Annotated in this window: 62 protein-coding genes (2 of these 62 only partly in view); 22 read left to right on the top strand and 40 right to left on the bottom strand. The window is 63.0% G+C overall.

Annotated elements, in window-relative coordinates; genetic code table 11:
- Positions 1-524: the 5' portion of an AraC family transcriptional regulator gene (locus tag KPL81_RS05915; protein WP_219791056.1), read on the bottom strand. 505 nt of this gene lie to the left of the window's left edge; the window shows 524 of its 1,029 coding nt (coding positions 1-524); the start codon lies at positions 522-524; its stop codon lies off the left edge, out of view.
- 147 nt (positions 525-671) lie between these two features.
- Between KPL81_RS05915 and KPL81_RS05920 the strand changes: the two genes are divergently transcribed.
- Positions 672-1,853 carry an MFS transporter gene (locus KPL81_RS05920; protein WP_219791057.1) on the top strand — a complete coding sequence of 394 codons (1,182 nt, stop codon included), beginning with the start codon at positions 672-674 and terminating at the stop codon, positions 1,851-1,853.
- A gap of 98 nt (positions 1,854-1,951) precedes the next feature.
- A complete protein-coding gene (locus tag KPL81_RS05925) occupies positions 1,952-2,155 on the top strand; it encodes a putative motility protein (protein ID WP_219791058.1) in 204 nt (67 codons plus the stop codon).
- Positions 2,156-2,212: 57 nt separating this feature from the next.
- On the opposite strand, the gene KPL81_RS05930 is transcribed toward KPL81_RS05925, so the two are convergent.
- From KPL81_RS05930 to KPL81_RS05950, 5 genes are read right to left on the bottom strand one after another with little or no spacing between them, the layout of a single operon-like run.
- A complete protein-coding gene (locus KPL81_RS05930; RefSeq protein WP_219791371.1) occupies positions 2,213-2,908 on the bottom strand; it encodes an aspartate/glutamate racemase family protein in 696 nt (231 codons plus the stop codon).
- Between the two features lie 53 nt (positions 2,909-2,961).
- Positions 2,962-3,669, bottom strand: coding sequence for a DUF899 domain-containing protein (locus KPL81_RS05935; RefSeq protein ID WP_219791059.1), 708 nt, complete (start codon positions 3,667-3,669; stop codon positions 2,962-2,964).
- Positions 3,666-4,094 (bottom strand): VOC family protein, encoded by a 429-nt coding sequence (locus KPL81_RS05940; RefSeq protein WP_219791060.1) that lies wholly within the window; start codon positions 4,092-4,094, stop codon positions 3,666-3,668. Before KPL81_RS05940 ends, KPL81_RS05935 begins: the two co-directional genes overlap by 4 nt.
- Entirely contained in the window at positions 4,067-4,618 is a 552-nt protein-coding gene (locus KPL81_RS05945; RefSeq protein ID WP_219791061.1) for an SRPBCC family protein, read from the bottom strand. Before KPL81_RS05945 ends, KPL81_RS05940 begins: the two co-directional genes overlap by 28 nt.
- Positions 4,611-4,949, bottom strand: a complete 339-nt coding sequence (locus tag KPL81_RS05950; protein ID WP_240549076.1) for an ArsR/SmtB family transcription factor — start codon at positions 4,947-4,949, stop codon at positions 4,611-4,613. Before KPL81_RS05950 ends, KPL81_RS05945 begins: the two co-directional genes overlap by 8 nt.
- A 198-nt stretch (positions 4,950-5,147) precedes the next feature.
- Between KPL81_RS05950 and KPL81_RS05955 the strand changes: the two genes are divergently transcribed.
- Positions 5,148-6,047, top strand: coding sequence for an arylamine N-acetyltransferase family protein (locus KPL81_RS05955; protein WP_219791063.1), 900 nt, complete (start codon positions 5,148-5,150; stop codon positions 6,045-6,047).
- Between the two features lie 4 nt (positions 6,048-6,051).
- On the opposite strand, the gene KPL81_RS05960 is transcribed toward KPL81_RS05955, so the two are convergent.
- Positions 6,052-6,375 (bottom strand): hypothetical protein, encoded by a 324-nt coding sequence (locus KPL81_RS05960; RefSeq protein ID WP_219791064.1) that lies wholly within the window; start codon positions 6,373-6,375, stop codon positions 6,052-6,054.
- 158 nt (positions 6,376-6,533) lie between these two features.
- On the opposite strand from KPL81_RS05960, the gene KPL81_RS05965 reads away from it, so the two are divergent.
- Entirely contained in the window at positions 6,534-7,418 is an 885-nt protein-coding gene (locus tag KPL81_RS05965; RefSeq protein ID WP_219791065.1) for a LysR substrate-binding domain-containing protein, read from the top strand.
- 48 nt (positions 7,419-7,466) lie between these two features.
- Here the strand turns inward: KPL81_RS05965 and KPL81_RS05970 are convergent, their stop codons facing one another.
- From KPL81_RS05970 to KPL81_RS05990, 5 genes are all read right to left on the bottom strand, one after another.
- A complete protein-coding gene (locus KPL81_RS05970; protein WP_219791066.1) occupies positions 7,467-7,664 on the bottom strand; it encodes a hypothetical protein in 198 nt (65 codons plus the stop codon).
- Positions 7,665-7,829: 165 nt separating this feature from the next.
- Positions 7,830-8,318 carry a cell wall hydrolase gene (locus KPL81_RS05975; RefSeq protein WP_338035591.1) on the bottom strand — a complete coding sequence of 163 codons (489 nt, stop codon included), beginning with the start codon at positions 8,316-8,318 and terminating at the stop codon, positions 7,830-7,832.
- Complete coding sequence (locus KPL81_RS05980) at positions 8,272-9,525, bottom strand: arsenic resistance protein (protein ID WP_338035592.1); 1,254 nt, start codon at positions 9,523-9,525, stop codon at positions 8,272-8,274. Before KPL81_RS05980 ends, KPL81_RS05975 begins: the two co-directional genes overlap by 47 nt.
- A gap of 14 nt (positions 9,526-9,539) precedes the next feature.
- The gene (locus KPL81_RS05985; protein ID WP_219791068.1) at positions 9,540-10,604 is read right to left on the bottom strand and encodes a calcium/sodium antiporter; all 1,065 of its coding nucleotides are present in this window, start codon (positions 10,602-10,604) and stop codon (positions 9,540-9,542) included.
- Positions 10,605-10,674: 70 nt separating this feature from the next.
- A complete protein-coding gene (locus tag KPL81_RS05990; RefSeq protein ID WP_219791069.1) occupies positions 10,675-11,418 on the bottom strand; it encodes a carbon-nitrogen hydrolase family protein in 744 nt (247 codons plus the stop codon).
- Positions 11,419-11,609: 191 nt separating this feature from the next.
- Between KPL81_RS05990 and KPL81_RS05995 the strand changes: the two genes are divergently transcribed.
- A complete protein-coding gene (locus KPL81_RS05995; RefSeq protein WP_219791070.1) occupies positions 11,610-11,996 on the top strand; it encodes a gamma-glutamylcyclotransferase family protein in 387 nt (128 codons plus the stop codon).
- A gap of 12 nt (positions 11,997-12,008) precedes the next feature.
- Here the strand turns inward: KPL81_RS05995 and KPL81_RS06000 are convergent, their stop codons facing one another.
- Positions 12,009-12,677 carry a dihydrofolate reductase family protein gene (locus KPL81_RS06000; protein WP_219791071.1) on the bottom strand — a complete coding sequence of 223 codons (669 nt, stop codon included), beginning with the start codon at positions 12,675-12,677 and terminating at the stop codon, positions 12,009-12,011.
- Between the two features lie 235 nt (positions 12,678-12,912).
- Between KPL81_RS06000 and KPL81_RS06005 the strand changes: the two genes are divergently transcribed.
- Positions 12,913-13,653, top strand: coding sequence for a dienelactone hydrolase family protein (locus KPL81_RS06005; protein WP_219791072.1), 741 nt, complete (start codon positions 12,913-12,915; stop codon positions 13,651-13,653).
- Positions 13,654-13,883: 230 nt separating this feature from the next.
- Here KPL81_RS06005 and KPL81_RS06010 read toward each other — a convergent pair whose 3' ends face one another.
- The 4 genes from KPL81_RS06010 to KPL81_RS06025 form a co-directional block, all read right to left on the bottom strand.
- On the bottom strand, positions 13,884-14,900 hold the full coding sequence (locus tag KPL81_RS06010; protein ID WP_219791073.1) for a DUF2235 domain-containing protein: 1,017 nt from the start codon (positions 14,898-14,900) through the stop codon (positions 13,884-13,886).
- A 261-nt stretch (positions 14,901-15,161) separates the two neighbouring features.
- A complete protein-coding gene (locus KPL81_RS06015) occupies positions 15,162-16,025 on the bottom strand; it encodes an NmrA family NAD(P)-binding protein (protein ID WP_219791074.1) in 864 nt (287 codons plus the stop codon).
- 76 nt (positions 16,026-16,101) lie between these two features.
- Entirely contained in the window at positions 16,102-16,371 is a 270-nt protein-coding gene (locus tag KPL81_RS06020; protein ID WP_219791075.1) for a hypothetical protein, read from the bottom strand.
- 177 nt (positions 16,372-16,548) lie between these two features.
- Positions 16,549-16,950, bottom strand: a complete 402-nt coding sequence (locus KPL81_RS06025; RefSeq protein WP_209476360.1) for a RidA family protein — start codon at positions 16,948-16,950, stop codon at positions 16,549-16,551.
- Between the two features lie 256 nt (positions 16,951-17,206).
- Between KPL81_RS06025 and KPL81_RS06030 the strand changes: the two genes are divergently transcribed.
- Positions 17,207-17,779, top strand: coding sequence for a TetR/AcrR family transcriptional regulator (locus KPL81_RS06030; protein ID WP_240549077.1), 573 nt, complete (start codon positions 17,207-17,209; stop codon positions 17,777-17,779).
- A gap of 48 nt (positions 17,780-17,827) precedes the next feature.
- On the opposite strand, the gene KPL81_RS06035 is transcribed toward KPL81_RS06030, so the two are convergent.
- Entirely contained in the window at positions 17,828-18,775 is a 948-nt protein-coding gene (locus tag KPL81_RS06035) for a LysR family transcriptional regulator (protein WP_219791076.1), read from the bottom strand.
- Positions 18,776-18,929: 154 nt separating this feature from the next.
- Here KPL81_RS06035 and KPL81_RS06040 point away from each other — a divergent pair, with 154 nt between their 5' ends.
- Positions 18,930-19,199, top strand: coding sequence for an EF-hand domain-containing protein (locus KPL81_RS06040; protein ID WP_219791077.1), 270 nt, complete (start codon positions 18,930-18,932; stop codon positions 19,197-19,199).
- Positions 19,200-19,329: 130 nt separating this feature from the next.
- On the opposite strand, the gene KPL81_RS06045 is transcribed toward KPL81_RS06040, so the two are convergent.
- Together KPL81_RS06045 and KPL81_RS06050 are read right to left on the bottom strand one after the other, a co-directional pair.
- Positions 19,330-20,217: a carbon-nitrogen hydrolase family protein gene (locus KPL81_RS06045; RefSeq protein ID WP_219791078.1), complete on the bottom strand. Its 888-nt coding sequence runs from the start codon at positions 20,215-20,217 to the stop codon at positions 19,330-19,332.
- Positions 20,218-20,227: 10 nt separating this feature from the next.
- Positions 20,228-21,604 (bottom strand): APC family permease, encoded by a 1,377-nt coding sequence (locus KPL81_RS06050; RefSeq protein ID WP_219791079.1) that lies wholly within the window; start codon positions 21,602-21,604, stop codon positions 20,228-20,230.
- Positions 21,605-21,835: 231 nt separating this feature from the next.
- Between KPL81_RS06050 and KPL81_RS06055 the strand changes: the two genes are divergently transcribed.
- Positions 21,836-22,642, top strand: a complete 807-nt coding sequence (locus tag KPL81_RS06055; protein ID WP_338035593.1) for a helix-turn-helix transcriptional regulator — start codon at positions 21,836-21,838, stop codon at positions 22,640-22,642.
- 101 nt (positions 22,643-22,743) lie between these two features.
- Here the strand turns inward: KPL81_RS06055 and KPL81_RS06060 are convergent, their stop codons facing one another.
- Positions 22,744-23,091 carry a VOC family protein gene (locus tag KPL81_RS06060; protein WP_219791080.1) on the bottom strand — a complete coding sequence of 116 codons (348 nt, stop codon included), beginning with the start codon at positions 23,089-23,091 and terminating at the stop codon, positions 22,744-22,746.
- Between the two features lie 221 nt (positions 23,092-23,312).
- Between KPL81_RS06060 and KPL81_RS06065 the strand changes: the two genes are divergently transcribed.
- Positions 23,313-24,044, top strand: a complete 732-nt coding sequence (locus KPL81_RS06065; protein WP_219791081.1) for a carbonic anhydrase — start codon at positions 23,313-23,315, stop codon at positions 24,042-24,044.
- An 86-nt stretch (positions 24,045-24,130) separates the two neighbouring features.
- Here KPL81_RS06065 and KPL81_RS06070 read toward each other — a convergent pair whose 3' ends face one another.
- On the bottom strand, positions 24,131-25,729 hold the full coding sequence (locus tag KPL81_RS06070; RefSeq protein ID WP_219791082.1) for an SLC13 family permease: 1,599 nt from the start codon (positions 25,727-25,729) through the stop codon (positions 24,131-24,133).
- Positions 25,730-25,880: 151 nt separating this feature from the next.
- On the opposite strand from KPL81_RS06070, the gene KPL81_RS06075 reads away from it, so the two are divergent.
- Positions 25,881-26,720 carry a PhzF family phenazine biosynthesis protein gene (locus KPL81_RS06075; RefSeq protein WP_219791083.1) on the top strand — a complete coding sequence of 280 codons (840 nt, stop codon included), beginning with the start codon at positions 25,881-25,883 and terminating at the stop codon, positions 26,718-26,720.
- Positions 26,721-26,727: 7 nt separating this feature from the next.
- On the opposite strand, the gene KPL81_RS06080 is transcribed toward KPL81_RS06075, so the two are convergent.
- Positions 26,728-27,189: a carboxymuconolactone decarboxylase family protein gene (locus KPL81_RS06080; RefSeq protein WP_209476372.1), complete on the bottom strand. Its 462-nt coding sequence runs from the start codon at positions 27,187-27,189 to the stop codon at positions 26,728-26,730.
- A gap of 80 nt (positions 27,190-27,269) precedes the next feature.
- Positions 27,270-28,568 carry an NAD(P)/FAD-dependent oxidoreductase gene (locus KPL81_RS06085; protein WP_219791084.1) on the bottom strand — a complete coding sequence of 433 codons (1,299 nt, stop codon included), beginning with the start codon at positions 28,566-28,568 and terminating at the stop codon, positions 27,270-27,272.
- A 252-nt stretch (positions 28,569-28,820) separates the two neighbouring features.
- Between KPL81_RS06085 and KPL81_RS06090 the strand changes: the two genes are divergently transcribed.
- Both KPL81_RS06090 and KPL81_RS06095 read left to right on the top strand, forming a co-directional pair.
- On the top strand, positions 28,821-29,645 hold the full coding sequence (locus KPL81_RS06090) for a helix-turn-helix transcriptional regulator (RefSeq protein ID WP_219791085.1): 825 nt from the start codon (positions 28,821-28,823) through the stop codon (positions 29,643-29,645).
- A 104-nt stretch (positions 29,646-29,749) separates the two neighbouring features.
- Positions 29,750-30,724: an SDR family oxidoreductase gene (locus tag KPL81_RS06095; RefSeq protein WP_219791086.1), complete on the top strand. Its 975-nt coding sequence runs from the start codon at positions 29,750-29,752 to the stop codon at positions 30,722-30,724.
- A 119-nt stretch (positions 30,725-30,843) separates the two neighbouring features.
- On the opposite strand, the gene KPL81_RS06100 is transcribed toward KPL81_RS06095, so the two are convergent.
- Together KPL81_RS06100 and KPL81_RS06105 are read right to left on the bottom strand one after the other, a co-directional pair.
- On the bottom strand, positions 30,844-31,290 hold the full coding sequence (locus KPL81_RS06100) for a GNAT family N-acetyltransferase (protein WP_219791087.1): 447 nt from the start codon (positions 31,288-31,290) through the stop codon (positions 30,844-30,846).
- Between the two features lie 124 nt (positions 31,291-31,414).
- Complete coding sequence (locus KPL81_RS06105) at positions 31,415-32,134, bottom strand: FMN-dependent NADH-azoreductase (RefSeq protein WP_219791088.1); 720 nt, start codon at positions 32,132-32,134, stop codon at positions 31,415-31,417.
- A gap of 130 nt (positions 32,135-32,264) precedes the next feature.
- On the opposite strand from KPL81_RS06105, the gene KPL81_RS06110 reads away from it, so the two are divergent.
- On the top strand, positions 32,265-33,194 hold the full coding sequence (locus tag KPL81_RS06110; RefSeq protein ID WP_219791089.1) for a LysR substrate-binding domain-containing protein: 930 nt from the start codon (positions 32,265-32,267) through the stop codon (positions 33,192-33,194).
- Here KPL81_RS06110 and sigJ read toward each other — a convergent pair.
- From sigJ to KPL81_RS06140, 6 genes are all read right to left on the bottom strand, one after another.
- Positions 33,189-34,061, bottom strand: a complete 873-nt coding sequence (sigJ, locus tag KPL81_RS06115) for an RNA polymerase sigma factor SigJ (RefSeq protein WP_219791090.1) — start codon at positions 34,059-34,061, stop codon at positions 33,189-33,191. The two genes, KPL81_RS06110 and sigJ, sit on opposite strands and share 6 nt — an antisense overlap.
- Entirely contained in the window at positions 34,061-34,393 is a 333-nt protein-coding gene (locus KPL81_RS06120; RefSeq protein ID WP_219791091.1) for a putative quinol monooxygenase, read from the bottom strand. Before KPL81_RS06120 ends, sigJ begins: the two co-directional genes overlap by 1 nt.
- Before the next feature lie 222 nt (positions 34,394-34,615).
- Entirely contained in the window at positions 34,616-35,053 is a 438-nt protein-coding gene (locus KPL81_RS06125) for a VOC family protein (protein ID WP_219791092.1), read from the bottom strand.
- Positions 35,054-35,248: 195 nt separating this feature from the next.
- Positions 35,249-35,599, bottom strand: a complete 351-nt coding sequence (locus tag KPL81_RS06130) for an antibiotic biosynthesis monooxygenase family protein (RefSeq protein ID WP_219791093.1) — start codon at positions 35,597-35,599, stop codon at positions 35,249-35,251.
- Positions 35,600-35,651: 52 nt separating this feature from the next.
- Positions 35,652-36,068, bottom strand: coding sequence for a VOC family protein (locus KPL81_RS06135; protein WP_219791094.1), 417 nt, complete (start codon positions 36,066-36,068; stop codon positions 35,652-35,654).
- Between the two features lie 167 nt (positions 36,069-36,235).
- The gene (locus KPL81_RS06140; protein ID WP_219791095.1) at positions 36,236-37,006 is read right to left on the bottom strand and encodes an SDR family oxidoreductase; all 771 of its coding nucleotides are present in this window, start codon (positions 37,004-37,006) and stop codon (positions 36,236-36,238) included.
- Positions 37,007-37,282: 276 nt separating this feature from the next.
- Between KPL81_RS06140 and ada the strand changes: the two genes are divergently transcribed.
- Positions 37,283-38,380 carry a bifunctional DNA-binding transcriptional regulator/O6-methylguanine-DNA methyltransferase Ada gene (gene ada / locus KPL81_RS06145; RefSeq protein ID WP_219791096.1) on the top strand — a complete coding sequence of 366 codons (1,098 nt, stop codon included), beginning with the start codon at positions 37,283-37,285 and terminating at the stop codon, positions 38,378-38,380.
- A gap of 100 nt (positions 38,381-38,480) precedes the next feature.
- On the opposite strand, the gene KPL81_RS06150 is transcribed toward ada, so the two are convergent.
- Positions 38,481-39,119, bottom strand: a complete 639-nt coding sequence (locus tag KPL81_RS06150) for an NAD(P)-dependent oxidoreductase (protein ID WP_219791097.1) — start codon at positions 39,117-39,119, stop codon at positions 38,481-38,483.
- 114 nt (positions 39,120-39,233) lie between these two features.
- On the opposite strand from KPL81_RS06150, the gene KPL81_RS06155 reads away from it, so the two are divergent.
- Both KPL81_RS06155 and KPL81_RS20570 read left to right on the top strand, forming a co-directional pair.
- Positions 39,234-40,130 (top strand): LysR family transcriptional regulator, encoded by an 897-nt coding sequence (locus tag KPL81_RS06155; protein WP_219791098.1) that lies wholly within the window; start codon positions 39,234-39,236, stop codon positions 40,128-40,130.
- A gap of 96 nt (positions 40,131-40,226) precedes the next feature.
- Complete coding sequence (locus KPL81_RS20570; RefSeq protein ID WP_338035594.1) at positions 40,227-40,502, top strand: YrhK family protein; 276 nt, start codon at positions 40,227-40,229, stop codon at positions 40,500-40,502.
- A 125-nt stretch (positions 40,503-40,627) separates the two neighbouring features.
- On the opposite strand, the gene KPL81_RS06165 is transcribed toward KPL81_RS20570, so the two are convergent.
- Complete coding sequence (locus KPL81_RS06165) at positions 40,628-41,158, bottom strand: Lrp/AsnC family transcriptional regulator (RefSeq protein ID WP_240549079.1); 531 nt, start codon at positions 41,156-41,158, stop codon at positions 40,628-40,630.
- 92 nt (positions 41,159-41,250) lie between these two features.
- Between KPL81_RS06165 and KPL81_RS06170 the strand changes: the two genes are divergently transcribed.
- Positions 41,251-42,405: an MFS transporter gene (locus tag KPL81_RS06170; protein ID WP_338035595.1), complete on the top strand. Its 1,155-nt coding sequence runs from the start codon at positions 41,251-41,253 to the stop codon at positions 42,403-42,405.
- Positions 42,406-42,467: 62 nt separating this feature from the next.
- On the opposite strand, the gene KPL81_RS06175 is transcribed toward KPL81_RS06170, so the two are convergent.
- The 3 genes from KPL81_RS06175 to KPL81_RS06185 form a co-directional block, all read right to left on the bottom strand.
- On the bottom strand, positions 42,468-44,438 hold the full coding sequence (locus KPL81_RS06175; protein ID WP_219791101.1) for a tripartite tricarboxylate transporter permease: 1,971 nt from the start codon (positions 44,436-44,438) through the stop codon (positions 42,468-42,470).
- A gap of 87 nt (positions 44,439-44,525) precedes the next feature.
- Positions 44,526-45,650, bottom strand: a complete 1,125-nt coding sequence (locus KPL81_RS06180) for a type 2 periplasmic-binding domain-containing protein (protein WP_219791102.1) — start codon at positions 45,648-45,650, stop codon at positions 44,526-44,528.
- Between the two features lie 56 nt (positions 45,651-45,706).
- Entirely contained in the window at positions 45,707-46,840 is a 1,134-nt protein-coding gene (locus KPL81_RS06185; protein WP_219791103.1) for a 4-oxalomesaconate tautomerase, read from the bottom strand.
- A gap of 143 nt (positions 46,841-46,983) precedes the next feature.
- Here KPL81_RS06185 and KPL81_RS06190 point away from each other — a divergent pair, with 143 nt between their 5' ends.
- The gene (locus KPL81_RS06190; protein ID WP_219791104.1) at positions 46,984-47,892 is read left to right on the top strand and encodes a LysR family transcriptional regulator; all 909 of its coding nucleotides are present in this window, start codon (positions 46,984-46,986) and stop codon (positions 47,890-47,892) included.
- A 117-nt stretch (positions 47,893-48,009) separates the two neighbouring features.
- Here the strand turns inward: KPL81_RS06190 and KPL81_RS06195 are convergent, their stop codons facing one another.
- Positions 48,010-49,041 (bottom strand): aldo/keto reductase, encoded by a 1,032-nt coding sequence (locus KPL81_RS06195; protein WP_209476419.1) that lies wholly within the window; start codon positions 49,039-49,041, stop codon positions 48,010-48,012.
- A 100-nt stretch (positions 49,042-49,141) separates the two neighbouring features.
- On the opposite strand from KPL81_RS06195, the gene KPL81_RS06200 reads away from it, so the two are divergent.
- Positions 49,142-50,077, top strand: coding sequence for a LysR family transcriptional regulator (locus KPL81_RS06200; protein ID WP_209476421.1), 936 nt, complete (start codon positions 49,142-49,144; stop codon positions 50,075-50,077).
- Between the two features lie 69 nt (positions 50,078-50,146).
- On the opposite strand, the gene KPL81_RS06205 is transcribed toward KPL81_RS06200, so the two are convergent.
- Positions 50,147-50,854 carry an FMN-dependent NADH-azoreductase gene (locus KPL81_RS06205; protein ID WP_219791105.1) on the bottom strand — a complete coding sequence of 236 codons (708 nt, stop codon included), beginning with the start codon at positions 50,852-50,854 and terminating at the stop codon, positions 50,147-50,149.
- A 123-nt stretch (positions 50,855-50,977) separates the two neighbouring features.
- Here KPL81_RS06205 and KPL81_RS06210 point away from each other — a divergent pair, with 123 nt between their 5' ends.
- Together KPL81_RS06210 and KPL81_RS06215 are read left to right on the top strand one after the other, a co-directional pair.
- Positions 50,978-51,892, top strand: a complete 915-nt coding sequence (locus KPL81_RS06210) for a LysR substrate-binding domain-containing protein (protein WP_219791106.1) — start codon at positions 50,978-50,980, stop codon at positions 51,890-51,892.
- Between the two features lie 92 nt (positions 51,893-51,984).
- On the top strand, positions 51,985-52,623 hold the full coding sequence (locus tag KPL81_RS06215) for a LysE family translocator (protein ID WP_219791107.1): 639 nt from the start codon (positions 51,985-51,987) through the stop codon (positions 52,621-52,623).
- A gap of 14 nt (positions 52,624-52,637) precedes the next feature.
- Here the strand turns inward: KPL81_RS06215 and trpA are convergent, their stop codons facing one another.
- Positions 52,638-53,078 carry the 3' portion of a tryptophan synthase subunit alpha gene (trpA, locus tag KPL81_RS06220; RefSeq protein ID WP_219791108.1) on the bottom strand. The gene runs 405 nt beyond the window's last position, so only the last 441 of its 846 coding nucleotides appear in the window; its start codon lies beyond the right edge, outside the window; the stop codon is at positions 52,638-52,640.

The raw sequence follows: 53,078 nt of genomic DNA on the forward strand, positions 1-53,078 counted from the left end.
CCGGCGCGTTCACTTCTCGCCTCGCGCTCCATGGCCTCGAGCATGGGCAATATCTCGGGCTGGCGCTCGAGCAAGGTGCCGACGTACATCACCTCGGGCATCAGCGAGACCAGTGCATGCATGCTGCCCAGGTCGAACTCCATGCAGCCGCTGAAGGTCAGGGCGCCGTCGAGGGTGCAGCCCTTCGGGCAGGCTCGGATCGAGCTGACTGCCTCGCACAGCGTGGCACTTTCGAAGGCGGCGATGTCCTGGGCCGGCTGATCGGGTGTGGAAAGCAGGGCATGCAAACCACCCCTTGGCAGCAGCAGGGCATCGCCGGTCGATAGGGTATGCACGCTGCCGCTCGGGCTGCGCAGGTAGACAGGGCCGCGCGCCACGAAGTGGAACTGCGCCCACCCCTCCACTTGGCCGAACTCCACCCCTAGAGGCGGCGAAAGCTGGATACGGCGATAGGCGATGCCGCGCAGGCGCATGCCGAGCAGCAGCTCACTGACCAGATCGCTGGGCAATTCCGGCTTAGGCATCTCGCGTTCCTCGCTGTCTTCATACGCTTTTTATCCGAATCGGACGAATGATCAAGCATTCAAGAGCTTTTAATATAGAACGTCCGAAGTGCTCGCTCTAGTCTTCTCGTTCCTGACGAACGCTTCTCTAGGAAAGGAGAACGAACGATGAACGAGTTGGCACAGCGGGCCAGGCCCGCTTGGGGGGCAGTCGTTTCAATGGCCCTCGGCGTATTCGGGCTGGTCACGGCGGAATTCCTGCCCGCCAGTCTGCTGACGCCCATGGCGGCAGACCTGGGTATTACCGAAGGCATGGCGGGCCAGGCGGTTACGGCCACCGCCGCGGTGGCGCTGTTGACCAGCCTGCTGATCTCGACCGCCACCCGCCGCATCGACCGGCGACATGTGCTGCTGGGCTTTTCTGCACTGCTGGTGGCCTCGAACCTGATGGTAGCCTTTGCCCCCAATCTCACGGTGCTGCTGCTTGGTCGCGTGCTGCTGGGCATGGCGCTGGGCGGGTTCTGGACCATGTCGATCGCCACCATGATGCGCCTGGTCCCCGAGGATCTGGTGCCGCGGGGGCTGTCGATCATGTTCAGCGGGGTTTCCGCGGCGACCATTGCCGCGGCGCCGCTGGGCAGCTACTTCGGTGACCTGCTCGGCTGGCGTGACGTGTTCCGCATGGCGGCGCTGCTCGGCGTGCTGGCGCTGGTGGTGCAGTTCTTCACCCTGCCGCGCATGGCGCCGAGTGGTCAGACTCGCCTGCGCACCCTGTTCGACGTGCTGATGCGGCCACGGGTGGGCCTGGGCATGCTGGCCGCGGCCCTGGTCTTCACCGGCCACTTTGCCTTCTTCACCTATATTCGGCCGTTTCTCGAGACCGTGACCGGCGTTGGCGTGAGCGGTGTGGCCACCATTCTGCTGGGCTTCGGCGTAGCCAATTTCGCGGGTAATTACCTGGGCGGCTGGATGGTCGAGCGCAGCCTGCGCCTGACCATGATCTCGATGCCGCTGCTGATGGGCATGCTCGGGGTGGCACTGGTGGTGCTGGAAAGCACGCCAGCCACCGATGCCGCGCTGGTGGCCGTGTGGGGCCTGGCCTTCGGTGCCATACCCGTGGCGTGGTCGACCTGGCTCACCCGTACGGTGCCCGACGAGGCCGAAAGTGCCAGCGGCCTGTTGGTGGCCGCCATCAACCTGGCGATCGCCACCGGTGCCGCCGTAGGTGGGCTCATCTTCGACCTGGGCGGTGCACTCAATGTCTTCGCCGCCAGCGGTGCGGTGCTGCTGCTGGCCGCGCTGATGATCCTGGCTGGCGTGAGAACGCAGCCGCAGGCGACTGCTGCGTGAAGCAAGCAGCCCGGCTTTGGCGGGCTGCGCTTTTTGCCATTGGCTCCGTTCGCTGTTAGCTTGGGCTAATAGAAGAACCAAGAACAGGAGAGTCGGACATGGATTCAGCCGTCAATGCGATCGTGGGTCAGTCGCTGGTCATGCAGCAGGCCCAGGCCGCGCAGCAGGTGCAGCTGGAGGTCTACAAGGAAGCCCTGGACATGCAGAAGGACCAGGTCGCCGCCTTGATGTCTTCGGCTTCGGTAGCGCCGCAGCTGGCCAATGAGGGGATGGTGGGCACCCATATCAATACCTACGCCTAAATACCCACTCCTAAATACCTGCGCCCAGGCTTCGCTCGAAGACCTTTCAGACGAAGCCTATTTCTCCAGCGCCCACTTGATCGCCTCTTCGGCGTGGATGGCCGTGGTGTCGTAGAGCGGCACCGCGGTATGGCTCTGCTGCACCAGCAGGGCGATTTCGGTGCAGCCGAGGATCACCGCTTCGGCGCCCCGTTCGCGTAGCGACGCAATAATCTCCAGATAGCGCAGCCGCGACTCTTCCTGCACCTGCCCCAGGCACAGTTCGGTGTAGATCACCTCGTGCACCAAGTCCCGCTGAGCCTCATCGGGTACCAGCACCTCGATGCCGAAGCCTTCGGCGATACGCCCCTTGTAGAAGTCCTGCTCCATTGTGAAGCGGGTGCCGAGCAGGCCGACGCGGCGGATGCCATCATCGGCCAGACGCTGCGCCGTGGCGTCGGCGATGTGCAGCAGCGGAATCGAGATCGCCTCGGCCACCTGCGGGGCGACCTTGTGCATGGTGTTGGTGCCGATCAGCAGGAAATCCGCACCGCCGGCCTCCACGCTGCGAGCGGCGCGGCACAGGATCTCGGCGGTGGCGTCCCAGTCGCCGGCGTGCTGCAGCCGCTCGATCTCGGCGAAGTCGACGCTGTAGAGGCACAGCTTGGCCGAGTGCAGCCCGCCCAGGGCGGCCTTTACCCCTTCGTTGAGCGCACGGTAGTAGCTGACGGTGGATTCCCAGCTCATGCCGCCGAGCAGGCCGATGGTCTTCATGGTCATGCGTTCCCTCTTGTTGTCGTCCGTTTCGGAATTGTCGTGCCACACCGCTATGCTTCGTACTCGTCGTGACGGCGGTTCCATACGTAAGGCGGCGTCTGTGGCCAACCGGGGGGTGAGTCCTCCCAGCTCTCCTGGCGACCGTAGGGCGTCAGGTCCAGGTAAGTCCACAGGCTACCCAGATATTCCACGCCGCGCTTGCCGCTGAAATAGGTGCGAAATACCCGTTCACCGTCACGCAGAAAGACGCTGATGCCGTGGCGTTCACCACGGTCGGTGTCGGGAGCATGGCAGCTGCAGCTCGTCACGCCCATGTCCCGATTGAAGTCGCTACCGAGCGATGAGTACCACGTCGGGTATTGCCACTCCATGCGCGCCTGGTAGCGTACCAGCTTCTCCCGCGGTGCCCGCGAGACCAGCACCAGCGTGGTGTCGCGGGCGTGCAGGTGGGCGGGGTGGGTCATGGCGTCCACCACCCAGGAGCAGCCGTCGCAGCCGGCCTCCCAGTCGGGCCCGAACATGAAATGATAGACGATAAGCTGGCGGCGTCCCTCGAACAGGTCGAGCAGGCTGGCTGCACCCTGTGGCCCATCGAAGAGGTAATCGGCACGCACCTCGACCATTGGCAGGCGCCGCCGTGCGGCATTGAGCATGTCGCGCTCACGCGTATGGGCCTTTTCACGAGCGATCTGTTCATCCAGAGCGCTGCGCCACGCCTCTTCGGAGACGATGGGGGGCAGGGCAAAAGACTGGGTCATGGCGCTTCTCCGCTCAGGCCAGGTCGTGTTGTTCCCAGATTTAGCTGCCAAGAGACGCCGAAGCGGTCGTTGAGCCAGGCGAAGCGCGTGCTGAAACCGTAGTCGTCTGGCGGCATCAGCATTTCACCCTGTTCCGACAGTTGCTCAAGCAGGCGCTCGAACTCTTCGCGGTTTTCGCATTCAATGAACAGCGAGATAGAGGGCGTAAAGCTGAAGGGATGCTGGATGTGGCTGTCGATACAGGTGTAGCGCCGGCCCGCCAGGGTGAATTCGGCCTGCACGACACTGCCTTCCTTGCCCGGTCCTTCGGGACCGTAGCGCTCGAGCCGGACGATCTCGGAGTCGTCGAACAGCGAGACATAGAAACGCATGGCCTGCTCGGCATTGCCTTCGAACATCAGCTGCGGGGCGATGTGATGCGGCATCGGTACTCCTCCTCCAGGTTTTCGAACGTGGGCCAGAAGGGGACGGGACGCTCGCCCTGCAGCACGTTCTCGAGAATGGAGAGGTGGGTATGCCAGCCGCTGGCCACGGTAACCCGGGTGTCGTCATCGGCGAGACGACGGTGCGTCACGACCAGGCGCACCTGGTCGCCGGCCTCGCTGAGCTCGAAGGTGACTTGCGAAGGGGCTTCGTTGCCGCCGCCCCAGGTCCAGACAAGCAAGTGTGGCGGTTCGCAGCGCAGCACCTGGTGCTGCGTGGTGAAGTTGCGGTCATACTGGCGAAAGCGTTCGGAGGGTGGCGTTCTGTCGGGTGTCAGCTCGCTATTGTGGAAATGCAGGGAGAAGGAGGCACCCCGTCGCAGCTCCATGGTGCCGGGAGCGAGCCATAGGCCACGCTTGTCGGATTCGGTAAAGTAGGCCCAGACCCGCTCGATCGGCCCTGGTAGCAGGCGCTCGAAGCGGATGCTCTCTTCGGCAATCTTCTCGCCGTAGTCGCTGTCATCCATCTTGCCCCTCCTTTGTCAGTTCGCTTCCTGGGTCGGCCTTCAGCGCCGCTTCCAGTGCGTTAAGTCGCGCGTCCCAGAAGCCTTCGTAGAAGTTCAGCCACTGTTCCGCTTCGGCCAGTGGCTCAGGCCGTAGCCGACAGTAGTGGGTCCGTCCTTCGATGCGTCGTTCCAGCAGCCCCGCTTGCTCCAGCACGCGCACGTGTTTGGAAACGGCGGCCAGCGACATGGCGAACGGCGCGGCCAGCTCGCCGACCTTGCGCTCACCGGCCGCCAGCCGTTCGAGCAGGGCGCGTCGGGTCGGATCGGCCAGAGCGTGGAAAACCCGGTCCAAGTGTGCTTCGTCATGTTCAACCATAGGGTGTAAATAGTTGGGGCTCAGTCAATTGTCAACCAGTAGGTTGAATAATGGGCCAGGGGCTGGCATCGCAAAGGCTATAAGGCCGATAGAAATTCGTTCTCTTTACCTGAAGTCAACTTGAGGTATTAGCCTGCGCTTAACGATTGCCCTTGAGCGAAAAAGGAGAGCGTCATGCAGGCTGCCACGACCGAACATCCCCTTCATGAATCGACCCGGTGGGAGACCCCGGCGCTTGATCTCGAGGCCTACCTGACCCGCATCGATTATCGGGGACCGCTGTCCCCTGATCTGGAAACCTTGAGGGGGCTCAAGCAGGCGCATCTCGCTGCGGTGCCTTTCGAGAACCTTGATGTCGTCACCGGCGGCGAGATCCGCATCGACCTGGGGAGCCTGCAGGAGAAGCTGGTCCGGCGTCGGCGCGGTGGTTACTGCCATGAGCACAACACGCTGTTTGCCACGGTACTGGATCGGCTCGGTTTCGAGGTCACGGGGCGCAACGCGAGAATGCTGATGGGCGAGGATGCGAACGTCGTCACCCCGCTCGGTCATACGATGCTGGTGGTAAAAGCGGAAGGCCGCGACTGGATGGTCGATGTCGGCGTCGGCAACGTCGGCCCGCGTGAGCCGATCCGGCTCGAAGCCGGCAACGAGGTGAGTCACGGCCCCTGGGAGTATCGCATGGAGCGCTCGCCGCTGGGATACTGGCTGCTGCGTCATAAGCGCCTCGGTGAGTGGTTCAACATCTACCAGTTCAGTGATGAACTCACCTATCGCGCCGACTCCGCCGAATACAACTATCTGGCATCTCATCATCCCGCATCGCCCTTCGTGCGGCGAATCGTGGCTCAGCACAACGGCGCGGAGGTACGGTTTGCGCTGACCGACCTTGAGCTGAAGACCTTCCGCCCGGGCGAGCCACCGGAGCTTCGGCGGATCGCTGCCGGCGAGCTGCCCGGTGTGCTGAGTGAGCGCTTCGGCCTGGCATTGGCGCCGCAGCAGGAGCGCCTCCTGCTGCGGCGCGCCGAGGCCCTCATCGAAGCGTCCTCAGAAGGCGAGCAGCTTGGCACCTGAGCGATCAGCTCCGTTGTTGTACCTTGCGCATCGCCCGACGGCACATCAGCGCTTCTGTCGCGTCGTCCTTCAGCGGCAGGCGCAAGGCCCACAGGATGTCCTCACGGCAATGCCCCATGTCCTCGAGCATGTGGTCGTCGTAGGCCAGCAGATGCAGGAAGCGCTGGCGAAATTGCTGCCGACGACGGTACTCCCACCACTTGGTCTCGAGTGCATGAATCAGCCCCAGCGGGGGCATGGCCGGCATGTAGAAGTCGGGCCGTGGTGGTGGGGCAGGACGCTTGCTGGCGGTTGGCTGGGGCTGGCGCAGCGGTTCGTACTGACTCATGTCGCACCTCCTGGCGGGCATCCGCCGGAGCGGCTGCCGTCATTTTTTCGGGTGAAGGGAGGGTCGCGACCTCTTGAAAGAGAGCTTGGCTCGGCTTGATGGATCAATCCAGCGAAAAGGTCTACATTGTCTTTTAAGAAAAATTGAAGGATAGGCCAATGACTCAAGCCGCGCTTTCCAATGCCGCCACGCCGCTGCTCGATACCGATGTGTTGCGTACCTTCGTCGCCATCGCCGAATGCGGCAGCTTCACCCGGGCCGCACGCCAGGTGTTTCGCACACCCTCGGCGCTGAGCATGCAGATCAAGCGACTGGAGGAGACGCTTGGGCAGGCGCTGTTCGTGCGTGAAGCCCGTCAGGTGCGGCTGACGCCGGAAGGAGAAGTGCTGCTCGGCTATGGCCGACGCCTGCTTTCGCTCAACGAGGAGGCGGTAACGCAGTTTCTGGCGCCCAAGGTGGCGGGTCGGCTGGGTTTCGGTACCACCGACGATGTGGGTTCACGCATCCTGCCCGGGGTATTGGCGCAGTTCGCACGCTCGCACCCGGCGGTGCAGGTCGATGTGGTGGTCGGTAGCAGCCGGGAGATGCTCGCCCGGCTGGATGCTGGCGAGCTCGATCTGGTGCTGGTCACCGCTGGCAATCCCGGGCAGGAGGCGCGCGGTGAGATCGTCCACAGCGAGCCGCTGGTATGGGTGGGACGGGAAGGGGGCGTGGCCGCCCAGCGCTCGCCGCTACCGGTGGCCCTGGCGCACCAGGGCTGTGCCTGGCGAGGCATGGCGCTGGAAGCGCTGAATCGGGCCGGAATCAGCTTTCGCATCGCCTACACCTGCGAACACTGCGCCGGCCAGGAGGCGGCCATGCTTGCCGACCTGGCGGTTTCCCCCTTCCCGCAGAGCCTGGTGCGCCCACCGCTGCGGCGCATCGATCCCGACCAGTTGCCCGCGCTGGGTGAGTACCAGCTGACGCTGGTCAAGCGGACCGGCCTCAACCAGGCCGGCGAGACCTTGGTGGGGCATGTGATGGCCGCCTTTCGCCACTACTGAGCGCTAGGGCCTGACGCCGTGGCTCGGGAGCGCGAGGCCGCTGGGCAATCAGGCCTGCTCGGTGCGCAGCCGGTTGAGCTGACGCTTGATCTCAGCCCGCTCCAGAATCAGCAGGTCGAGTAGTTCGTCGCGCTCTTGCCGGTTCAGGCCTTTGTCGCTCATCAAACCATCGAGCAACGCTTCGATATCCGCTTCATGCAGATTATCGGAAACGGCGGCGGTGCGGGGTATGAGTGAGACAAACATGCGTGCGTACCTCCTAATCTTACCGCCCCTGCGGGGCTGTCTTGTTGTCGTTATCCGACTGCCTTTTTCGTTCTTGTAACACTAGGGTGGTTGCTTACGTCGCGCTGCGTCAAACGGCATCCGGCCCGGAACCGTATCACTTTGCACCGATAGGTAAAGGCACCGTCAATTTGCGGTGTCGTTGGGCCGATAGAAGATAAAGGCTTCGGTCTCGGAGGTCAGCAGGAATTCATTCGCCCAAGGCGGATGTACGGTTCGGTCGTGGAAGTAGAGGGCCCCGTCGGTATGGTCGGGCAGCTGCTGGTTGAGGGCTTGGCGCGCGACCTCCTTGGCAATTTCGTAGGCGTCGTCTTCCACCACGTCGTCGGGGCGGCCGTCGCACCACCAGGAGAACTGGCAGGGGCTCTGCTCGGAGCCCTGCTTCACCACTTCGCAGACGGTATTGGGAAACTCCTCGCTGGCCAGGCGGTTAATCACCACGTTGGCCACCGATTCCATGTCGAGGCCCGGCACGCCCTTCGCTTCCCAGTAAATGGTGCGCGCCAGACAGGTGACCGGCTCTTCCAATGGGTCGCTGCCCTCCGGGTCGATCACTTCCACCTCCTGCTCACTGAGCGGTTCCACCGGCTGGGTGACCTCTACATCGGGCGCCACCACTTGCTCCAGCACCTCGGCCTTCGCCTCGACCTCCTGCGGTTGGGGGTCGACTGTCCCTAGCGCGGACAGGGGCAGAGCGAGAAGGAGCCAGCCGAGATTTCGGTAAACAGGCATGGGCAAAACCCTTGAGGATCGCATGGTTCGGTACCATGGCGTAACGAGGCAGTATGTAACGTAACGAGTATAGCTGCCTGTCGATACCCGTGCGCGAAGCCAGGGCGGCATCGCGGGAGCGCGCCTGCATCAAGGCGCCGTGGGAAAGAGCCGCCGCGGTACCCACCACAGGAAGAGCGCCATGCCGATGAGTTCGACCAGCGACTGGAACACGACGGCAACCACCGCCAGCTCGTGGGAAGCGGGGAGAGAGTGCCAGGGGCAGCACGACGAAGGAGTTGCGCGTGCCCAGGCTGAAGGCCAGCACGCGCCCTTGGGTATTGGGCAGCTCGAACACTTGGGCCAGCAGGCGAGCCAGCAGCGCCGCGAGGATCAGGAAAGAGACGAAGGCCAGCAGCAGCCCACCGAGTTCGGTCAACGAATCGGCGACGACACCGACTTGCGTGGCGGCGATGGAAAACACCACCAGCGCCAGCAATGGTACCGGCAGCCACCCCAGCCGCTCGACACCCGCTTCGCGTTGGCGCTGCCCCCGGGCCCAGATCTCGGTCACGAAGGCCAGCAGCAACGGCAGCAGGATCAGCCCGGCAAAAGCTTGCAGCATCTCGCGCTGTACCATGGCGAGGTGCAGGCTTTCATCCAGGAACAGCCAGAGATAGACGGGCAGCAGCGCGATTTGCAACAGCAGGCTGAGCGGCGCGAAGGCGATCGCATGACGTACATCGCCGCCTCCCAGGTGGGAGAAGGTGATGAACCAGTCGGTGCAGGGTACCAGCAGCACCAGCAGCACACCCAGCCGGATGGCCGGCGCATAGGCGAACAGGCTCGACAAGCCCCACGCAACGAGGGGCAGCAGGACGAAGTTGCCCACCACGGCCGCAGCGAGAAAGCGCGGATCACGCCATGCGACGCGCAGTTGCGTCAGCGGCACCTGGGTGAAGGTGACATAGAGCAACGCCCCCATCAGCGGCCAAAGCAGTGCTTCCAGCGTGCCGGTTCGGTTCGGCAGCACGATGCCCATCATCAGGCCCAGGGCGATGGACGCCAGATAGACCAAGACTTGATACTTCTCGAGCGTCTGGCGAGTCAAAGCCGGCGGCCCTCTTATGCCCTTTTCGCTGTACGCCGCAGCTCCGGTAGCGCCAGCACGGTGAGTGTCAGGGCGGTAATCGGCAGCACGAAATAGAGCATCAGCGTACTGAAGCCGGCCAGGGCATCGTGATGGGTGGCGGCCAGGATCAGGTAAGTGGTGTAGGCCACGTAGTAGCCCAGCAGCACGGCGCCCTCCCAACGGTTGATGGCGCTGGCGGTGAAACAGATCGGCAGGCAGGCAACAGCCACGGCAAGCATCACCGGGATGTCGAGGCTGAGCATGGCATCGGTCACGGCAATGCCGGTTGGAGCGATCAGGCCGGCCAGGCCGAGCACGCCGAGCAGGTTGAAGATGTTGCTGCCGACCACGTTGCCCACGGCGATGTCGCGCTGGCCACGTAGGGCTGCGACGATCGAGGTGACGACTTCGGGCAGCGAAGTGCCGGCCGCGACCACGGTCAGGCCGATCACCTGTTCGCTGACGCCGAGCCAGGTGGCCATTGTGACCGCCGCATCGACGAACAGGCGCGAGCCGGCCACCAACATGGCGAGCCCGCCAGCGACGAATAGTAAGTCTCGCCCCCAATGATGGCTTTTCTCCTCGCTGGTCTCCGGCTCGTCGGGCGCTGACTGGCGCCGCCCCTGCCAAAGCAGGAAGCCGGTATAGGTGACCAGCCCCAGGAACAACAGCCCGCCGTCCACCCGGCCGATGCTGCCATCCAGCGCCAGCAGCAGCATGAGCAGCGAGATACCGATCATCAGCGGGATATCCAGGCGGATCAGTTGCTGGGCGACCGCGAGTGGCACGATCAGCGCCGAAATGCCCAGGATGAACAGCACGTTGAAGATGTTGCTGCCCACCACGTTGCCGATGGCGATTCCCGCCTGGTCATCGAGGGAAGCCTTGATACTGACGACGAGCTCCGGGGCGCTGGTGCCGAAGGCCACTACGGTAAGCCCGATGATCAATGGTGAGATTCCCACCTGCGCAGCCAGGCGCGACGCGCCCCGAACGAGGCCCTCCGCGCCGACGATCAAGAGCGCAAGACCGACCAACAGCAGCAGCATTGTCAGCATTCGATCAATTCCATTTACTTGGGGGAGGGGACGTTTCCAAACGGGCCGGTTACGGCCTTGAAGAGAAGCGCTATGCCGCCGGTGAAGCGGGAGCCAGCACTTGGGTGCGCAGAGTCGCAGTGTCGAGCATGAGGATCGCTTCTTGCAAGCCGTCGAGCGCGGCGACGTAACTACCGCGATCGTTCCATGCTGCCGAGCGGCCGCCGCCGGTGTCGCCGTCGCAAGGCCCCACGCAGTTGGCCAAGAGAATCGTCATGGCGTGTTCGCGGGCGAAAGTGGCGTAGTAGGCGTATGCCTCATCCATTCCCTGCGGCTGCTTGGCCACGCTGGCGAGATACACATCCGCGCCAAGGCTCGCCGCCGTGGCGGCATGGTCGGGCTGCAGCGACTCATAGCAGATCGCCAGCGCCAGGCGGTGCTCGCGGGTTTCGATGAGCATTGGCCGTTCGCCAGGGGAGAAGTAGGGCAGCTCGTCCTCATGCAGCCGCTGCTTGGCATAGGCGTGGCGCCCCGTTTGGGGCTGGAAAACCACCATGCCGATACGCGGCTTGCGTGAGGTGACCAGCGCCAGGCCGGCACCGATCACGATGCCATGGGTATCGCTCAGGCGCTGGAAAACGTCCAGCCGCGGGTCCTCCTCGTGGGTGGCCAGGCCCTTGGCCAGCGTCGGCTCGTAGCCGGTCAGCGAAAGTTCGGGAAAGAAGATCAGCTCGGCGCCATGCGACGCTGCCAGTTCGACGAACTCGACATGGCGCGCCACGTTGCTTTCGACATCGCCCGTAACCGAGGCGTATTGCACGGCACATAGCTTCATCGGTTCGCTCCCTCTCGCTGATCCTTCGGGTAAGCGTACGACATTTTTCCGTGGCCAATGTGGCCGTTTCCCTTTCGATGCGGGGGCAGGTGGTCAGCCGCCCTTTGTCATCGAAAGGGCCTCCTTCGTCATCGAAATGACGCTGGGTTAGACTTCATCCAGGCACCGAACCATCAGGGAGTCAGCCTGCGATGTTCGCCCCTGCGCTATCCATTTCCCGCACTCCGCTGGTAGCCGTCTATGGCACTCTGAAGCGTGGGTTGCGTAACCATCACTGGCTGGAAGGGGCCGACTTCCTGGGCAGCGACCGACTGACCAGCGCCACCCTCTACGATCTCGGCCCCTTCCCCGGGGCCAAGCCCGAACCCTCACGCGGGGTCGAGGTGGAGGTGTTCCGAGTCGATGCGAGGCTGCTCACCTCGCTGGACAGGCTCGAGGACTTTCGCCCGCGCCAGCCGCACGCCGGGCTCTACCACCGCGCCATTCATGCCACCACCTTCGGCCCCGCCTGGCTCTACCTCTACAACCAAGAGGTTACCGGCTGTAGGGCGATCCGGCAGGGCGGGTGGCGGCCCTGACTTGACCTGACCTCAGCCTTCGCGCTGCAACTTCTCGCGGCGTGCCACTTCCGCTGCAGTCGGCTGCTCCATGGCGAAGTCTCCGGTTTTCACCGCTCCGTCGCGTTCATACTTCGCAATCACCAAGCCGTTGGGTGACACACGATGGGAGATGAGTTTGAAAGCCCCCGGCGCTGCACCATCGCCGAACAGCTTCTTGCCTTTCCCCAGCACCACGGGGCAGATGAACAGGTTGATCTCATCGATGAGGTCGCTTGCAAGTAGCGTCTGGATCAGCTCGGTGCTGCCCTGCGTAACCAGAGCCGGCCCCTCTTCCTGCTTCAGTCTGGCGACATCGTCCGCCGCATCGCGCAGCGCCACCGAACCCTTCCAGGTCAGCTCCAGCCCCTTTCGGGTTGCCACATATTTCTTGACCGCATTGAAGGCCTTGGCGATGGAATCGTCCGGCCCTTCCTCGGCATAGGGCCAGTGCGCGGCGAAAATTTCGTAGGTCTTGCGCCCGAGCAACAGGTCGAATGGCTGGCTGAACAGCTTGTCGATCTCCTCCCCGAACACCTCGTCCACCAACGGCGCGACCCAACCGCCATAGTGGAAACCGCCTGTCGGGTCTTCCTGTGGCCCGCCGGGCGCCTGCATGACCCCGTCCAGTGACACCATCGCGCCAACGATCACTTCGCGCATCTGCTCATCCTCGTGGTTTGCAAGTTCAGCCAGTATTCGAGCGAGCTGCGACGTAATCGACAACGCACTGACACATGCTTCTCCGCGCTCATGGTCGGGCGAGCTTCAGCGCAGCAGTAGGTTCGCGGCGGAGAGCCACGCCCTCGCCAGTCGGGCTTGTCTATGGTTAGAGTCGTATGCAAAGGCTTTCGTCCCTGACAAGAGCCACTTGCCATCGACAATCCCGGAGCCCGCCATGTCTCGCGCTATCGAAATCCCTGCCGCCGACGGCACCATCGACGCCCATATCTTCACGCCCGGGAGTGCCGACCGTCCTCTTTCGGCCGTGGTGCTGTTCACCGATATCGGCGGCCTGCGCCTTTGCTATCACGAGAAAGCCCAGCAGCTCGCGGACAACGGCTATGCCGTGTTGATGCCCAACATCTACTACCGCGATGCGCGCGGTCCCGTCGTGCCGGAGGGCAAGTCCTTCCGCGCCCCCGACGTGCGTCCGACGCTGTTCGGGTACGCCGGCCGTCTGACGCCCGAGGCACTATCCCGCGACTTCGCTGCCCTGCTGAGTTGCATCGATAACGAGAGGGAATTCGCGGAGGGAAAGATAGGTGTGGTGGGCTACTGCATGACCGGCGCCTTCGCGCTGCGCATGGCGGCCGAACACCCCGAGCGCGTCGCCGCTGCGGCCGGCTTTCACTCGGCCAACTTGGCCAAGGCCGACGACCCGAACTCCCTCGTGCACGTGGTCGAGGCCATCGAGGGGCGCGTCTATCTCGGCCACGCCGACAAGGACGAGCTGCTGCCACCCGAGCAGATCGCCCGCATGGACGGGGCGCTGGCCAAGGCCGGCGTGCACTTCACCACCGAACTCTACAAGGGCGCCGCCCACGGCTTCACCGCCAAGGACGCCCCCTCATACGATGCGACTGCCGATGCCCTGCATCACAGGCGGCTTGCCATGCTCCTGGAAGAGGCGCTATAGCTTTCCTTTATTTTCGCGTTTTGTTTGTTTTCCGCGGCTCCGGTAAGTAGGGCCGCGGTGCTATCTTCCCTTCGACAGTCTTAGTTTGACCTTGCGAAGCCTGCGCCACGCACCACCCAACAGTCGGGCAAACAGATCGGCCTTCACCCGGGCATTGCGCTGCTCAATAGCCCGCATTTTTGGGTCAGGATTGTGGAAGGCCATCGTCTTCTCCGTTGTCGTGTCCAAGCTCACCCCACCAACTCCACCCGGCCCCAATCCCCATCCACCGAGTCGAGCAGTTGGCTCAGTGCCGGGCTCTGGTAGGTCACGTGCGGGTCTTCCCAGCGCAGGCGTACGCTCTGGTGCAGGCAGGGTTCCGGCGTGCGGTACTGCGCGCGGCGCATGATCTTGTAGAAGCCCTTGTATTCGTCGTGCTGCCTGCCGCTGTGACTCGGGTTCATCGAGGCGAGGAAGTGCGGCTCGAAGGTGAGCCCGAAGCGTTCGGCTTCGTTGGCGATCCACTTTCCAGCGCAGTCGCCGAGCTCATGCTGCGGATAGCCGCCGCCGATATCGGTATGCACCCCGGCGAACCACACCTGCTTGAGGTCGATGCCGGGCTTGGCTGACCACAGCGTAGGCTCGAAGTCCTGGCGGTTCTCGTCGATGGAAACGGCATGCCGGGCGTGGCGGATGATGTTGCTGGGTTCGGTGTCGTGGAACAGGTAGCGCTCGGTGCCCAGGGTACCGAGGAACGGGGCGGGAATGCCGAATGCGCCGACGGTATCCCACACGCCGATGAACTCGATTTCGGTTCTATCCGCCACGGCATAGGCACGGCGGAAGTTGATGGAGGTATCGGCATCGGGCGCCGAGTTCCGTGAGCGTTGCCGGTAAAGCTGGTAAGCCTCGGGAATTCTGTCGGCATAGAGCCGTAGCAGTACGCCGCAGTTGCGGATGAGCCCGGCCAGGGAGCGCACGGTATAGGCGCCACGGCTGAAGCCGAACAGGAAGAGCTGATCGCCGGGCTCGTAGTTGTGCACGATGAAGCGATAGCAATCCATGATGCCCTTGTCGATGCCGGTGCCGCTCGTACCGCTGCGAATGCTGTTGCATTCGGTGCCGATGCCCCAGTCGTAGTACACGACCTGTTTGGTGTCGGTATCACAGCCCGATGCGATACCGCGTGCCAGGCGCAGCACATGTGTTGGATCGTCACTTTCGGGGCGTTGCCAAGTGCCATCGGCGCAGATGACGATGCGCTTCATCTCGCCGCCTCCCTCCCTGCTTTTTTACTAAACGTAACCCCATTGTTTTGGGTGCGCTATGTCATCTAGCCCAAAAATAGCCTAGTCCGTCTTGATTGAGGTCATGGATTACAGCCATGTAGTCAATGGATTACAACGCTGGGTTAAGGCGTGGCATTAAAATGCCGAATGCGGCACACCTCGGGCGGTGGAGCCTGAGTACCTAGAGTTGATATCGATTGCAGTTCGAAAACGAAGGATGCTCATCGGCGCGCTGGACCTTTACCCACCCGTTTCCACGATACCTCGGATGAAGTCTCGCAGTGTGGTTGGTCCACGCTCGGGTTGTTCCGGCAACGCGGCTTCATCATCTATAACCGTCCCCGTCATGCAAACATAAGACTCGGTGGCTGCTATCGAGAAACCGAGCTGTAAGAACGTCTTCTCCCAAGCTTCGCGAGGAATCGTTTCGACCTTAACTGTCATACCGAACGCTTCGGAAAACGCGTCGGCTACATCACGCGGTGTGTAACGATCCGGCCCTTCCACGTAACGTAGAGCAGTTTCATTTGCCGGCTCCAGAAGTCGGCTTGCTGCCGCTTCACCCAAGTCCTGCGGTGCGACCATCGGCAAGGCGAAGTCGGACGGAAAGAAACTCGGCAGCGTGCCGTGCTCACGTACGGAGTCGAGCATACCGAGCCAATTGCTCATGTAGTAGGCACCACGATTGATGGCAGCAGGAACGGGCTGTGACCTCAACTTCTCCTCGAACTCATGGAGTACGGTGAGATCGCCGCATCGTTCTCCTGAGCGTGCGCCGTAGGTGGACGCGGCAACTACTTTCTGCAACCCCGACCCGTTCAGGGCTTCAACGATTGCCGCGACATTCGCGCGCTCCTCAGTGTCAGTGTCGCCGGAGGGTGCCGCTGAGGGGTTAAGCAGAAAGGCATGCGTGCCGGTGCGAAACACATCGCGTAAACCTGTGACATCACGAATGTCTACGACAGCGATCCGGGCGCCAGCCTCCTTCAAGTCCGCGCCGTGCGCTGCATCGCGCGTGATAGCAGTGACAGGCTCTCCGCGCTTTAGCAGTGCACGCGCCGTTGCAGATCCGACCCGTCCCGTACCTCCAAGAACAATGTGCATGGCTGGACTCACTCTTCTCGGCTCAGTTCAGTGAAGGGTGGCTATCGCTTGTCAATGTAGCAGCGGTGAGGATGCTTCACTCCTCATAGGGTTTATTGGTGCGAGGGGCGTTGGAAATCTGCTCATCCATTGACTGCCGGTACTTGATGCAGCCTTTAATGAATTCCGGCCATTCCGGTACCTCGGGGACCGGGTCGTTCTTGTCGGGCAGCAACCCCCATAGCGCAGGATGGTGCCAGCAGAGGTCGTGCCGGCTGCAGTCGCGATGCTCACGGATGCCCTGGCGTAGCCGCTTGGCTTCCTCGATCAACTGCTCGCGGGTCATGCGTTCGAGGTCTTCGTCCATGGGAGCCTCCACATGGCTTCCGGCCGCCCTTCGTCCGGCTCAGTGAACCTGGCGTGCGCCGTGAAAGTTCACGTTCGCTGCAGTATAGATTAGTGAGCCTTCAGAGATGCTTGGGTTAATGGGAGTAGATACACCGCCGCTGCTCCAGCGGCGGTGTATCCGGGATGAGACGTTGCCCTATCGCGCTGGCTCGGGAATGCGAGCGATGACCTTGATTTCGAAATCGAAGCCCGCCAGCCAGTTCACGCCTACGGCGGTCCAGTTGGGGTAGGGTGGTTCACCGATTTCCTTGGTGCGAACCCTGTCGATCGCCTCCCATTGGGCGGCGGGGTCGGTGTGGAAGGTGGTCACGTCGACGATGTCGTCGAAGGTACAGCCGGCGGCTTCGAGAACGGCCGTGAGGTTGTCGAAGGCAAGCTGGACCTGCCTTTCGAAATCCGGCTCGGCAGAGCCATCCTCGCGGCTGCCGACCTGGCCCGAGACGAACAGGAAGTCGCCCGAGCGGATCGCTGCCGAGTAGCGGTTGATCTCGTATAGCGCCTGCCGGCCGGCAGGGAAAACTGCATCGCGTTTGGCCATGGGGGATACTCCAGTCATTGGTTCCGGTTACTGGTTCAGCCAAGCCAGGTTTTCCTTTACCGGGCGAGGGCATACGGCTGCCTCGAAGCATGGGCTTCGATAGGCAGGATGAATTGATATACGGGCCGTATGTGGGCATACTGAGTGACATACGTGTTGTATGTCAATACGCATACGCCACGTATGTGTGTTCCGGGAAGATGTGTTTTGGAAAGAGAGGTGTAGAAGAACGGCGATGGCCACGAAGCGTACACAGATGATGGAGATGACCCGGGCCAAGCTCATTCGAACCGCTCGAGAGGCATTCGCGACCAAGGGCTATGCGGCAGCCTCGATGGACGATATCACCGCCGAAGCCGGGCTGACGCGAGGGGCGCTCTATCACAATTTCGGCGGTAAGAAGGGGCTGCTGCAGGCCGTGGTCGATCAGATCGATGCGGAGATGGTGGCGCGGCTCATGGCGGCGCAGCAGCGAGCGGCAAGCCCGTGGGAGGGGCTGCTCGAAGAGGGCGTGGCCTATATCGAAATGGCGCTGGAGCCGGAAGTCCAGCGCATCATGCTGCTGGATGGGCCGGCCGTGCTTGGCGACCCCTCGCAATGGCCCAACCAGAATGCGTGCCTGCTGCGTACGACGCAAACCATCCAGGCTCTTATCGACGAGGGTACCGTCAAGCCGGTGGATGCGGAGGCAGCGGCCCGGTTGATCAACGGCGCGGCGCTCAACGCGGCCCTGTGGATCGCCGCCGCCGACGAACCCCGCGCCGTTCTTCCAAAGGCCGTCGAGGCTTTTCGGCAGCTTGCTGCCGGTTTGCTGCAAGCCGAGCGATGAGCGGCGATGTGGCTGAAGCAATGTGCTCGGATAGGAGCTGAGCTGCTGTCAGGCCTCGACCGAGAGCTTGCAGGGTATGGCCTGGGCGAGAAAATCGATCAGTGCCCTTACCGCAGGGACGAGGCCCTTGCGATTGGAGAAGACCGCCTGGATCGTGCCGTAGGGTGAGCGCCACTCGGGCAGTACGCGCACCAGTTCCCCCTTGGCAATGCTCACGCGGCAGATGTGAATGGGCAAGAGCGCCACCCCAAGTCCCTGGCACGCTGCCGCGAGCAGCATATCGAAGTTGCTGCACATCAGCCGGGGTCGCAGGTCGATCACGCGGGTCTCGTCGTTCGGCCCCGTCAGCTCCCAGCGAACCTCGTCCGTTTCTCCTCCCATCGAGAGAGTCGGTACATCGGCGAGCTCGTCGATGGTCAGCCCTCGCTTGCAGGCGGCATGCACAGCCGGGCTTACCGCCATCACCAGATGATTCTGCCCGAGCGGACGCATGATCAGAGAGGCATCGGACATGTCCGGCTTGCTGCGCACGCGTATGGCGATGTCGAGCCGGTCCTCGATCAGGTCGGCGCGGCGATCGAAGACCAGCAGGTGAACGCGGACCTTGGGATAGGTCTTCATGAACGCCGGCAGGACTTCCTCGATGAGATTCTGGATCAGGCCTTGCGGGCAACTGAGTCGCACGATGCCGTTGGGCTCCGCGTGGGCCTGCGCCACTACCGTTTCCGCCGCTTCGGCACCGGCGAGCATGGTCTGGCAGTGTTCGAAGAAGGAATGCCCTACGTCCGTGGTGCGAATCTTGCGAGTCGAGCGCTCCAGCAGGCGCACCTTGAGCCGTTCTTCGAGGCGTGCGACGCGCTTGCTGAGCGTCCCCTTGGGCACGCCGATGTGGCGCGAGGCCGCCGAGAAGCCCTGGTACGTGACCACGGCATGGAAATAGTAGAGGTCGTTGAGGTCGTGCATCGCATCAATACCGGTGGGGTAGTAGCGGTACATTATTCGTTTCCATGGGGAAACGCAACGTTGGAAAACCAGGGTCTAGTGCGATGATTGGTGATCTATAGAATACAACCATCGGTCGGCATTCAGGAGTCCAGTCGTCACGAGAATGCCGGACCTCAACCCCCTGTCATTGGAAACGAGAGACATCATGAAAGCTCAAAAAACCGCACTGTTCCTTGCTCTGGCACTGTCCTCCGGTGTCGCCCTTGCCGAAATGGGCGCAGAAGAGCTGATTCCGCCTACCGCTTCCTCGAGCGCCTCCGGCCAGAATGGCTTCGAGCAACTCGACGGGGATGGCGATGGCCGCATTTCTCGTGAAGAGGCCAAGGCAGGCACTCTGCCTGAAGTCTTCGTCATCCTGGACCGTGACCATAACGGCGCGATCTCGCGTCAGGAGTTCAACTTCCGTCCGCGTTGATCGCTCGGCATAGTTGAGATAGCGCTGTTGCGAGTAGTATTTCCAATAGCACAGTAAAAGAGGGAGGCATATCGCCTCCCTCTTGTCTTACTCGTGTTGCATTACTCATGGAAAGTGCTGGCCGGGCCGCTCATGGTCCCAGTTGCCATCGGCGCGGATCTATTCGGCCTTCATACATCGGCAATTCCAGTATAGGGTCGCCCACCTGGAACTGGGACCACATACGGTTAACACCTGCGGTACCGAAAGTTCGTACTCGCGCCACTTCGTCCAGGTTCAGGACATCGGTGAGGACGCCAGCTGTCGCCCCCGGCATCTGCGCGCGGATATGGCCCTCGGGGTCGACGACCAGGCTCCTGCCTTCGCCGGCAGGCGTGGCCGCGTTCGCGCTGACTACATACACCTGGTTGAAGATGGCATTGGCCTGCACCAGTACCTGCTCCTGACTGCGGTCGCAGGTAGAGGTGGCGGCCTGGTTGACGATCACTTCGGCCCCAAGCCAGGCCAGCTGTCGTACCACTTCGGGAAACCAGATGTCGTAGCAGATCGCCAGGCCCACCCGGCCCACCCCGGGAATCTCGAACACCTCGAAGCGATTTCCCGGCCGAAAGGGCTCGTAGGGGCGCCAGGGGAAACACTTGCGATAGGCTGCCACTCGCTCTCCATGGGGCGAGTACACCGGTGCAGTATTGTAGAGATGGCCGTCCTCGCCCCGTTCGCATACCGTGCCCGGCAACAACCAGATGCCCAGATTGCGGGCGATGCGCGCCAGATGCCGGTTGCGAGGTCCGTCGATCGGCTCGGCGGTAGCTTCAAGCTGCGCACGCCGCTGTTCAGGAGTGCCGGTGGCGCCGCAGAGGTAGAACTCCGGGTAGACCACCATTCTTGGTTGTTCGAATTTGGCTCCGAAGTCGCTCAGGTAAACTTCCAGCTCGGTTTCGAAGCCCCGGAGCTCGGCGTCCATGCCGATCTGGCGAGCGGTTTCCTGGACGACCAGGATAGGCAAATATTTGGGCATGGTGTCTCCGTTACAGGTTCGCTTCCAGCGAGGCAGGTGCCGGCTCTGATTCCGATTCGTCGAAGTCCACTTCCGGCGGCTCACGACGGAAGAAGCGAGTCAGGTAGAGCAGTTGGACCAGTCCGATGGAGAGCCAGGCCAGCCCGAGCATCACCGCATTGAGATCCAGCTTGCTCATCAGCCAGAGGTTGATCAGGGCGCCGACCAGCGGCACGACCATGCCTTTGATCACACCGTAGCGGCGCTTGGCGTCCTCATCCTTGCTGACCAGGAAGATGACCGACAGGTTGACCATGGTGAAGGCGATGAACGCGCCGAAGTTGATGAACGAGGCGGCGGACAGCACATCCAGGAACAGGGCGATGATGCCGATTGCCCCGGTCAATACGATGCTGAACACCGGAGTGCGGAAACGCGGATGCAGGGCGCCGAACAGCCTGCGCGGCAACACCGCATCCCGGCCCATGGCGAACAGCAGGCGAGAGGCGCTGGCCTGGGCGGCGATGCCGGAGGTGAACTGCGCCAGCACCATACCGGCCAGGAAGATGGCCCCGAACAGGTCCGCGCCGATCATCCTGGCGATCTCGAAGGCGGCGGAATCGGCGTTGACGAAATTGCTGCCCGGATGTGCCAACTGGGTGGTATAGCCGACCAGCACGTAGATGCCGCCGCCGATCAGTGCAGTCAGCATGATGGCTCGGGGAATGTTGCGCTTGGGCTCGATGGTCTCTTCGGTCAGGGTGGTGACGGCATCGAAACCGAGGAAGGCGTAGGCGGCAACCGCTGCGCCTGCGGCAATGGCCGAAAAGCCGGCATCTTCACCCACGAACGGCCCCAGGCTGAACAGCGCCTCGGCGCCATCGGTAGCGAAGACATGGCGAATCGACAGCAGCACGAAGAAACCGATGACCAGGATCTGAAACACCATCAACAGCGAGTTTACCTTGGCCGCCAGCTTGATACCGTAAACGTTGAGGCAGGTGGTGATGCCGATGAAGCTCAGCAGGAAGATCCAGCCAGGCACTTCCGGGAAGCGTGCATTCAAGTACGCTGCGCCAATCAGCCAGATCACCATGGGCAGGAAGAAGTAGTCCAGCAGCACACTCCAGCCCACCATGAAGCCGACCCGTGAGTCGATTGCCTTGCGTGCATAGGTATAGGCGGAGCCCGATACCGGATACGTGCGCGCCATGATGCCGTAGCTGTAGGCCGTGAACAGCATGGCAACGGTGGTGATGAGATAGGCCGTGGGTACGGCACCTTCGCTGGCACTGGCGATCACGCCGAAGGTGCCGAGCACGATCAGTGGTGTCATGTAAGCCAGGCCGAACAGCACCACGGCCTTGAGGGATAGGGTTCTTTCCAGCTTGATATTGTTTTTCGTCATGATCCGTCTCCAGGACACGTTGACGCCGATGCCCGAGCGCCTGCCAGCCGGTACTACGCGTTCAGGTGGCAGGCGGGGCCCTCAATTGAGCGGCTCAGGCCCACAGTTGCCGGTGCCGCAACAGCCCGGCTAGACTGCGATGCGTAGTAACCACTCCGTTTACAACGTTATTGAGCGGGCATCGGGGGGTATATAACCCCAGCGTGGTATGGTTTTGCGGGCTTTGAATTGGTGACATACAGCGAACATGACGAGGCTCTGGCCAACACCATCAAAGCCTTGGCTACCCCCGAACTGCCTCGTCAGTTTTCCACTCTGGTGCGGGGCATGGCGGCTTTCGATAATTTGATCGTCATTGCCTATCACGGTGAAAACCGACCGGCGGTGCTTTACCGGGAATATACCGACCCTGTGGTCTATCTACCGATGGACAACCAGTATCTGGGCGGGGCATATCTGCTGGATCCGTTCTACCACGAGCATCTCAAGGGCAGTGTGCGAGGAATAAGGCGTTTGATGGACGTGGCGCCGGATCACTTTCGGCGCACCCATTATTACAACAACTACTACAAGCAGACCACGCTGCTCGATGAGGTGGCGGTCTTTGCTACCATCACTGACGGCATTACGCTGACTGCCTGCTTCGGCAGGGACCGCACCAGCGGGAAACCCTTCGGTAAACGCGAGCTTCAGGCGCTGCGGCGACACGAAATGAGCCTCAGTGCCCTGCTGGAGGCGCACTGGCAGGACTACCGGCCCGACGGCGCTGCCGAGGAGGCCTCGGCGCCTCTGGAGGTTCGCCTGCGTGAGGCCCTGGAGCAGGAACACGGCATCCGGCTGAGTCCGCGTCAGGCCGAAGTGGCATTGTTCATCCTGAGGGGGCATTCGTCCCTGGCGATTGGCCTGCATCTGGGGGTCAGCACCCAGACGGTAAAGGTCTTTCGCCGCCAGCTCTACACCAAGTGCAACATCTCCTCCCAGGCGGAGTTGTTCGCATTGCTGATGCCGCTGTTTGCGCGGCTGACCGCACGTGGCTGAGTCAGGTATCTGAGCCAAGTACCTGAGCGGCTAATCCGAACGTCCTGCTGCCCTCACCGCCGATCTAGCGGCGGATCCCCTTCACGGAACGAAGTCGCTCATTAATGCTGTAGAACGTTGACGAGCTTGCCGAACGGGTCGCGTACGAAGAAACGCCGTACGCCCCAGGGCTCGCTGACGGGTCCGTACTCGATGGATACGCTGGCCTGCTCGAAGCGCGCCAGCGCCGTTTCGATGTCGTCGACTTCGATGGAGAGATCGGGCACGGGAGTACCCGAGCCGCCTTCACTGCCGAAGCTCACCTGTACCATCATTTTTTCATTTGAGCCGTATGTCCGAAACCAGCCGTGATCCATGAGCAGGTCTAGGCCGAGTATCTCGCCATAGAAGGCTTCCGCCTTGTCGAGATCCGATGTGGCCGTGTTGGCCATGATGCGTTTGACTTTCATGTGCCACCCCGATTCTTTCTTTTGGGATTCCTTAACGTAGTAGCATGGCCGCAGCTGCGCCATTTCACGTTATACGTACGCTTGGAAGTGCCAGAAGTCAGGGGGACCCGCTTCGTCCTGACATTTTTCCCTGTCTCGGCCGCGCAGGGCTCTTAATGCATTCTTGACGTCCTCTGGATTACCTTGTCGACTCCCCCTGACAAGATCCTCAAGAGGACATCATGAAGAGAACCGCAATTGCCGTGGCCATGTCGCTGCTTTCAGGTTTTGCCTATGCCGGCGATGGTCACGCTTGGAGCTATTCCGGAGAAACCGGCCCGGAGAACTGGGCACAGCTGACCCCGGAGTACGGTGCCTGTGCGGGTAGCAATCAGTCGCCCATCGACCTGACGGGGTTCATTGGTGCCGAACTCGAGCCAATCGTCTTTGATTACGAAAATGGTGGTGCTGAAATCCTCAATAACGGACATACCGTCCAGATCAATGTGCATCCAGGCGACACCATTACCGTTGACGGTATCGAGTTCGAGTTGAAGCAGTTCCATTTCCATGTGCCGAGCGAGAACCTCATCCATGGCGAATCCTTCCCCATGGAAGGCCACCTCGTACATGCCGACGAGGATGGCAACCTGGCTGTCGTAGCGGTCATGGTGACGGAGGGCGAAGCCAACGAAGCCCTTGCAAAGGCATGGGCGCAAATGCCGGAAGAGGGCGAAACGCTGGCGCTGACGCCAGACATCTCCCCGCTGGGTATCCTGCCTGCCGACCGCGATTACTATCGCTTCAATGGCTCGCTGACCACGCCTCCCTGCACCGAGGGCGTGCGCTGGCTGGTGCTGAAGCAGCCAATTACCGCATCCCAGGAGCAGATCGACCAGTTCCTGGCGGCTATCGAAGATCATCACAACAATCGCCCGGTGCAACCGGTCAACGCTCGTCCTGTCTTGCAGTAGTCGGCGAGTTACCCTGGGCCCTGTCATCCACAGGGCTCAGGGTGTTCGGCTTTATCTTCCTCCCGTACGCTTCTCGTATTACGCGATCAGAACTGCAGCCCCAGCGCAAAGCCGCCGAGCAGATAGCAGAAGGCGGTGATCAATACGATTCCGATCAGGTTGAGTACGACCCCACCCCGTGCCATCTGGGCGATGGTGACCGCACCGGTGCCGAACACGATGGCGTTGGGTGGCGTGCCGACCGGCAGCATGAAGGCGCAGGTCGCGGCGAAGGCTGCCGGGATCAGCAGCGTCATCGAGTCGGCGCCGATGCCCACCGCCACGCCCCCGAGCACGGGGATGAAGGTCGCGGCCGTGGCCGTGTTGCTGGTGACCTCGGTCAGGAACAGAATGATCGTGGCGACGGCGGCTACCAACAGGATGATTGGAAGCATGCCGAGTCCCGTGACCTGCTGGCCGAACCAGTTATCGAGGCCGGTCCCCGCGACCGCGCCGGCAAGGCTTAGGCCGCCGCCAAACAGCAGCAACACCCCCCAGGGCAGTCCGTCCTCGGCATCCTGCCAATTGAGCACCATCTCGCTGCGGCCTCGCGCGGGCAGAATGAACAAGGCGATGCCGGCGGCGATAGCGATGGCAGTGTCATCGAGATTACCCAGCGGCCCGAGCCACTGGCCCACCCCCGGGATGTTGCCGAGCACCCCGGGCACGACCCACAGGAACGCGGCCGAGCCGAAGACGAGCAATACCATCTTCTCGCCCTGGCTGAGCGCGCCGAGCTTGCGGATTTCTCCTTCGATCATTTCCTTGCCGCCGGCGATTTCCGCGACGTTGAAGCGGTAGAGCACCCGGGTCATCAGTACCCAGCCCACCAGAATGAAGGTGAAGGCCAGCGGTACGCCAAGCATCATCCATTCGAGAAAGCCGATGCTGCGGCCCAGCTCGTCGGCCGCATAGCCGGCAACGATGGCGTTGGGCGGGCTGCCGAGCAGGGTGCCGAGGCCGCCCATGCTGGCCGACCAGGCGATTGCCAGAAGCAGGCAGACGCCGAAGCGCTTGATGTTCTCGTCATGGATGAAGTTGATGTGGCCGGCCCGGTGGTGGTCGTGGCCGGCGGCGGCCCTCGCGGTGGCCTCACCGCTGCGCTCCGCGACCAGGGCCAGCACGGAGAGCCCGATCGGCAGCATCATCAGCGTCGTTGCGGTGTTGGATACCCACATCGACAGAAACCCCGTGGCTAGCATCATGCCGAGCACGATCCGCTTCGGCGAGACTCCGACCCGGGACAACGTCAACAGGGCGATGCGCCGGTGCAGGTTCCATTTCTCCATGGCAATGGCAATCAGGAAGCCGCCGAGGAAAAGAAAGACGATGGGACTGGCGTAAGGTGCCGTGGCCTGGGCGACGGTGCGCTCCGTCAACATTGGGATCAGCACGATTGGCAGCAGGGCGGTGATCGAGAGCGGGATCGCCTCCGTCATCCACCAGGCCGCCATCAGGGTGGCGATCGACGCGACCCAGCGCGCATCCGGCGAAAGCCCTTCGGCCTGTCCCATGGCGAGCCAGACGATCAGCGCCAGGAGCATCCCGAAAGCGCGCAGGCCCCATACCAGCCTGGCTGATCGTCCACTTGACCCCTTCTCCCCGGGGGTGCCCTCGTTTCCGTCGGATGATCGCTGCTCAGCCAAGCTAAATCTCCTTTACTTTACTAATACGGGCTCCCTTCATGGAGCGTAGCCCAGTAGTCTGGGACACGGCATGAGTAAGCACATGCCTCCCATTGCGTTCACTCCGGCTTGCCCCAAGATGGAGAGAACCCCCTGACACCAGGAGCTTCACATGAGCGGCACACTCTATCGCCTGGCGGCGTTTACCGACGACCCGAGTGGCGGCAACCCCGCCGGGGTGTGGCTGGGCAAGGCGCTGCCCGAGCCATCGGAGATGCAGCGTATCGCCGCCGAGGTGGGCTATTCCGAAACCGCCTTCATCGCGCCGGCCGAGGGCAAGCGGCGCATTGTGCGCTATTACAGCCCCGAGGCGGAAGTGAGCTTCTGCGGCCATGCCACGGTGGCTAGCGGCGTGCAGTTGGGCCGGCTGAGCGGGGCGGGCACCTACATGCTAGATACGGCGGTGGGCGAGGTGATGGTCACCGTCAACCAGGTGGAAGGGGAGTGGCAGGCCTCGCTGGTGTCGGTCACGCCGGAGTATCGTCCCGCCGAGCCGGCGTTGGTCGAGGAAGTACGCGGGCTGCTCGGCTGGCAAGCGGACGAACTCGACCTCGAGATTCCACCCGCGCTGGCCTATGCCGGGGCCTGGCACCTGGTGCTGGCATGCAAGACGCAGCAACGCCTCGAGCGGCTCGAGTACGACTTCGAGCAGCTCAAGGCACTGATGCTGAGTGAGGGGCTGACCACGCTGCAGCTGGTGTGGCGCGAGAGCGAAGGCCGTTTCCACGCCCGCGATCCGTTCCCGGTGGGCGGCGTGGTGGAGGACCCCGCCACCGGCGCGGCAGCAGCGGCGCTGGGTGGCTACCTGCGCGACGCGGGCCTGCTCCAGGCGCCCGCCCAGTTGACGGTCCGGCAGGGCGAGGCAATGGGCCGACCCAGCCGCCTGCAGGTGGACATTCCGCTGTCGGGCGGCATCGTCGTCACCGGTCAGGCGGTGTCGCTGGACGCTTGAGCCGCGCCTAGGTGGGCTGGTAGCTGCCGGCGTCTGCAGCGAAGCTGATCGACAGGCGATTCCAGGCGTTGATGGTGCAGATCGCCAGGGTGAGGTCGGTCAGCCCTTTCTCCGAGAAGTGCTCGCGGGTGGCTTCGTACAGCGAATCTTCTATGCCGTTCTGGCTGGCGAGCAGCGTGTTGGCTTCGGCCCAGGCCAGGGCGGCGCGCTCGCGCTCGGTGTAGAAGGGCGTTTCGCGCCAGGCGCTCAGGGCGTACAGCCGCTGTTCGGTCTCGCCGGCCTTGCGGGCATCCTTGGTATGCATGTCGATGCAGTAGGCGCAGCCGTTGATCTGCGAGACACGGGTATAGACCAGGGCCAGCAGGCCGTTACCCAGTTCCCCCTCTTGTGCCGCCTTGTGAACGTGCTGCTGCAAATCCAGCATGGCCTTGAGACCGGCGGGGCTGGCGGAGAAGTAGTTCATGCGCATGGTTGGGGCTCCGTAAGTGAATGGAGCCCCAGCCTAGCTTGGCCGCTAGCGGCAGAATTGTAGATTTTCGACCTGCCGGATCAGTGCAGCTTCATGCGCGGGCGGATGAAGCGGTTGAGCCCGTCAGAAAGCAGGATGAGCGCCGTCTTCGAGGTGCCGTGAATGGCACGCTGGTGCATGCGATAGAGCGAGGCGTAGAAGAACTTGGCCAGGCGCCCCTCGATGAACAGGCTGCGTGCCGAGGCCCCGCGCATCAGGCTGCCGATCGCCTCGAAGTGGGCCAGCGAGATGAGCGAACCACGATCGCGATAGCGAAACGGCTTGAGCGTGCCGTTCTCGAGCCTGGCGAGCAGGTTCTTGTAGAGCCGCTGCGCCTGCTGGTGGGCGGCCTGCGCTCGCGGTGGCACCATGGAACCGTCCGGCTGCGGGCAGCTGGCGCAGTCACCAAAGACGAAGATGTTGGGGTCGTCGACGCTCTGTAGCGTCGGCTCGACCTTGATGCGCTGGTTGCGATCCAGCGTCAGCCCCAATGTGCGTAGTACCTCGGGCGCCTTGATGCCCGCGGCCCACACGTTGAGATCCGTCTCGATGCGCTGCTCGTCGGCAGTGACGATGGCATCTTCCTCGACGCACACCACTCGCGTGCCGGTATGTACCTGCACGCCCAGGCGTTCCAGCTCGGTGCGCACGGCGCCGCGAATGCGCTCGGGCAGTGCCGGCAGCACGTTCGGTGCCGCCTCGATCAAGTGAACTTCCAGATTGCCGCTGTCCATCTCGGTGAAGCCGTAGCTGTGCAGCATGCGCGAGGCGTCGTAGAGTTCCGCCGCCAGCTCCACTCCGGTGGCGCCAGCGCCGACGATGCCGACGCTGAGCCGTGGATGATGACGCCGCTCGGGGTCGCTGTAGCGCAGGAAGGTATTGAGCATGTCGCGGCGGAAGGCTTCGGCCTGGGCCGGGCTGTCGAGGAAGTGACAGTGCTCGGAGACCCCCGGGGTGCCGAAGTCGTTACTCACACTGCCCAGGGCCAGCACCAGCATGTCATAGTCCAGCGTGCGGGCCGGCAGCACTTCCTGGCCGTGGTCGTCGAGCACCGGGGCGAGGCTCAACTGGCGAGCATCGCGGTCGAGGGCCTGGAGTGTGCCGCGCTGGAAACGATAGCCGTGGAGCTGGGCATGACTCTGGTAGGAGATCTCGTCGATACTGGAATCCAGCGCTCCGGTGGCGACCTCATGCAGCAGTGGTTTCCAGATGTGGGTCGTATTGCGATCTATCAGGGTGATGTCGGCCTTGCCGCGTCGTCCCAGGCGCCGCCCGAGGCGGGTGACCAGCTCCAGCCCGCCGGCACCGCCGCCGACGACCACGATTCGCGTTTTGTCCATGTATGGCTCCGCTAAAGGAAAGATTAGGCAATTGAGAAATGGTCCCCCTACTCTACAACTGGAACGATGAGAAAGGTTGGACTTTTTGCTTATCTACATTTGCGCTCAGGCGTGCTGTGAATGACCGCTTCGGGGGCTCTATCCGTTGCTGAAGAGGCTGCAAAAATGAGTGGCGTTTCCCAGCCTGACCTGGCTGGTAGCATCGGCATTGGAAATTTTCGGCCTGTTGAGCGGGCAGCCTGTGCAGGCCTGATGCTGACGCAGTTTCTGCCCTCAGCACCGCTGCGCCCTTATGTGCAGTGTTACTGGCGGGCCACAGGGCTAGCTGGCGAAGACGCCGGTGGAGTGGAGCTGTTGCATCCGGATGGTGCCACAGGGCTGCTGTTCAACTTTGGTGCTGCGCTCGAACGCAATGGCGAACGGGTGCAGGGAGGTTGCTGGATCGACTCTCCAAAGCGGCGCACTGCACGCCTGAAGGTAGGGCAAGAGCTCGATCTGCTCGGCGTACGCTTCTTGCCGGGCATGGGCTTTCCGTTCGTCGGCGAGGCGCTGTCGGTTCTGGCGGGTGGGGAAATGCTGCCGGGCGACGCCCTGCGCCGGCTCGAGCTCGAGACGCTGCATGAGCGACTGCGTCAGATGCCCGACCTGGCAGGACGCCTGGCAATACTGGAAGAGTACCTGCAGGACAGGCTGCGCCATGGAGAACGAGCGCCGCCGACATTGCCTGCGGCGCTTGAGTGGCTACAACGATGCCATGGCCAAGGCAGCATCACGGCGCTGGTTGACGAGCTGCCGTTCGGCCAGCGCCGCCTGGAACGGTTGTTCCAGCGGCATATGGGGCTCTCACCCAAGCACTATGCTCGACTGCTGCGCGTCGCGCACAGTCGCGAGCTGATCAAGCAGGGCGGGGCAGCCAGCTCCCTGACCGATACCGCCTTCGCCGCCGGCTACTTCGACCAGGCGCACTTCATCCACGACTTCAAGGCCGTCACCGGCTTTACCCCGGGTGGCTATCTCGACTACGCGCGGCGGCGTTATGGCGGCGAAGCCCAACCGACAGTGGGTCGGCATCGGTAAAGCTGCAGCAACTTCCCGCTTCGATGAGCTTATTGCCAGGAGATTGACCTACCTTCAAGGCAAGAGCGGCCAGGAGGCCGTGAAATCATCGAAAGGAGGCAACCATGTCCCCACCTGCAATGAGTGAAACCGTTGTTGTCATCACCGGCGCTTCCAGCGGCATCGGCCGTGCCACGGCGCATGAATTTGCTCGCCAGCGTGCGACCCTGTTCCTGGCGGCCCGGGACAAGACGGCGCTGCATGACGTCGCCGAGGAGTGTCATCGGCTCGGCGGGCAGGCCAGGTTCATCGTCGCCGACGTTACCAAGCCTGAAGATATGCAACGACTTGCCCAAAGTGCGATAGAGGCAGCGGGCAGGATCGACGTGTGGGTCAACAATGCGGGTGTCGGTGCGCTCGGGGCTTTCGAGGAGATCCCCGTTGAAGACCACGCACGCGTCATCCAGACGGACCTTGTCGGCCAGATCAACGGTGCTTATGCGGTGCTGCCTCATTTCAAGCAGCGAGGCAGCGGCATTCTGATCAACAATATTTCACTCGGCGGATGGGCGCCCCAGCCCTACGCCGCCTCATACAGTGCGGCAAAGTTTGGCCTGCGCGCCTTTGCCGAAAGCCTGCAGGGGGAGTTGCGTCATTGGCCGGATATCCATGTGTGCAATGTCTATCCCGCCGTGATGGATACCCCGGGGTTTCGTGACGGAAGCAATTACACGGGCCGAGCCGTCAAGCCTGTGCCTCCTGCCTACGACCCGCGGCGAACCGCTCGGACGATCGTCAAACTTGCTCGGCACCCTCAGCCGACCGCCTACGTGGGGCTGCCCGCCATGCTGGCTCGCCTTGCTCACGGCCTGCCAGGCTACAGCCGGCTCAATGCCAACCTGGTCGACCTCGCCTTGAAGCGGGCCCGGCCCATGACCAACTCCTCGGGCAACCTGCACGCCCCACCGAGCGGCGAGCGGCGTATCGACGGTGGCTTCCGCTCGCCGGATGGGCATCGCAAGGCGGTCATGGCCGCGACCCTTGGAGGAGTGCTGGCTGGCTTCTGTCTATCACGTCGCCGTAGGCTGCATCAGGACTGAGCATCGGGAATGTCTCATGCTGGAAGCGAAACGCCGGCTAGCTGCCAAGCACTCGCCTGGCCAACCGTATGCGACTGGAACAGGGGCTGATGATGCTTCGTTTAGCGCGTGCCTGAGGCTCAATAATCAAGAGCCAGTCGCAGCCTGTCCTTGTGCTGGATGCCGTGCTCGTAGATCGGCTCGTCGTAGTGGGTCAGGAAGTAGTCCCGTTCCACGGCGACGACTCGGAACCCCGCTCGCTGGTAGAAGGTGAGCTGATGACCAAAGGTGCCGGTGCCCAGTTCGAGGCGCCGTGCCCTCGCCTCCCTAACCGCTGCGATGGCGTGATCCAGTAGCCGTGCGCCGATGCCCTTGCGCTGATGTGCCGGGGCGACGGCAATGTTCATCAGCTCGTGAACACCTTCGCCAAGGGGCTGGATGACATGAGTGCCCACGGGCTCTCCCTCGACTGTGGCGACATGGCAGATCGAGCGTTCGAGGTAGCGCTTGATGGCAACCAGCGAGGGGTCGGCCTCCAGCAGGAGATTGAGAGGTGCCTCGGCGCTGGGTACTTGTCTAATGAGCATGTCGATGTTGTTGCGACTTGTCTGGGAGCGATCGGTGTCGGTTCGACGAAGTATCGATTAATAGATGCTACAGGGGCGAGGCCGGGGCGTCATGCGCCCCGGTGTTTGACATCGAAGGGTGCCATCAGGCCGGCTGCGTTAGGCGTGGTGTGGCGAACTTACTATGCAATTGTTCAACCAGCCGGTCGATGCGCTCCAGGGCGCTTCGGGTCGAGGCCGCCAAGGCATCGCCGCCTTCCTCCTGATGCTCGATGGCGATGGCATGAAAGCCGCCGATGCCGATGAACTGCAGGGCGGTGCGTACGCTGGGCTCCAGATGGTTGAGCGCGGCCAGGGGGCGCCCCGGGTCGAAGTCGAAACCGCCGCGGGAGGAGAGCAGCACCGCATGGCGGGGGCGGTCGGCCAGCAGCGGCACGTAGCCCTCAAGCGGCAGGTGAGGGTGGGTGCCGTACTGTGGATCGAAGTCGACGGTGCGGCCAATGCGAATGATATTGTCGATCCACGCCTTGAAGGCGGCCGGCGGGCCGAAATTGTACATGGGCACGCCGAGCACCAGGATATCGGCCCGTATGACCTCATCCGCCAGGGCATCGCTCTCGGTGAGCAGTTCTCTCATCGGTTCGGTTTGCTGCTCAATAGGTGTGAAGGCCGCCTCGATCCATTCGACACTGGTCAGTTGTGGCGGGTTGGCGCCGATATCGCGATAGACGATCTCGGCATCCGGCTCCAGGGTGCGCCAGCGGGAAACGAAGTGATGGGTCAGCCGGCGGCTATGCGAGCCGTGGTCGTGGCTGCCGGCGCGGCCGGGGCGAGGGCTGGCATCGAGGTGAAGTAAGCGCGTCATGGGTTTTCTCCGTCATGGGGTGTAGGATCTTTTGAGTGAATCTGTTTCAGCTGTGTTTGGTAGCTTGTGCCAAGCATGGTCGGGCGACAAACGACGATTCTTTTTCGATAGTGGAAAATAAAACTCAGCCATGATGCCGCGACGACTCCCCTCGCTCTCCGCCCTGCGCGCTTTCGAGGCGGCGGCGCGCCACCTCAGTGCCAAGCGGGCCGCCGAGGAGCTCTCGGTCACGCCGACGGCGATCAGCCATCAGATTCGCCAGCTCGAAGAGAGCCTGGGGGTGGCCCTATTCGTGCGGCGGCCGCGGCAGCTGGTGCTGACGACTCAGGGCCAGGTGTTACTCAGTGTGTTGAGCGACTCCTTCGACGCCATCGCCGAGACGGTGGCCAAGCTGAGCCAGCCGCCAGCAAGGCAAGCGGTAACGCTCTCCACCACGCCAGCCGTGGCCGCGCGCTGGCTGCTGCCCTGGGTCTGCCTGCTGCGCGATGCGCACCCGGCTATCGACTTGAGCATTCAGGTCTCACATGAATGGGTCGCTCTGGATGGCGTCGTCGCCGACATGGCGATTCGCTATGGCGAGGGCCCCTGGCCCGGGCTGGTTGCCGAGAAGCTGTTCGACAACGTCTTCATCCCCACCTGCAGTCCCGTTCTAGAACTCCGCGAACCCGCCGAACTGGTACGCCATACGCTGCTGCATTTCTCTTCTCCCAAGGCCATCGCACCGGTGGACTGGGTTGCCTGGCAGCGTCGAGTCCAGGTGCCGGGGCTCGATGTCAGCGCCGGCCTGCTGTTCTCCGACGAAACCCACGGCATTACCGCGGCGCTGGACGGCCAGGGCGTGGCCCTGATGAGTCGCTACCTGATCGAGGAAGAGCTGCGTCAGGGACGCCTGGTCCAACCGTTCGGTCCGGAGATAGAGGCCGCCCCCTTCCAGCTCGTTTACCCGCCCGAGCGGCTCGAAGAGCCGGCTATAGCCGCCGTGCGTGACTGGGTCATGGGGTTATTGGACTCTCCGTCTAGAGAGAGAGCCTGCCGTTCTATCGTCGAGCGCCACTCATAGCGTCAGCCGCGCCAGCTTGTCGGGATTGCGTACGATGAAGATATCAGTGGCCTGGCCTGCCAAGTCGTAGCCGAAGGTGACCGTAGCGACGACGCTTCCTTCTCGATGCATCACGAAGCCTGGGCCTCCGTTGATGTCGGCCTCGCACCATTGGTAGTCGGACCAGTAGCCGCGCAGCCGTCTCACCAGGAAGTCCAGCACCTCTTCTATGCCATGTAATGGTTTGAGCAGGGTGGGCACCTTGCCGCCGCCATCGGCGCTGAGGCGAATCTCGGCTGAAAGCAGGTTGGCGAGCCGTGCCGTGGCTCCTTCGGTAATGGCAAGCCGGAAGGCCTCCAGCAATGCTTGCTGGCGCTCGCGGGGTGGGGCGAACCTCTGCCCGCTCGACTGCAGGTTTGCCCGCGCCCGTGACACCAGCTTGCGGCAGGCCGGCTCCTTGAGTTCGAGCATGGCGGCGATCTCGACATAGGACGTGTCGAAGATCTCATGCAGCAGGTAGGCGGCCCGCTCCTTGGGCGACAGGCGTTCCAGCAGCAGCAGGAAGGCGGTGGAGAGCGAGTCGGCGAGCAGGGCACCTTCATCGATGGCGGCAACGGCTGGCGTCGGGATGGGCTCGGGCAGCCAGGCACCGACGTAGTCGACCCGAGCCCGGTGGGCGTTGCCCAGCAGATCGAGGCAGCGCCGCGTGCAGGTCGTGGTCAGCCAGGCGTGGGGAGCATCGATCGCCCGACGATCTGCCGCCTGCCATTTGATAAAGGTGTCCTGCACTGCATCCTCGGCGTCGGCGCGCGAGCCGAGGATGCGATAGGCCAACCCCAGCAGCATGGGGCGGGCCTCCTCGAAGTGAAGCAAATCGGCGGAAGGCATCAGGCTGTCTCGGAAACCGGAGCCGCCTTGTCCTTGGCCCAGGCCACCGTGGCAGCATGAATCTCGGGCGGATGAGCCAGCAGGGGCGATACCGCGGCGATATAGGCTTCGTATGCCGGCCCCTGCATGAAGGCCTGCGGATCCGCGCCTTCGGCATAGCGCTGGAAGACGCGGATCGTGTCGGGATCGCTGTCATCGTAGCAATAGAAATAGGCGTCGTGGACCTGGCGCGACTCGATGCTCGGCATCAGGTAGGTCTCCCAGGCGCGGCGCACCTCGTCGCGCTTGCCGGGCAGTGCCTTGTGGGTGATGAAGAGAGTGCCCTGGCTCATGTGTTGCTCCTGGTTGGTTGGCAGCGAAGGCCGAGTGGCCGTCACTGACATGACGATTCAGGAGGGTGTCGTGTGACATGAGCGATTCCAATCTTCCCCTTTTTTGCCACTTTCCCTTTTCGATTGAGAGACCACACTGCGTTTATTGCCGCCCGGCGCCCAAGATCCGCGCTTGCGTAGATCTCATGGCCGAGCGGCTAGGTGCCGAGATGGCCACAGGCGCTAGGCAGCGGCCTGCTGTTCCTTGTCATAGTTGATCATCCAGGCGACACCGAACCGGTCTACCAACATGCCGAAGCGATGCGCCCAGAAAGTTTCTTCTAGCGGCATTTGCACGGTGCCGTTTTCGGCCAGCGCGTTGAAGAGGCGCTCGGCCTCCTCTACCGAGTCGACGCCGATCGCAATGCTCGCACCCTTGATGCCTTCGTAGGACGCAGGGCTGCAGGGGGAGTTGTCCGATGCCATCAGCAACTGGTCACCGATACGCAGTCGGGCGTGCATGACCAAGTCGCGGGCTTCCGGAGGGATTTCCATGCCTTCGCTGGCAGGCATTTCGCCGTAGGTCGCCATGGCCTCGAGCTTGGCGTCGAAACAGCGCTGGTAGAACTCGAAGGCTTCGCGGCAGTTGTCGTTGAAGATCAGGTAGGTAGAAAGCTGCATGGTGGGTCTCCAAGGGGCGTTGTAGGTGTTACTTCCCTTCATCGACTCACGGTAGTCGATTTCGACTTGAACGCTTATTTTCTTTCTGACAGCCGCTGGAGGAGGGCGCCCAGGCGTGCCCACCGTGAGGCGTTACAGTTGGGCAGTTACCCGGTAAGTAAGCGCTTGCCGGGGCGCTGGCTTTCCTGCTGTTCGTCAGGTCATGTCGTGGCGCTCGCGGCTGTCGACGGGCGCCTGCTCGCGTTCGTGCATTCCGTAGTCGCGCATCACCGTGGCGACGCGTAGCCGGTAGTCATCGAACACCACGTCGCGGCCCTGTGCCTGGGCCGCACGGTGGCGCTCGAGCTGGCGCCACTGAGCGACGGCCTGCTCGTCACGCCAGAAGGAGAGCGAGAGAATCTTGCCCGGCTGGGTGAGGCTCTCGAAGCGTTCAATGGAAATGAATCCTTCGATCTCATCGAGCAACGGACTCAGGCTAGCGGCGATATCGAGGTAGTGGTCGCGGCGGCCGGACCTGGGGATGACTTCGAAGATGACGGCGATCATGGTTGTTCCGTGTTGTCGTTGTAATGCGTGTCCGATACTACTCGTGCAGGCTTCAGGTCGCGATCTCATCGTAGCCGCGATTCAGGAACTGCACGAAGCAGAAGCCGTGGCCGAAGGGATCGACCATTAGCGCGAGCTTGCCCCAGTCGTCGGTGACGGTGGGACGCTCCTGAATAGCGCCGGCTGCAATGGCCCGTTCCACCGCGGCATCAATGTCCTCTACCACCACGTCCAGATGCACCGGTGTCCAGTGACGAGTGTAGTGGCGCTGTTCCCCGGGCGTGACGCCTGCCGCTGCGTAAGCCGGTGATCCTGAGGCCTTTGCCAGCAGGTAGATCGGCGCCGGACCGCCGATCAGCTCGATGCCGTCCTCGCCGAAACGACGCCCGACCTCGAGGCCAAAGGCATTCACGTAGAAGTCGATGCCACGCTGCAGGTCGTCCACGTCCAGGTTGACGAGAAACTCCATGTCGCCTCCTGTCGGGAATTCACGCTGAATCGAATGGATACAAGAACATGCACTACCTGGTAAGTAAGTGCTTACCGGGGCGCAATATGCGTGTTTGCAGGGTAGCAGGGCATTCTAAGGGTTGCTGCACAGGCAGCGGTGCCGGGAGAGGCACCGCCGCCTAGCAGTCAAGTGCGATTGATCGAGACGCCGCCATCGGCCAGCATCGCCGTGCCAGTCACGAAGCTGGCATCGTCGGAAACCAAATAGAGCGCCGCCCGGGCGATCTCTTCTGGCGTCGCCATGCGCTTGAGGGCGTGCAGGTTCTCGACGAAGGCCAGGACTTCAGGCCCGGCATCGGGAGCGTTGGTGATGCTGGCCGGGGTGTCGGTGCCTCCCGGCAGCAGGGCGTTGACCCGGATGCCATGGGAACCGAGCTCCGCGGCAAGGCACTTCACCATGCCCACGATGCCGGCCTTGCTGGCGCCGTAGGCCGCCATGCCAGGCATGCCGGCGGTATGGCCAACGAAGCTCGAGGTGAACAGCAGGCTGCCGCCGCCTCGCTGCAGCAGCGCCGGTATCTGATGTTTGGCACCGAGAAAGGCGCCGTTCAGGTTGGTATGCATGACGTCGTGCCAGTCGCTCGACTGCATGTCCTGCAGCGGCCCCATGGCGCCGACGATGCCGGCATTGTTGAAGGCGATATCGAGCCCTCCGAAGCGCTTCTGGGCCGTGGCGACCAGATGCTGGGCCAGGCGTTCGTCGCATACATCACCGGCGACGACAACGGCAGTGCCACCGTCGCGCGCGATGGCTTCGACCAAGGCATCGAGTTCGTTATGGCGGCGAGCACTCACTATCACGTTGGCGCCTTCGCTGGTGAATAACCGAGCGGTGGCGTGGCCGATTCCTGAACTGGCCCCGGTGACGATGGCGGTCTTTCCGGCAAGTCGGTTCATAGCGACATTCTCCATGGGTAGGTATGGGGGAGTTTGCGGTCCCATGCATACCCTGTCGGCATTCGGTCGAGCCCTCACTCCGCTTCTTGCCGTCAAAAAATTCCGGCAGTTGGATGGTGCTATGCTGCGAAAGGCCGTGAGAATTGCGGTGAGAAGTCGATGAAAATGCTGTGAAGAGACGGGCTCACTTTGAAAGCAAGCAACGGAGTGTGACGGACGGGCCCGGGGCGCATCCTGAACGGACGGAGAGCGCCGAAACCACAGCGGGAGCCCGCCATGATCGAGACGACCACCGATTCACGCGCCACCTTCGACTCCGATGAGGCGAAGTGGGCCGCGGTACTTGCCCGCGATACCGCAGCGGACGACGCTTTCGTCTATGCGGTTCGCACCACCGGCGTCTACTGCCGCCCGACCTGCCCGTCGCGCCGGCCGCGCCGCGAGAACGCAGAGTTCCATGCCGATGCGGCAGCAGCCGAGCGGGCTGGTTACCGACCGTGCCAGCGCTGTTGTCCTCAAGAGCCGTCGATGGCCCAGCGGCACGCTCGGAGTGTTGCTAGGGCCTGCCGTCTGATCGAATCAGCTGATGAACTTCCCTCGCTCGACGAGCTGGCTCAAGCCGCAGGGTTGAGCCGCTTCCACTTTCACCGCGTGTTCAAGTCGGCCACTGGACTCACGCCTAGGGCCTACGCCGCCGCCCGGCGGGCGGAGCGCGTGCGCGAAGAACTCGTCAGTTGCGAAACGGTCACCGAGGCGATGTACGAAGCGGGCTTCAACTCCAGCGGACGCTTCTACGCCGGCTCCAATCGCATGCTCGGCATGACGCCGAAGCGTTACCGCTCGGGAGGAGAGGGGATGGAGATTCGCTTTGCCCTGGGAGAATGTTCCTTGGGCACGATTCTGGTGGCGGCAAGCGTCCAGGGTATTTGCGCCATTTCCCTGGGAAGCGACCCGGAGTCGCTGTTGCAGGAGTTCCAGGACCGTTTCGCCAAGGCCAGCCTGTTCCCGGGAGGAAAGGACTTCGACGCTTGGGTGGCCCGGGTGGTGGGCTTCGTGGAGGCGCCGGGTACCGGGCTGTCGCTGCCGCTGGACATTCGTGGCACCGCCTTTCAGCAACGGGTGTGGCAGGCGCTGACCGAGATTCCGGTGGGAGCCACGATCAGCTATGCGGAGTTGGCGCAGCGGATCGGCTCGCCCAGGTCGGTGCGTGCCGTGGCCAGGGCCTGTGCCTCCAATACCATCGCGCTGGCCATTCCCTGCCACCGGGTCGTGCGCAGCGATGGGGCGCTTTCCGGGTATCGCTGGGGTGTGGAGAGAAAGCGCACGCTGCTCGAGCGAGAGGCGGCACGGGAAGTGGCGGAGGCGAACGAGTAGAGCATCGATATGTCGGGCACGGTCGCGAGGCAGGTATTGGAGCAGGGCGCCCAGAGCCCAACCCGGTGGCCCGCCAACGGCGGGCCGGGTGGGATGCGGTTCAGTAGGCGACGCTGAAGCGCTGATTGGGATGACGGGGCTCTTCGAGCTCGTCGAGCATGGCCACGGCGTAGTCCTGCACCGAGATGCGGCTAATGCCCTCGGCATCGCTGAGCAGGCTGTCGCCGCCCAGGCGGAACTTGCCGGTGCGCTCACCAGGGAAAATCTCGGCGGCCGGTGAAAGCAGGGTCCAGGCCTGCTCCTGCTGGGAGCGTAGCCGCTCCAGGGCGGTCTTGGCGCCCTCGGCGGTGGCGCGGTATTCGGCCGGGAAGCCGGGGCTGTCGAGCAGCAGCTGGCCGGGGGCGATCTCCAGGGAGGCGGCGCCGCCGACCACCAGCAGGCGCGGCACGCCGGCGGCGCGAGTGGCGGCGAGGATGGCGTCGAAGCCGGCCACGTAGTAGCCGTAGACATCTTTCTGGGCATGCCCGCTGAAGGCGCTGAGTACCACGTCCGCGCCGCGCAGCTGCTCGGTCAGGGCGGCGCTGTTAAGGACGTCGCTCTTCTCCACGCTGAGGCCGTCGCGGGGGGCGAGACGTTCCGGACGAGTGACTAGGGCCTTTACCTGATGGCCCCGGGCAAGCGCCTCGTCGAGCAACGCCGAGCCGATGAAACCGCTGGCGCCGATCAATGCAATCTTCATGTCATGTCTCCATGTTCAGGGGAAGTGATGGCATTGTCAGCTGGCAAATTGATTTGAAAAACATGCGAAGTGGTAATTTACTGTTTTTCATTTCATGACAATGAGACGGCCAACATGTCCGCACCGAGAGAACGCGACCTCACTGGTTTGCCGATCTTCATTGCACTGGTGGAAGCAGGCAGTTTCACCGCGGCGGCGGAGCGGCTGGGCTGCACCAAGACCCGGGTCAGCCTGCAGATCCGCCAGTTGGAGGAGCGTCTGGGAGCGACGCTGTTCCAGCGTACCACGCGCAGGGTTCAGCCGACCCAGGCCGGGGAAACGCTCTACCGTGAGTGCCGGCCGCTGCTGACGGGATTGCAGGAAGCGCTGGCGATGGCAGAGGGAGATGGCCGCCAGCTACGCGGCGAACTGCGCCTTACCGGGCCCGAGGACTATGCCGCCAGGGTGCTGGGGCCGGCGGTGGTCGAGTTTGGGCAGCAGCATCCGGCGTTGCGAATCGAGTTGCGCAGCGGGGATCGAATCAGTGACATGCTGGAGGAGGGCATCGACCTGGCGTTTCGTCTGGGCTGGCTGAAGGATTCCACGCTGCGCGCGCGGCGCCTGGGGGAGTTTCGGCAATATCTGGTGGCTTCGCCGGCCTACCTGGCCCGGCACGGCACGCCAGAACATCCCGAGGCGCTTGCCGAGCATGCCTGGGTGGCCTTCACTCCACTAGCCGCTCCCCTGACCTGGACTTTTCAGCGCGGCGAGGAGAGCTGCCGGGTGCAGATGCGGGCACGGCTTGCAGCCAACTCCACCGCAGCGCTGAATGCCCTGCTGACGGCCGGTGGCGGTCTCTCGGTAATGGCCGACGTCACCGCGGAAGCGGAGATGCGTGCAGGGAGGCTGGTTCAGGTGCTGCAGGAGTGGACGCTGCCCACTGGCGGCGTGTATGCCGTCTATCCTCCGGGGCGCCATCTGCCCGCGCGGGTACGGGCCTTCATGGAGTTCTTCCAGAGCTGGACTGCCTGAATGACCAGCTCTGGCATGATCTGCTCGCCCATGGGAGGAAATGCTAATGTCGCATATCAGGACCAGATCAAGCTCCCCGGAACAGGAGATACCCTCGTGCCTGATACGCGCATCGATAGCCCGCTTACCCTGCATCTAGGGAGAGAGGAACTGGTGATCCGGCGACGCTACGAGACGCTCAGCATCACCAATGACTTCCTGATCGCCATTTGGTTTCTGCTCGGCAGCATCCTGTTTCTCTATCCCAGCATGGAAAAAGCTGCCGCCTGGCTATTCATCATCGGCAGTTTTCAGTTCCTGATTCGTCCCACCATCCGCCTGGTCAGCCACTTCCATCTTCAGCGAGTGCCGCCGAATCATTGGGAGAGTTGAGGCACCTTCGGCAAGCTTAGCCAGCTTCGCCATGTGCACCCGCGGGCGTTCGTCATTGGCGCCATCGGGCAAGACCGGCATTTACCGACCCGGCGGTGTCATTGCTGCGCCATCGTAGGGGGAGGTCACGGAAGCGTGTTGTCGGCTTCGACCACGGCGCGCTCCGTTTCCAGCACCTCGGTGATTCCCGCTTGCGGGGTGCGCTCGAGAAAGGTCGATAGCACCACGTAGCTGCGCGTGGCCTTGACGCTCGGCAGGGCATAGAGCCGGGCGAGCAGCCCTTCCAGGGCGCGGCTACTGGCACAGCGCACCTTGAGCAGCATGCAGGTGTCGCCGGCCACGGAGTGGATCTCCTCGACTTCGGGCAGCGCCGAGAGCGCCAGCAGTTCCTGGGTCTTGCCCCAGCCGGTGGAGTCGACGTGAACGAAGGCCAGGAAGGGCTTGCCCGTGGCGGGGCCATCCAACATCGCCACCGTGCCGCGAATACGCCCCGTGGCGCGCAGCCGTTTCACCCTCTCGTGCACGGCCGGGGCCGAAAGCCCCACCCGGCTGCCCAGATCGGCATAGCTGAGCCCGGCATCCCGGGCCAGTTCGCCTAATATTTTTCGGTCGAAGGTATCCAGAGGGCGTGCCTCCTGGCCCTTGTCCCGAACCATTTCTGTATTTTTCAAGTTCGGCATTTTATCGATTGCTCCGAATGAGGTTCCTTTCTTGAATGGTAGTGTCGAATCTCATCTGGAGCCATTCCGTGATCACTCGTCGTCTTCTTCTATTGACCGCTGCCATTGCCGTGATTGGCGCCAATTCGCTGACGCTGAGCCCTATCGCAGCTTCCGTGGCGGTGGCGTTCCCCGGCCGCAGCGCTGCCGATGTGATGACGGCCGCAGCCTTCTATGGCCTGGCCACGGCAGCCAGTGCGCTGCTGTTGGCGGCGGTGGCCGATCGCATCGGGGCCGAGCGTGCGCTGGTGCGAGCGTTATGGGTACTTTGCGTGTCGCTGGGTCTTGCCGCACTCGCCCCCGCGCTCTGGGTTTTGATCGCTGCCCAGGCGTTGGCCGGGGTGGCGGCCGGCATGGCGCTGCCGGCCATATATACCCTTACCGCCCAAGTGGCGGCAAAGGGGCGTGAGAGCGAGACCCTGAGTTTCGTGCTGACGGGCTGGACGCTGAGCTTGGTGGTCGGGGTTGGCCTTGCGGCGCTGCTGACCGATCTGCTGCACTGGCGTGCCGTTTTCGTTGTGCTGGCGCTGTCGGCACTTGCCCTGGCGTTCGGCGTGGCCCGCTGTGGGGAGTGGGGCAGCGTGGTGCGTTCCGGAGCGCCCACATCACCGCTGACGGCACTGCGTGTGCCCGGTGTCCCAGTCGTGCTGGTCAACGTGGCTGCCTACATGACCGCCTTCTACGGCCTCTACACGTACCTTGGCCCGTATCTCGGTGAGGTGATGCAATTCCCCGTCAGCTTCTCCGGGCTGGCCATCGCCGTCTATGGTGTCGGCTTCGGCGTGGCCGCCCCGCTGGGGCGCTGGGTCGATCGTCACGAGACGGGCACGGTGGCGTGTTTGGTCTTTGCCGGTCTGATCGTGGTCTATCTCGGCCTGGCGGCGGTAGCGGCGCTGCCCTTGCTTCTGCTTGTGCTGTGCCTGGGCTGGGGCGTGGGCAATCACCTTGGCCTGAACCTGCTGCTGCGCCGTCTGGGTGAGCTCGATTCTGCCCAACGCGGTGCCATCATGGGCTTGTATAGCGCCATCACGTATCTCTGTGTTTTCGCCGGCGCGCTGCTCTACCGACCGATCTTCGCGCACCACGGCTTTGCCGCTTGCGCCTGGGCCTCGGCGATGCTGGTTCTGCCGGCCCTGGGCTGGGCGTTGGGGCAGTGGCGCAGGAAGCAGACGGCATTGGAGTAGCGTTTGAGGACAAAGAACGAACCGCCGCTTCATGAGCGGCGGTTCGTTCGTGAGCAGCCCCTTCAGCCGAACAGCAGTGGATCGACCAAGCCACTCGGGTAGGTCAAGGTCAGCAGTTTCGCCATGCTGATCAGGAAGACCGTCACTCCGGCAGCCATGGTGAGGGTCACCCAGGGCTTGAGACGTGCGATGAGCATCAGGAAGGCCAAACAGAACAGCGTTGCGGTAGTAATGAGGCCGAACATCAGAGTCGCGCCAACCAGGGCGAAGAAACCTGACAACCAGACGGCTTGCTGAAGCAGAGGCTGGTGTTGCCAGATTGGCTTGCGGACCAGGCTGCGCACAATTTCCAGCAAACAGGCGATGCCCATGATCGCCAGCGCCAGGCGGGGCATGAGGCCGCCGAGCAGGCTGAGATCGGCAAGATGGAACCAACCAAAGATAGCCATGCTCAGCAGAGCGGCAAAGATCACCAAGTCGATGCCACCGATGCTGATAGGCCTGCTGCCAGCCGCAGGGGCTGCTTCGGCACCAGTCGCAGGCGCTTGCTCGGTATCGGTCGACCGGAGCTTGCGCCACAGCTGCCGAAACATGGGCAAGAGCAGGGCGGCGAGAATCATGGCGCCGATGATCAGCACACCCGGGCGCATGAAAGCAGCGCTACCCTGGAACTGCACGGCCTGATAGAAGTATGTTTCAGCGCCAGGGGCCAGCACGAAGCCGATCAGGAAAGCGGGACGTGACCAGCCGGCCTGCTTGAACAGCACGCCGAGGACTCCGGTCGCGCCGAGGGCCAGCAGGTCTCCCGGGGAGCGTGTGGCCTGGAAGGCCGCGAACATGATCAGCACCGTGATCAGGGGAGCCAGGATGACGAAGGGCACGCGGGTCAGGCTGGCGACCGGGCGGGCCAGGCCCAGGCAAAGCGCCGCACCGATGATGTTGGCCAGGGCCAGCGACCAGATGATGGTGTAGGTCAGGTCGAGATTGGTCTCGATCATGCTGACGCCGGGCTGCAGGCCGAGCAGCAGCAGGCCACCGAGGAAGACGGCGGCGGTGCCCGAGCCGGGCACGCCGAACAGCAAGGTGGGCACCATGGCGCCACAGGCGCAGGCATTGTTGGCGGATTCCGGTGCGATGACGCCGCGAATGTCGCCCTGGCCAAACTGGGACTTGTCCTTGGCACTCTGTACGGCATGGCCATAGGTCATCCAATCCACCACCGAGCCGGCGAGCCCGGGAATCGTGCCCAGCAGGCTGCCGATGCCTGCGCAGCGCGCCACGAGTCCACGATTCTTGCCGACATCCTGGACGCCTTGCCGCCAGCCCTTGCCGAGCCGGGCGGGCTCTCCGGCGATGGCGCCGCGCTTGACCAGCAGATCGATGATCTCGGGCAGCGCGAAAATGCCCAGGCCGATGACCACCAGCGGTATGCCGTCGTAGAGATAGTCGATCTCGAAATTGAGACGGAACTCCCCGGTGGCGGGTGCCATGCCGATGGTGCCGACCAGCAGGCCCAGGCCGCAGGCAGCGACTCCCTTGAGCAGGTCGCGTCCGGAGAGTACCGCCACCATCGACAGCCCGAGCAGGGTCAGCATGAAAAGCTCGGAGGAGGAGAACGACAGCACCACCGGCCGGGCGATCAGTATGAACCCCGTCAGCACGGCGGCGCCGATCAGGCCGCCGATCATCGAGGCAAGGAAGGCACTGGACAGGGCCCGTGCGGCCTGGCCGCGCTTGGCCAGGGAGAAGCCGTCGATGACGGTGGCCTGGGAGGCGCTGGAGCCGGGAATGCCCAGCAGCACCGAGGCGAAGGTATCGCCGGTGGGGATCACGGCGACCAGGCCCATCAGCATGCCGAGGGCGATGCTCGGTTCCATGCCATAGAGGAAGGGCAGCAGCAACGCCATCCCTGCGATGCCACCGAGGCCGGGAATGATCCCGACCACCAGACCGACCAGCACGCCAACGACCATGTAGAGCAGGTGGTGCAGGGTGAACAGCTGCCCCAGGCTGGAAAGAAGGATATCGAACATGGAATTGGCTCTCGTGTTATTCGATGAGGGGAGCCCGGGCACTGGCTCTGAACCCTGGGGCCAAGGGCCAATGCCCGATGTCACGCATCAGATGCTGGCGCCGTGCTTCGTTTTCAGCCAGTCCGAGAGCCACTCGCGGGTAGCGTCATCCAGGGACATGGCATCCTCGAGATGTTGCCGGACGATGTCGCCAACGATAGGGGCGTAGGGTCCCAGCTGGGCATCGGCCTCCTGCTTGAACTCTTCATTATCGATGAACTCGAGGGCCGCTTCCCGGTAGGTCTCGATGAGTGCCTCGGGCGTGTCCCTGGGCACCATGATCAGCTTCTGCAGGGTGAAGCCCGAAGCGAAGAACTTCTCGTAGGCGTCGTTGGCGGTTCCGCTCGGGGCCTCGCCATGCACCTCTTCATAAACCTCGTTGAAGGTGGGAAGGTCGGGGAAGGCCGGGTCGCGCACGATCTCCCCGGCGTCATTAATCACACCGAGCGAGAAGAGCGGGACGGCGCGGCCCGACTCCACCAAGGGGGCTACACTGCTCAGGTAGGCGGAGGTGGTCTGGAAATCGATGTCCGCTTCGCCACGCTCAAAGGCCAGGCGGCCTTCACCACGGCTCTGCATGCCGGAGACGGCCTGAACCTCGACACCCAGCATGTCGAGAGCGATCAGTACCGGCAGCTCGAGTCCGGTGTGACTCTGAACCGCCAGCTTGACCTGCTTTTCTAGCAGGGTGGCGAGTGCACTCTCGCTGTCCTCGCCCAGGCTGGCCTGGGCGTAGACGACACCACCGGTAGGGGTCGCCAGGATCGGTGTCCAGGCGGAGTAGTCGTAGCGTACCCGCTTGTCTCCCAGCATCGCGGGATACTGAGTCGAAGCGGAGGCGCCCAGCCAATCGCTACCGTCGCTCTTGGCGCGCATGGCAAAGAGGTTGGAGCCGTTGATGGAGCCGCCGCCCGGCACGTTGTCGATCATGATGGTGGGCTCGCCGGGGATGTGCTCGCTGAGCCAGGGCGCGAAGAAGCGGGCCCAGACATCGGTGCCGCCGCCGACGCCGAAGGGAATGGTCCACTTGATAGTGTCGGGCACCTCCACGTCTTGGGCCTGCGCGGATACGGTTGAGGTCAGGCCGAGCCCGGCGATCGCCAGGCCCAGGGCGGCGACTCTCTTCAGGCGAACGAGCGAAGTGCGAGCTGTCGTGGTCTTGTTGGGGGTCATGGCATGCTCCTGGTTGTTGTCGTTAGCGGGTGGCAAGGCACCCGGGGTCGCGATGATCAATTGGCCTGCATGGCAGGGATTGTCTCACCGGGTGGCGTGGAAGCGGTGTAGAAGATCGTGCCACTCATGATCTTTCTGGCGGTACGAATCAGTGACACGCGCGCGATATCGCTGGCATTGCCTTGGCGATGCTCCACGTCGAGGTCGATGAAACCGGAGGGATGCTCCAGTCGCACCTGGGCCAGGCACTCACCTGCGAACATTCGCCCGCTTTCTACTGCGATGCGGTGGGCGATGGTGCCGGGAACGCTGACCGCCGAGGCAACGGCAATGGCTCCAGTGACGGCGATGGCCTTGTGGCAGCGGTGGGGTACGAAGTATCTCGTGCGCAGGGTGCTGGCGCTGCCACGCGCTGCGCTGACCAGCACCGGCTTGGGCAAGACACTCTGGCTGACATCGCCCAGTCCCATGCTCCGTCCTGCCTTGCGGCGAATGCTTTCGAGGCGCTCGAGCAGGAGGCTATTGCCATCCAGTTCGGCGGGGGACTCATCTCCGCTCAGGCCAAGATCCGCAGCGTCGAGCATGATGATCGGTGTCGCCGCGTCGAGACAGGTGACGTCGACGCCTTCGATCGAGTCGCTTGCCTTTCCGGTCGGCAGCAACGCGCCGGTCTTGGAGCCCATGATGTCGAGGAAGCTGAGCTGAATGCCGGCGGCGCTTCCGGGCACGCCGCTGATGGACGTACTGCCCTCATAGCAGACCTGGCGACCCGGCGTGGGGACGTGACACTCGATCAGGCGCTGGGTATTGAGGTTGCGTACCCGCACGACGGTCTTGCCGTCCTGGGGTTCCACCAGCCCCGTCTCGATCGCGTAGGGGCCGACCGCCGAGAGCATGTTGCCGCAGTTCGGGGTGAAGTCGACGCGGCGATTGAGAATATCGACCTGGGCAAACAGGTAGTCGACATCGGCACCCGCATGGGAGGAGCGCTCGACGATGGCGATCTTGCTGGTCAGGGGGTCCCCGCCGCCGATGCCGTCGATCTGTAGGGCGTGGCCCGAGCCCATCAGGCTGAGCAGGATCTCGGCCTGGGCGTCCTGGCCGCTGGGAAGATCGCTCATGCGCAGGAAGGGGCCTCGGGAGGTGCCGCCGCGCATGATCATGCAGGGGATGCTGTTCATCATTGTCATGCCACATCGCGTTGGGAAGTCGAGATGTGAGCATGTCAGTGGGCAACTGATGCTTCAAATGCAAATAAATGACAAGATTGATGCGTTTTTATGATTAATGCGCTATGGTTATCAATGCCTGTGTGTCATGCAAGAGTGCACAAATGCTACATCGCCTCGAATTCCTTGATCTTCAAGCTTTTATCCTGGTGGCAGAGCTGGGTTCTTTCCATGAGGCGGCGCAGCGCCTGCATCTTTCTCAGCCGGCGCTGTCGCGACGCATTCAGAAGCTCGAGGAGCTTTTGGAAGTCGAGTTGCTCGAGCGGACCACTCGAAGGACCCAGTTGACGCCTATCGGGGCGGATTTCCTGCCACGCGCCAGGCGTATGATCGAGGAATACGAGTCATCGATTCTGAACATACGAGAGCTGGCGACGCATCAAAAGGGTACGGTCACGATCGCCTGCCTGCCCACCGCCGCTTTTTACTTCCTGCCGAGTGTGATCCGTGGGTTCAGCGAGGCTTGGCCGGGTATCCGCATTCGCATTCTCGACGTCAGTGCCAACGAGGGACTGCAGCGGGTCATCAATGGCGAGGCCGACTTCGGCATCAACATGTTCAGCGCACAGAGTCCGGAGGTCTCCTTTACCCCATTATTGCGGGATCCCTTCGTATTGGCCCTGAGATCCGACCATCCGCTGGCGGCCAAGGAGAGCATCGAATGGGCGGATCTCGAACAGGTCAGGTTGATCACCGTCAGTCGCGATAGCGGCAATCGCACCTTGCTGGACAATGCCCTCTCTGCCGAAGGCATTCGGCTGAACAGCTTCTACGAAGTCCAGCACCTTTCCACCTCGCTTGGCCTGGTCGAATCCGGGCTGGGCGTGGCGATCTTGCCCAAGATGACGATGCCCGGCCCGGACCATGACGCGCTCTGTTCGCGTGAACTTCCCGAACCCCGCATCCAGCGAACCATCGGTCTGGTCAGAAGCAGTTCACACAGTATTTCCAGCACGGCTCAGTTGTTCATCGACATGCTGCTCGAGCATTGGGGAACTAATTCTGGCCATTAGCCGCCAAGTACCTTGTTCTGGCAATACGGAGGCCGGCCCCGAACTGGGCGCTGGGGCAGTGGTGGCTTCATCAGGCACCCGGCAGAACGAGGAGCCATCCTGAAGTAGGTAATCCGATCACACTGGTGCGGGATTCCGCTCCGCGAATTGTCCATTCCAATATGGATAATAGGGGTAGGGGGGCGTGACGGCACTGACCTCATCAAGACGTCTCATCTGGTCGCCGTCTAGCTGCCAATCGACGGCGCCGAGATTGTGCCGAAGCTGCTCCTCATTGCGTGCTCCAATCAGAACGCTGGAAACGGTCGGCCGCTGCAGTAGCCAGTTAAGCGCAACTTGCGGCACCGATTTTCCTCTCTCCTCGGCAATGCACTCGAGGGTTTCGATGATCTGGTAAAGCCGCTCTTCTTCCACCGGTGGCGCGAAACCAGCAGTTTGGTGCAGACGGCTGCCGGGCGGCAGAGGCTGGTTGCGGCGTATCTTGCCGGTCAAGCGCCCCCAGCCGAGCGGGCTCCAGACAATCGCCCCCAGGCCCTGATCTTGTCCCAGCGGCATCAGTTCCCACTCGTAGTCGCGTCCGACCAAGGAGTAGTAGGCCTGGTTGGCGACGAAGCGGGTATAGCCGTAGCGCTCGGCTACCGCCTGGGATTTCATGATCTGCCAGCCGGAGAAGTTCGAGACGCCGAGGTAGCGCACCTTGCCTGCACGAACCAGGTCGTCCAGCGTTGCCATCACACTCTCCACAGGCGTCATGGCGTCGAAGTGATGCAACTGCAGAATATCGATATGGTCGGTATCGAGCCGCTTCAGCGCCTGGTCCGTCGCCTTGATCAGATGGTGACGAGAGGCGCCGACGTCATTCGGCTCGTCGCCCATGCGCAGCGTCAGTTTGGTGGAAAGAACGACGCGATCGCGTCTGCCCTTGATGGCGGCCCCGAGAATCGCCTCGGAAGCGCCATCGGAGTAGACGTCGGCGGTATCGAACAGATTGACTCCGGCGTCGAGGCAGATGTCGATGAGGCGGGCCGCCTCCTTGACGTCGGTGTTGCCCCAGGCGCTGAACAGCGGACCCTTGCCGCCGAAGGTGCCCGCGCCCAGCCCGAGCGACGAGACCTTGAAGCCGGATTGGCCAAGAAAGCGATACTCCATGGTTCGACTCCTGTCTGTTGGAATGTAGGCGGAGCATAGAACGTTGCGCTTTCAAGATAAGCCGGCTAAAACGACAAAGACTTTCAATAAAGAGTTGAAGATGAGTCGAGTCGACGACCTCTCGCTGTTCCTGCGTATTCTCGACCTGGGGTCGATCAGCGAAGCGGCGCGCAGCCTGGATCTCTCCGCGGCCGTTGCCAGCCAGCGCTTGAAGCGTCTCGAGCGGGAGTTGGGCGTACGACTCCTGCAGCGCACCACACGGCAACTACGACCGACGCCGGAGGGCAGGAGCCTGGCCGAACAGGGGCGAGAGGCGGTGGAGGATCTCGAGGCGCTGATGAGCGGGTTGCACCAGTCGACGCGTGAGGTCACGGGCACGCTTCGCCTGACCATGCCGCCTACGTTTGGCCGCCTGTATGTTTCCCCGCTGCTAGCCCGATTTCTGAGCCGGTATCCCCGGTTGCGCCTCGATCTCGATCTGACCGACCAGCGCCGGGCCATCGTGGGGTCGGGGTTCGACCTGGCCATTCGTATCGGCTCGCTAGCGGATTCCAGTTTGGTGGCACGCCGGCTGGCCACGAATCGCCGTGTGTTGTGTGCCTCTCCCGCCTATCTCGAGCGCTACGGCACTCCACGCACCCCCGAGGAGCTGTCCCGGCACGAGTGTCTGGTATTGACCGGTGGGGAAGAGGAGGCCGACACCTGGCGCCTTGGGGATAGCAACGGCGAGCGGTTCGCTGTCAAAGTGGATGGACGCATCCGCAGCAGTCAGGGCGAGCTCCTGCGCGACGCGGCGGTAGCGGGGCTGGGCATCGTGCAGCACTCCACCTGGCATGTATGCGATGACCTGCGAGCCGGCCGATTGCAGTGGATTCTCTCGGACTACACGCTGCCCGAGACGGGCATCCATGCAGTCATGCCGCAGCGTCGCCTTGTGCCGCCGAGGGTGCGCGCCTTTATCGATTTCCTCGTCGAGCAATGGGAGCCTGTGCCGCCCTGGGAACGGCATACCAGGGGACCCAAGCCAGACCGCTGAGACGGGCACCAATATCTAAACGCCTAGACGATCCTGGATTGTGTGCCGGCTTGCCGCCGGCACGTGGGTTCAATACGTGGGGTCAGGCATCCGATTCGTCGAATCCAGCTTTTCCTTTAGCTCAGCTACCAGCGCCTCGATGTGCTGCTCGGCCTGGGCCAGCGAGGCTTGCAGGCGCTCGTCGCCGAACTCGTCATACTCCGCGGCGATGCCATGCACGTCGTCGATGCCCAGGTAGCCGAACACGGTGCGAATGTGCGGCTCGACGTGGTTGGCCTGGGCCATGCGCTCGCCCGGTTCGTAGCCGTAGTCGCCGCGGGAGCTCAGCACCACAAGCCGCTTGTGCATCTCGCTAAGCATCGGCCAGTAGGGTAGCCCCTGGCGCGAGCGGTCGAAGCCGAAGGTACGCCCGACCCTCACGATGTTGTCGATATACGCCTTGAAGCCGGCCGGGACGCCGAAGTTGTACATCGGCACGCCGGCAACGATCAGGTCCGCCTCCAGTAGCTCGTCGACCAGGGCATCGCTCTCGGCCAGCGCCTCATGCATCCAGGGCTCGCGCGCCTCCGGTTTGGTGAAGGCGGCGTGAACCCACTCGCCGGTTACGGGGCGTGGCGGATACTGACCCACGTCGCGATAGAGGATGCGATCGTCGGGTCGGGTCTTTTGCCATTGCTCGATGAAATGTGCGCTGAGGCGACGGGAGTGGGAGCCGTGGGGATCGATACCGGAGCGGCCGGGGCGGGCACTAGCATCGATATGCAGCAGGGTAGCCATGGAAGTATCCTCAAGAACAGTTCATGCATGATTGGACGCTTCGTAGCATCGGCCCCTTGGCAAGGGCTGACAAACGAGCAATATTCGCCAGACAGACAAGCTGAACTAACTCATGGAGAAGCCATGAATCGCCGACGGCTACCGCTTTCCCAACTGCGCGCCTTCGAGGCGGCTGCCAGACACCGCAGCTTCAAGCGTGCCGCCGAGGAGCTGGCGGTGACGCCGGCGGCAATCAGTCATCAGGTGCGCGAACTGGAGGCGTTGCTGGGGGTGACGCTGTTCGAGAGGCGTACCCGTCAGGTGGTGGCCACGGCGGCGGCGGAAGTTCTCTATCCTGTGCTTCGTCAAGGCTTCGATGCCTTTGCCGAAACGCTCGATGCGTTGCGTGAGCGTTCGTCATCCGAAAGCGTGACGCTCTCCTGTACGCCGGCCTTCGCCAGCCAGTGGCTGCTGCCCCGGTTGGCGGATTTCCATGCCCGTCATCCCGGTATCGACCTGCGCATCCACGCCAGCGAAGCCCCGCTGGACCTGGAGAGAGGGTTATCGCTGGCGATTCGCTACGGCATGGGACCCTACCCGGAACACGAGGCGGTGGAGCTGGCGCATGACGACTTCGTCCTGGTTGCCAGTCCCAGCCTTGGCTTGGCGCGAGTCGAGGATCTCAAGGCGGTGCGCCATATCGTCTTTGACTGGTACTGCCCGACGCTGGGGCTGCCGTCGTGGGCCCATTGGTGCCAGGCAGCCGGCTGTGCGCTCACCGACCTGGGACCCAGCCTGAGTTTCTCGGACGAGAGCCATGCAGTGCAGGCCGCCATCGCCGGGCAGGGAGTAGCATTGCTCAGTCAGACACTGGTGCGGGCGGAATTCGAGCGCGGCGTGCTGCACGTGCCCTTCGGCCCGAGGCTGCCGGGGCTGCGCTATCACCTGCTGATGAGTCGCGAGCAGGCCGGGCATGCCGAGCTGAAGCGAGTCGCGGCCTGGTTGAAAGGGGCTTTTGCACAGGAGCCGAACGGGAAAAACGACGTCGTGAACGCCTGAGGTTCGCAGGCCGCAATTTTGCTTGCCGGCCAGTGTGCGGGCTGGGCATGCTGAGCATTAGCAGGTAGCGATGATCTGACGAGGAGAAAACCATGGTGCCATTGGCCGATCTGCTGCTTTTCGCCATGGCCGCCCTGGTCGTGGTGCTGACGCCGGGGCCGAACATGATCTACCTGATCTCGCGCTCGATCTGTCAGGGACGAACCGCGGGCATGATCTCGCTGTGCGGTGTGCTGGCCGGCTTCCTGGTGCATATGCTGGCGGCGGCCGTCGGCCTGACTGCGCTGTTCCTGGCCATCCCGCTGGCCTACGAAATACTCAAGTGGCTCGGCGCCTTGTACCTGCTCTTCCTGGCCTGGCAGGCCGTCAGGCCGGGGGCACGCTCGCCCTTCGAGGCGCGCACGCTTCCCGTGGATCGGCCTCGCAAGCTGTTCCTGATGGGCTTTCTGACCAACTTGCTCAACCCCAAGATCGCCGTGTTCTACTTGGCGATCTTCCCGCAGTTCGTCTCGCCCGAGCATGGCCCCGTCTTTCTCCAGAGCCTGGTGCTGGGCTTTACCCAGATCGGGGTGAGCTTCACGGTCAACCTGGCCATCGCCCTGTCGGCGGCGGGCATTGCCGGCTGGTTCCGGCAACACCCGGCCTGGCTGGCCGTGCAGCGCTACGTCATGGGCGGCGTGCTGGCCGGCATGGCGGCCAAGCTGGCTGCGGAGCCGCGCCACGTCGCTTAGGTTCCCGGTCTCGGCTAGCCGTTGGCAGCCCGGCGCACGCCTGCGGCCAGCTCACGCACCAGGTCATGAACGGCCTCGATGGCGCCATGTCGAGTCTCAGCGCTTTCGATGGCCTCCACCAGGGCCGAGCCGACCACCACGGCATCGCTGAATCGGCCGATCGCTTGCGCCTGTGCCGCAGAGCGAATACCGAAACCGACGGCAATCGGCAGATGGCTGTGCTCGCGCAGTTGACCCACCATGCGCTCGATGTCGTGTAGTACGGGTTCGTGTCCCCCCGTGACACCGTTCATCGAAACGCAATACAGAAAGCCTGAGGCATTCTCCAGCACCCGTGGTAGCCGCTTGACATCGGTGGTCGGCGTGGCGAGGCGGATGAAGTCGACACCATGTCGCTTGGCCGGCAGGCATAGCTCGTCGTCATGCTCGGGCGGCAGGTCGACCACGATCAGGCC

The sequence above is a fragment of the Billgrantia antri genome (assembly GCF_019430905.1).
GTDB lineage: Bacteria > Pseudomonadota > Gammaproteobacteria > Pseudomonadales > Halomonadaceae > Halomonas > Halomonas antri.

Bases quoted from the DNA above. Each gene is read 5' to 3' on its own strand.
- KPL81_RS05945 (WP_219791061.1), bottom strand. From the start codon at position 4,618: ATGGATGACAGCGACTACGGCGAGAAGATTGCCGAAGAGAGCATCCGC.
- KPL81_RS06100 (WP_219791087.1), bottom strand. From the start codon at position 31,290: ATGCTCATTAGACAAGTACCCAGCGCCGAGGCACCTCTCAATCTCCTG.
- KPL81_RS06165 (WP_240549079.1), bottom strand. From the start codon at position 41,158: ATGGTTCGGGACAAGGGCCAGGAGGCACGCCCTCTGGATACCTTCGAC.
- KPL81_RS05960 (WP_219791064.1), bottom strand. From the start codon at position 6,375: ATGAGTCAGTACGAACCGCTGCGCCAGCCCCAGCCAACCGCCAGCAAG.
- KPL81_RS06085 (WP_219791084.1), bottom strand. From the start codon at position 28,568: ATGGACAAAACGCGAATCGTGGTCGTCGGCGGCGGTGCCGGCGGGCTG.
- KPL81_RS06110 (WP_219791089.1), top strand. From the start codon at position 32,265: ATGATGCCGCGACGACTCCCCTCGCTCTCCGCCCTGCGCGCTTTCGAG.
- KPL81_RS05965 (WP_219791065.1), top strand. From the start codon at position 6,534: ATGACTCAAGCCGCGCTTTCCAATGCCGCCACGCCGCTGCTCGATACC.
- KPL81_RS06125 (WP_219791092.1), bottom strand. From the start codon at position 35,053: ATGCAGCTTTCTACCTACCTGATCTTCAACGACAACTGCCGCGAAGCC.
- KPL81_RS06135 (WP_219791094.1), bottom strand. From the start codon at position 36,068: ATGGAGTTTCTCGTCAACCTGGACGTGGACGACCTGCAGCGTGGCATC.
- KPL81_RS05940 (WP_219791060.1), bottom strand. From the start codon at position 4,094: ATGCCGCATCACATCGCCCCGCAGCTGATGTTCGAAGGCAATGCCGAG.
- KPL81_RS06120 (WP_219791091.1), bottom strand. From the start codon at position 34,393: ATGAGCCAGGGCACTCTCTTCATCACCCACAAGGCACTGCCCGGCAAG.
- KPL81_RS06130 (WP_219791093.1), bottom strand. From the start codon at position 35,599: ATGATCGCCGTCATCTTCGAAGTCATCCCCAGGTCCGGCCGCCGCGAC.
- KPL81_RS06175 (WP_219791101.1), bottom strand. From the start codon at position 44,438: ATGTTCGATATCCTTCTTTCCAGCCTGGGGCAGCTGTTCACCCTGCAC.
- KPL81_RS06015 (WP_219791074.1), bottom strand. From the start codon at position 16,025: ATGCACATTGTTCTTGGAGGTACGGGACGGGTCGGATCTGCAACGGCG.
- KPL81_RS06025 (WP_209476360.1), bottom strand. From the start codon at position 16,950: ATGGCCAAACGCGATGCAGTTTTCCCTGCCGGCCGGCAGGCGCTATAC.
- KPL81_RS06215 (WP_219791107.1), top strand. From the start codon at position 51,985: ATGGTGCCATTGGCCGATCTGCTGCTTTTCGCCATGGCCGCCCTGGTC.
- KPL81_RS05990 (WP_219791069.1), bottom strand. From the start codon at position 11,418: ATGAAGCTATGTGCCGTGCAATACGCCTCGGTTACGGGCGATGTCGAA.
- KPL81_RS06180 (WP_219791102.1), bottom strand. From the start codon at position 45,650: ATGACCCCCAACAAGACCACGACAGCTCGCACTTCGCTCGTTCGCCTG.
- KPL81_RS06050 (WP_219791079.1), bottom strand. From the start codon at position 21,604: ATGACGAAAAACAATATCAAGCTGGAAAGAACCCTATCCCTCAAGGCC.
- KPL81_RS06005 (WP_219791072.1), top strand. From the start codon at position 12,913: ATGTCTCGCGCTATCGAAATCCCTGCCGCCGACGGCACCATCGACGCC.
- KPL81_RS05935 (WP_219791059.1), bottom strand. From the start codon at position 3,669: ATGACCCAGTCTTTTGCCCTGCCCCCCATCGTCTCCGAAGAGGCGTGG.
- KPL81_RS06195 (WP_209476419.1), bottom strand. From the start codon at position 49,041: ATGGAGTATCGCTTTCTTGGCCAATCCGGCTTCAAGGTCTCGTCGCTC.
- KPL81_RS06185 (WP_219791103.1), bottom strand. From the start codon at position 46,840: ATGACAATGATGAACAGCATCCCCTGCATGATCATGCGCGGCGGCACC.
- KPL81_RS06150 (WP_219791097.1), bottom strand. From the start codon at position 39,119: ATGAAGATTGCATTGATCGGCGCCAGCGGTTTCATCGGCTCGGCGTTG.
- sigJ (WP_219791090.1), bottom strand. From the start codon at position 34,061: ATGCCTTCCGCCGATTTGCTTCACTTCGAGGAGGCCCGCCCCATGCTG.
- KPL81_RS06040 (WP_219791077.1), top strand. From the start codon at position 18,930: ATGAAAGCTCAAAAAACCGCACTGTTCCTTGCTCTGGCACTGTCCTCC.
- KPL81_RS06205 (WP_219791105.1), bottom strand. From the start codon at position 50,854: ATGGCTACCCTGCTGCATATCGATGCTAGTGCCCGCCCCGGCCGCTCC.
- KPL81_RS06010 (WP_219791073.1), bottom strand. From the start codon at position 14,900: ATGAAGCGCATCGTCATCTGCGCCGATGGCACTTGGCAACGCCCCGAA.
- KPL81_RS05925 (WP_219791058.1), top strand. From the start codon at position 1,952: ATGGATTCAGCCGTCAATGCGATCGTGGGTCAGTCGCTGGTCATGCAG.
- KPL81_RS06030 (WP_240549077.1), top strand. From the start codon at position 17,207: ATGATGGAGATGACCCGGGCCAAGCTCATTCGAACCGCTCGAGAGGCA.
- KPL81_RS05970 (WP_219791066.1), bottom strand. From the start codon at position 7,664: ATGTTTGTCTCACTCATACCCCGCACCGCCGCCGTTTCCGATAATCTG.
- KPL81_RS06155 (WP_219791098.1), top strand. From the start codon at position 39,234: ATGTCCGCACCGAGAGAACGCGACCTCACTGGTTTGCCGATCTTCATT.
- KPL81_RS06095 (WP_219791086.1), top strand. From the start codon at position 29,750: ATGTCCCCACCTGCAATGAGTGAAACCGTTGTTGTCATCACCGGCGCT.
- KPL81_RS06200 (WP_209476421.1), top strand. From the start codon at position 49,142: ATGAGTCGAGTCGACGACCTCTCGCTGTTCCTGCGTATTCTCGACCTG.
- KPL81_RS05995 (WP_219791070.1), top strand. From the start codon at position 11,610: ATGTTCGCCCCTGCGCTATCCATTTCCCGCACTCCGCTGGTAGCCGTC.
- KPL81_RS06020 (WP_219791075.1), bottom strand. From the start codon at position 16,371: ATGGACGAAGACCTCGAACGCATGACCCGCGAGCAGTTGATCGAGGAA.
- KPL81_RS06080 (WP_209476372.1), bottom strand. From the start codon at position 27,189: ATGCGCATGAACTACTTCTCCGCCAGCCCCGCCGGTCTCAAGGCCATG.
- KPL81_RS06140 (WP_219791095.1), bottom strand. From the start codon at position 37,006: ATGAACCGACTTGCCGGAAAGACCGCCATCGTCACCGGGGCCAGTTCA.
- KPL81_RS05955 (WP_219791063.1), top strand. From the start codon at position 5,148: ATGCAGGCTGCCACGACCGAACATCCCCTTCATGAATCGACCCGGTGG.
- KPL81_RS06000 (WP_219791071.1), bottom strand. From the start codon at position 12,677: ATGCGCGAAGTGATCGTTGGCGCGATGGTGTCACTGGACGGGGTCATG.
- KPL81_RS06035 (WP_219791076.1), bottom strand. From the start codon at position 18,775: ATGTACCGCTACTACCCCACCGGTATTGATGCGATGCACGACCTCAAC.
- KPL81_RS05985 (WP_219791068.1), bottom strand. From the start codon at position 10,604: ATGCTGACAATGCTGCTGCTGTTGGTCGGTCTTGCGCTCTTGATCGTC.
- KPL81_RS06105 (WP_219791088.1), bottom strand. From the start codon at position 32,134: ATGACGCGCTTACTTCACCTCGATGCCAGCCCTCGCCCCGGCCGCGCC.
- KPL81_RS06060 (WP_219791080.1), bottom strand. From the start codon at position 23,091: ATGAAAGTCAAACGCATCATGGCCAACACGGCCACATCGGATCTCGAC.
- KPL81_RS05920 (WP_219791057.1), top strand. From the start codon at position 672: ATGAACGAGTTGGCACAGCGGGCCAGGCCCGCTTGGGGGGCAGTCGTT.
- KPL81_RS06090 (WP_219791085.1), top strand. From the start codon at position 28,821: ATGCTGACGCAGTTTCTGCCCTCAGCACCGCTGCGCCCTTATGTGCAG.
- KPL81_RS06045 (WP_219791078.1), bottom strand. From the start codon at position 20,217: ATGCCCAAATATTTGCCTATCCTGGTCGTCCAGGAAACCGCTCGCCAG.
- KPL81_RS06075 (WP_219791083.1), top strand. From the start codon at position 25,881: ATGAGCGGCACACTCTATCGCCTGGCGGCGTTTACCGACGACCCGAGT.
- KPL81_RS05930 (WP_219791371.1), bottom strand. From the start codon at position 2,908: ATGAAGACCATCGGCCTGCTCGGCGGCATGAGCTGGGAATCCACCGTC.
- ada (WP_219791096.1), top strand. From the start codon at position 37,283: ATGATCGAGACGACCACCGATTCACGCGCCACCTTCGACTCCGATGAG.
- KPL81_RS06190 (WP_219791104.1), top strand. From the start codon at position 46,984: ATGCTACATCGCCTCGAATTCCTTGATCTTCAAGCTTTTATCCTGGTG.
- KPL81_RS06210 (WP_219791106.1), top strand. From the start codon at position 50,978: ATGAATCGCCGACGGCTACCGCTTTCCCAACTGCGCGCCTTCGAGGCG.
- KPL81_RS06065 (WP_219791081.1), top strand. From the start codon at position 23,313: ATGAAGAGAACCGCAATTGCCGTGGCCATGTCGCTGCTTTCAGGTTTT.